Origin of the sequence: Chryseobacterium cucumeris, from assembly GCF_016775705.1 — a bacterium.
GTDB classification, from domain to species: domain Bacteria; phylum Bacteroidota; class Bacteroidia; order Flavobacteriales; family Weeksellaceae; genus Chryseobacterium; species Chryseobacterium cupriresistens.
Map to the genome: position 1 here is coordinate 3,229,602 of NZ_CP068760.1, position 57,671 is coordinate 3,287,272.

The window sequence follows — 57,671 nt, forward strand, 5'->3', positions numbered from 1 at the left end:
GAATGATCCCTAGTTCCAGACTTTGGGTCAATATTGAGCCATACTCTGGTTTGATGAACTGAGGAAAGAAAGACAGGTAAAAAACAGCCACTTTCGGATTCAGTACATTCGTTAAAAAACCAATGGTGAAAAGCTTTTTGGGACTATCATGAGCACCATTTTTATCAACATCAAAAATATTTCTGCTTTTGGGCTTGATAGCCTGATAAGCAAGATATAAAAGATAGACTGTTCCCAGGGTTTTAAGAACGGTATAAGCGAGTGGAACAGCCAGTAAAACAGCGGTAAGACCAAATGAAACCATGATGATATGGAATAAAAATCCACATACGACTCCGGCTAATGAGATAAATCCGGACTTTTTCCCTTGTGTTATCGACTTTGATATCAGATAAATCATATTAGGACCGGGGCTGATGACTAAAATGAGTGCGGCTAGAATAAAAAATATAAGCTCGTGAAATGGAATCATGTTAGTACATATTTAAAGGGATTTCCGGTACAAAGATAAGTGGTGTTTCCGGTTTAATTTTATTAGAGATAGAAGAAAAAGTATTTTTTTCTCAAATTATATTTTATTTTCCACCTGAATGTGATTTAAAAAATAGATCAGTCTGTTTTTTTTGTAAATTTCAACTCATAAAATAATTATCATTCACAAATAAATATTATCATGACTACTGAAAACATCTTTGAAGCTATCAGAAAATGGAAAAATCTTATTGATTCTTACAAAATTGGAATTGATACCAATGGAGCAGAAATTTTGAATTATTTGAATCAGGGAAACCACTTCAGTGTTTCAGGCGAAGACATTGAACTATGGAAAAAAAATCTGGGAACCACGGAACCCCAAATGATTCATGCCTATGTGGGTATTCATGAAGGTAAGCTGAAATTTTTCCTGATCGATTCTAAAAGTGATAAAGATGCTCATTTCAATACCATTCTTGTTAAAGATTTCTTAGTAGAATTCAGTGAATCAAAAATAGAAAGCAGCAATGATATGGTGATAGATGTTCCTCCCATTACTGCTGAATCAGCCATTAACCGTAACTTCAGATGGAATATGTTCGGAACTTCCTGGCTGCAGGCCCAGAAAACAGAAGATATTTTTCAATTGATTTCCATTCCGTTTTCAGATTATAAAAATATTGGAATTACCGCAGGACAGACCTGCACCAGCTTCTTCGGGCTTACTGATGATCTGGAAAAAAAAGATTCTGATTTCCCTTATCATATCGAAATCATTACTGTGAAAAGCCTGGCGGTAAATCATATGAGCGAGACCGCTGAAAATTATTCCACCCCAAGACCTCCCTTTACTATTATTGATACTCTTAATGATTATCAACTTCTGAAGCAAAGCACCCGTGTTTTCGTATAACAGCTTATCCCTGTATCTGCAAATTATAATTAATCTCGTCCTATGTACCGGATTGATTGTATTGATAAAGGAAGAGATCAAAACAAAACTTCCCGTGATTATACTTCTCTCAGGGGAACTGATGCTGGAGTTGTCGGATTTAACAGGCCGGCTGATGAAATTAAATACACTCAATACTTATAATTATATATTGAGCCAGTTTTTTGGTTTGATGATCCTTACTGTGATTTACAGCAATTATTATATCCGGCTTTCCCGTCAGTTAAGATGGATAATTTATGGTTATGCTGTACTGGTGTTGATGACTAATGTGTTGTATGTTCAGAATGATACAAAGGTTACTTTTTATTTCAACATTATCACCAGTATTATTATTTGTAGTTATGCAGCCTCTTATTTTATGAAAATTATCAGGGAAGGTAGGGTAAACAGAGATCTGTTTATTGTGAATATCATCGTTTTTCTGTTTTTCTCTATAGAATGTATCATCTCCACTACCTTTAATTTCTTAATCAGCAATCATCTGAACTGGGTAGCTCCTGTCTGGCTTTTTAGAGGCATTCTGCTATTGTCTTTTTATCTTGCTTTTATTAATCTGGGATGGGGCGTTGGGAAAATCAGGATCAGATAGTTCTATGGATTTGGATTGGTATTGGACTGTTTTTTTTAACAACATTATTCATTACATTATTGGTAATTAATTACTTGAAAAGTATAAAGAAAAACAAACAGAAAGTCTCAAAGCTGGTTCGGAACACCCAAAAAGAATATCGGGAAAACATGCTGCTTTTACAGGAACAGGACAGAGAAAGGCTGGCCGAAGAACTTCATGATAATATTATCTCACAATTGAATCTTATCCGTTTGAGTATCAATGATAAAAAACCGGAAGAACTGAATCATGATTTAAAAAAATCCATGCAGTTCATACGGGAATTATCTCATAATCTCACGCCGCCAGATCTTGATGAGGTGGACCTGGTAGATTTAATTGCAGATTATCTTGATCAGATCGATAAAAATATAGAGGTCGTTTTCAGTCATATGACGATCAGAACTCCGATCAGCAACCCTGTAAAACTCAATCTTTTCAGAATTGTTCAGGAACTGATCACCAATATTTTAAAACATGCTGAAGCTACCAGAGTAGATGTCTCACTGAGAATCTCTCTGAACTATTTAATATTAACCATAGAGGATAACGGCCGTGGGTTCGCTATTGAAAACCAGTCAGGAGGGATCGGGCTGAAGAATATTCAGTCCAGAGCTCAAAAAATTAAAGCCATCTATAAACTTAAAACCCAGCCTGAAAAAGGCACAAAATTCATTGCCTGTATGGCAATACAATAAAAAATAAACATGGAACACTCAAAAATTAAAATCGGAATTGTAGATGATGATCTGCTGTTTGTACAGCTTTTGAAAAATTATATTGAAAACAATGGAGATTATCAGGTTGTACTTACCTCAACGGGAGGATATCAGTTTCTTAAAGAAAAGGATTCTGTTTCTTTAGATATCCTGATTCTGGATCTGAGAATGAGCAACGGTGACGGTCTTGAAGTAATGGCCGAACTGGCTCAAAAAGAAAGTGAAACAAAAATCATTGTTCTTACCAGCTTCTACCGCTGCTCATTCATGGGGCAGATGCTGAAGCTGGGAGCGCATGCTTTTTTGCCTAAAGAAATTGAACTGGAGGAATTATTATCCGTTATGAAGTCGGTTTATCATACAGGACATTACTTTTCCAATGATCAGATCGATGTCATGAGAACCCAGCTTTCCAATAAACTTCCGGAGTTTCACGCGTTCTCCAGAAATGAACTGACAGAGAGGGAAGTTGATGTTTTAAGACTGGTCTGCCAGCAGCTGAGCACCAAAGAAATTGCAGATTCTCTGTTTATTTCACCCAAAACAGTAGAAACCCACAAGACCAATCTCATGATCAAAACCGGCGTGAAAAATATGGCCGGACTTGTCATTTATGCCGTACAGAATAAGGTAATAGATCCGGATGAAATTATATTGTTCGATAAATAGTCTGATCCAAAAAGAATCAGGGAGCACTTCAAAGTACTCCCTGATCACAAGAAATCTAAAAAAACACTATAATTTAGGATGTAATATTTTAGCAATAGAAACGGCATCTGCCACTGTATCCAGGCTGTAGATCTGGATAACACCCTGTGTAGTGGCTGCCTGACCTAAGATGTTCTGCTGGTTTTGTGCATTCACTGCATTTTCAAACATAATTCCTGTAGAATGTGCTGCAGATTGATACACGTTGGCTAGTGCCATTGCAGGAGATTCTCCTACTACTTTTACGTTGGATTGCGTTACCGCGTCTGTGATTTGTTCGTTTACTGGCATAATGATTATTGTTTATTTGGGTTAAAAACAACCGGAATTCCCGGTTGTTCGGATAATGGTATTTAAGCTATTCGCAAAAACAAATTAAGGATTAAGGATTTTAGCGATTGAAACTGCATCTGCCACAGTATCCAGGCTGTAAATCTGAGCAATACCCTGTGTAGTCGCCGCCTGAGTAACAATGTTTTGCTGGTTCTGGGTATTCACTGCATTTTCAAACAGGATTCCTGTAGAATGGGCCGCTGATTGATATACGTTGGCCGTCGCCATTGCAGGAGATTCTGCTACTACTTTTACGTTGGATTGCGTTACCGCGTCTGTGATTTGTTCGTTTACTGGCATAATGATTATTGTTTATTTGGGTTAAAATTACCGGGTTTTCCGGCTGTTCGGATAATTGATTATAATAGTTTCGTAAAAAGTGATTACGGTTTAAGGATTTTAGCAATAGAAACCGCATCTGCTATCGTATCCAGACTGTAAATTTGAGTTACTCCCTGTGTAGTCGCTGCCTGGGTAACAATATTTTGCTGGTTTTGAGTGTTGATTGCATTTTCAAACATAATTCCTGTAGAATGTGCTGCTGACTGATATACGTTACTTAGAGCCATTGCAGGAGATTCTGCTACTACTTTTACGTTGGATTGCGTTACTGCGTCTGTGATTTTTTCGTTTACTGGCATAATGATTATTGTTTATTTTGATTAAAATTACCGGGTTTTCCGGCGGGTTAATTTATTTTGCGGTAGGCAAAATCTGATTAAGGTTTAAGAATTTTAGCAATAGAAAGCGCATCAGCGATGGTATCTTTGCTGTAGATTTGAGTTACACCCTGTGTAGTGGCTGCCTGGGTAACAATATTATGCTGATTTTGAGCGTTGGTCGCATTTTCAAACATAATTCCTGTAGAATGTGCAGCAGATTGATACACATTACTTAACGCCATTGCAGGAGATTCTGCCACTACTTTTACGTTAGACTGCGTTACCGCGTCTGTGATTTGTTCATTAACTGGCATAATGATGATTTATTGGGTTAAAAACAACCGGGCTTTCCGGCTGAGATGATTATTTTTATCAAAAAGTTTAAAAATTAAGGCTTAAGAATCTTAGCCATAGATACTGCGTCTGCTACAGTGTCCAGGCTATAGATCTGCAGGATTCCCTGAGTGGTTGCCGCCTGGCCTAAAATATTCTGCTGATTTTGCGTGTTTACCGCATTTTCAAACATGATTCCTGTAGAATGGGCTGCAGATTGATACACGTTGGCTAGTGCCATTGCAGGAGATTCTCCTACTACTTTTACGTTCGATTGTGTTACTGCGTCTGTGATTTGTTCATTAACTGGCATAATTGTAATTGTTTTTTTGAGATCGGATCTCGGTTAATAAATTATTGAGATAAACTAGTTTATGTCTGGGTTTTAAACTCACCACAGATCCTGCAGATCAATGCGTTTCAAAAACATTGGTATAGACAGGTTATGAATAAATTGGCTCTGAAGGGTGGCTCTGAATACAATGGCAGAAACCCCTGTCTGTAAAATCTGCGCGAGTTTAAAGCATATTTTTTCTAAAAAGGATGCGGTCTTATTTTTAATATCTGTCTTAAAAATAAATTCCTGCTGAAGGTATGCTGTCAATGTCGGATTCCTTTGGGCTAACGATGGATTCTGAATGATTGTTTTTGTACATCGACAGCATCTGAAAGGCGGTGCAAAAATAAATGTTGACCTGATTGTATATATGCTGAGGGCACCGGATTTCATCTTTGCAGAGAAATAAACCGCATCCGTAGTTGTGTGGAATAGGAATTAGAAACGCTGTTTTCTAAATGACTCCAATTCCTTTATTTTTATATTTTTGGAACTCATTTTTTTTAATCCCATCACATAATGGCTGATCCCGGTCATAGCATTCCGTTGCTGATTCAATGCAGAATTGATTTGCATCTGTCCGGTGGAATGTGCGCTTACCTGTGCGGAAATAGCCTGAGGTACTGCGGTAGACATTCCGGTAATGATTGTATCAATTTCGTTCATATTAATTCGTTTTGGTGGTTCTAAGGTTTGATATTACCCAATCTTGTATTCAGCTTATTCATCCGCTCCATTATTTTAAGTTCTTTCTCTTTTACCTTTGCTGTAGAGGCTTCCTGCAGCTTTTTCAGCTGTTCTTCATAATTCATGACAGGGGTTTCAGGTGGTGGAGCAGCAACAGGAGCAGGAGCTGCTTCATGCTGTTTTACAGCTTCTTCCAGTTTTTCCAGGAGAGGAGCAAGAGACTTCATGGTCTCTTTGACAGCTTTGTCCCTGATATAGCTGATAATTTCATCTTCATGTCTTAAAACAAAAGGCATGATTTCTTTTTCAACCATTTCAGGTTCTGTCACAGGCACAGGCGGCCTGGGAGCGGTAGTTTTCTTACGGGTTCTTCTGCGCATACTTATTGTTTTATACTATTGTAAAAAAAGAAAAAGTCTTGTTACAGCAGATAGTTAATAAATGCAGAAGCAGATTTCCAATCCCGGTTGAGGTCTTTTACAACGTTGTAACCTGTAATTTCTAAAGCAATACATGCAGAGATAGCGCTGGCAGTCAGTATTTCTTTTAACTGATGCGGAGGAAGGGTCAGGATATAATCATCCGGAATAATCAGAGATTTACTGCCGGATGGGACTTCGTTTACTATGATACTCAGGATTTCCTGAAAATAATGGGCAATCAGCTTGGAGGCCTGAAATTCCAGTTCTCTTTTTAATGCCACCATTTCATCCTGGGTAACCAGATCGGAAATGGCACTTACATCCACATCATGCACGGAGTACTGAGCTTCACCCGTATTGGAAGGTGTGATCGTAATATCTGCTTTCAGTACACATTTTGATCTTTCCAGATTGATCGTGAGAAGTTTTGAATCATAATCAGGAACTGCAATTTCGTTCAGGGTGGTAAGAGGCAGGATTCTTATATTGCAGTAAAATACCTTTGGATCATCCAGCTTGACCATGATCACGGCAATTCCTGTCGATTTATCTTTAGGTTCCACTACAAAAGACTGAAAATGGTTGTACCTTTTGCCTCCTCTGCCGATGCAGTTAACCAGTCGTAAAGACGGCTGAATATTAATGTCTGATGTCTGAAGATTAAATACAAATCGTTCCGAATTGTGCTCCGTCTTTTTAGGTTCTGAACTTTTGGTGTCCAGATAACTGATTTCATTGCTTTTGAGCAGATAAAGTCTTTCATTTAAATCATCTAAGCTTTCCAGATTTAAAATTTTGGCGGGTTTGGTTACTGAGGAATAATTCATCTTTTATTTATTTTAATTTTTTCAATGAGCTGGGCTATTATTGTTTTTTTCTTGGGATCACCTTCAGTTTCGACCGAAGGAATTACCGCTTCTTTGATCTCCGGTTTTACAAGTGGCTGTGTCAGTTTAACCGACTTTAATACTAATTTTCCCCCATGATCAGCCGTGATAAAGCTTCTTCTCATACTTTCTTTTTCTGAAGAGGTCTCTTCCGGAACCGGATCTACCCGTTTTTTTTTTCGGGATCTTCATCTTCAGAGGAAACTTCCGTATAGGATGGGGGAGAAGGAAGTGCTTCTGAGACTGGAAGCGCGTTGACATTATAAATTGTATTGGAAATTTTAGCCTTTACTTCAGCATAATCACTTACCATTTTGAATAAGTCTTTCATCATTTCATTGCCTTTTCCTGCATCCTGGCCCTGAATATTTTCAGCCATCTGAACAGAAGTTTCTTTACTCCCCGGCGCCGGCCCGAAAGTGGTTCCATAGGTCAGTAGATTATTGGCCAGTCTGCTCAATGCAATAAGACCTACCTGCTCAAATCCTTTTAAGAAAGACTGTAAATCCTGAACCATCATCCCTGTAGACTGTTCTATCATTACTTTGGTTACTCCGGTCATTGGAGGAGCTTTAGGCGGAGCCAGTACCTCACTGTTCACAAATACTACAGCTTTCTCCGCCGGAGTGGTAGCATTGGCCGCCTGGGATTGTTGGGTTTCACTGTTGTTTTCACTCATGATGGTAAGGTTTTAAATTATCCTTTTAAAATTTTAATGGCATCTGCAACAATCGCAGGGTTGAGCTGGTTCAAGTTCTGCTGGTTTGTCACAGAATTCTGAATGGAAATTCCACTGGCATGCGTGGCCATCTGGTAAAGCATACTCATAGCCTGTGCGGGAGACTCACCAAGTACGGTAACGTTAGTCTGCGTTACTGCATCTGTAGTCTGGGTGTTTACTGTTTCTGCCATATTCTGGTTTTAATGGGTTACTATTTTTTAAACTAAATGTTGACTATGAGATTGTTGATCTCTTTGTCTGATACAAATTTCAGCAATCAGAATAAATCTTCATTAAGGGAAAAAACGGAATTTTAAAAAATAAGGGAATTCTCTTATGGGTGAATTTTTAATCAAGAGTCTTTATTATAGTTAAGCGTTTACATAGTTAAATAAACAAATACATCGTCTGGGAATACGGGTAAACCCTGAATTTCTGAAAATGGGTTTTTCCCCTTTAACGAGTCAGAATGTTTCCGCGGAAATTTGTGTTATTAATATTGGTGTAAACTCCAGAAATCAAATAAATAACCTTAAATAAAAACTATTATGAGCATTATAGGAAAATACAACAATTTGTTTTTCAGTGCAAAAGGAACAAATAACAAAGCTAAGATAGGAGTCAGGCTGAAAAACGGACAGATAAAAATAATGACTGTGAGAGAAGTTTTCAATACCTATTTCATCGGAAACAGGGAAAGCGAAAGAAAGATGCTGGAAACCCTGGAACTGATGGGAGGAGATATAAAAGATATCATTCTGGTACTTGATATTTATAATGCAGATTATCTATCTGAAGGAGACTATAAATTCAACCATGATCAATGGGAAAGTGACAAATATGAAAAAGAAAGAAAGGAAAAGTACGGGGATGTCAGTGAAAAGGAGAGATATGAAGTTAATATCATTATGAATGCCAAGGTCGTTACAGCTTCCGTATATCGGGATCTGCAGCAATTGTTTTTTATCAAAAAATTTCATGAAAGGAGATGGGATAAGGGAAGTAAAAGTAAAGAATTTATGAGGCAAAGACTTGATTTATTGAGAAATGAAACACAAGGCACTCCTGATCTCCAGACGATGAAATTCTACAGAACAATGGGAGAAACAGAGTTTAAAGGAATAAGTGAATGGGCAGAAAAATATAGGGCAGAGGGCGGAAATATAAAAACTGATCTTACTTTCAATCATGAAATAATGAATACAAAGGTATTTGACAACGATAATATACCGAATGAGATACCCGTTCGTCATCATTTGGGCGGATACAGCCAGGCCAGATGGTATGCGAGACCTGACAGGCATCAGTTTAAATTTCTCGTACAGTTTGTATTGAATAAGAACGCTAAAGGATTCTTAGGAAATCCGGAGCAGTTAGTTTTACAAAGAACATCAAAGAATACTAATTCAGCGGTAGCAAAAATTAAATCATGGTTTGAAGACAACGGAATATTGGTTGAAGAAATAAGTAATAGTGAAGGACAAAAAGCAGGCAGAATAGGTCTTAAAAATGAAGATAAGGAAGGGGAAGGATTAAGTATTTCGTTAGGTGAGAGCAGAGATACTCAGGAAATATTTCAAAGTTTGCTCAGCAGAATACGCCTTATTGAAGTAATTAATCCGGAATAGATTTTTCAGAATTAATATATTAAAAGACAGCCCTTTCAATAAAAGGCTGTCTTTTTAATAAACAGATTATGCTGAAAGTGGACGATCCACCAGTTCTTTTCTCTTCCTCCAGAAGAAATAAGCCACAACAGCTGTTGCAATGGGCAGCGCAATACCAAACTCATCAATATAATAGTTGGTGTTTCCCGTATCTACAGTTAGAGGAGTAAAAATAGACTGTATAAAAAGGTTATGACTGGCATGCAAAATAACCCCTGTCCATAAACTTCCGGATTTTAATCTTAACCATGTAAAGATGAAACAAGCGGCAAATATCATCACCGTAAAACACGAAAGAGCCAGCCATTTGGGGCCGCCTGTATTATAATTGGAGAAAAGCAGAAGAGGATAATGGTAGATCGACCATATCACACCCATCCAGAGAGAAGTAGCAGTATAGGAATTGATCTTGGCCAATTGAGGCGTCAGAAGACCACGCCAGCCTATCTCTTCTCCCAGTGCAGAGCCTACCGAACGTACCATACCAAAACTACTCATCAGAATAATATACAGGATGATCGTAAGGCCATCAGAAAGGTTCCAGCCCATTCCTTTGCCAATTTCCGCTACAAATTCATGATTATAAAAGCCGCCGGCACCGCTGATCCAGATGATGAGGTAAGGTACCAAACTATAAAGAACAGGAATACAATAGGCCATAATCTGGTATTTTGTCGGTTCCCATTTCCATCCCAGGGAAGAAATGGGAATATTTCTGATACGGCAGGTAAGAAATGCAGCAATAGCGGGGCACCACATGACAATGGTTGCATAAGAGATTATTCCGCCGCCAAGTTTTCCGGTGCGGATACACATATAATAGACAGGAAGACAGAAAAGCAGGGTAAGAATGAGATAGGTAGCAATATTCTTCCTGACTTCGGATTTGGATATTGTATTTTCCATAAACTGATTTGGTGTTAAAGTTTATAAATGACTGAAAAATAGAAAGTTATTCTTAAATAAAAATACACTTATTTTTTATATGAATAATAATTTAAACATCAGCGGATGTAAGAAAAGATTTTAATAATGAAAACAGTAAATTAGCCAAAATATTTTCCGAATACCCTCAACAATGTCCAAGCTAAAAGCCATAAGAGAACAAAAAAATCTGACTCAGGAAGAACTGTCAGAACAATCAAAGATTTCTGTAAGAACCATTCAACGTATAGAATCGGGAACAGAACCTAAAGGACATACCCTCAGAGCACTGGCACAGGCTTTAGGAATAGAAGAGATTGAATTGCAGCAGGATCAACCACAAATAATTTCAGAAACAGATAAGGTTGAAATTGAAGTAAAAGAAGAGGAAGTTCCAATCAATTATTCATACATTAAAATCATTAACCTTTCCTCGTTAATATTTACTCTTTTACCGCCACTCAATATTTTTGTCCCGCTTATTCTCATGTATAGTATGAAGCAGAGAAACAGTCTTGCAAGACAGATTATTTCCGTTCAGATGATCTGGACAGTGATGGCACCTATTACCTTCATGCTCGGCATCTTTTTAAAGTTCGGGAAACAGTTTACCCTGATCCTGATGATCCTCATTGTTCTCTCCAATGTATTTATTATCCTTCGGAATGCAGCCGAAATCGATAAGAATAAAAAACTCTATTTCAGACTGAAATTCAGTATGATATAAAACCTGTCGGGACTTTGTCGGGTTTTTGTCGGGTTCATTTTTAGCAGAAAAACAAAAGGAAATCGAATCTTTGTCAAAAAAATAACAATGACAAAGTCTTCAAGGTTCACCCTTCCTTTTTTTATGCTGTTCATGAGTGTCACGCAGGCACAAACAGAGAAAACAGATTCTCTGTATAAAACCATTATGTCGAAAGACAGCCTGTTTTTTTCTGTAGGCTACAATACCTGCAACATCAAGCAGATGGAAAATCTGTTGAGCGAAAAGTTTGAATTTTATCATGACAAAGGAGGTTTTGAGGACAGGGAAAAATTTATCATTGATTTTAAAAACGGATTATGTAAATCCCCGGAGACCTACCAGATAAGAAGAGTGCTTATTAATAAAAGCACAGAAATTTATCCCATGTATAAAGACGGAAAGATCTACGCTGCCATTCAGAATGGAGACCACCTTTTTTATGAGAAGATAGTAAATCATGCTGAAAAACTGGTTGGGGAAGCAAAATTTACCCATTTATGGATACTGGAAAATGGTGAGTGGAAGCTTAAAAATTCATTGAGTTTTAATCATCATCCGAAGCAGACTACCGATAGTGAAACGATGTTTGATAACGATCATTCCATGCAAAGCTGGCTGAAAGAAAATAATATTCCTGCCCTGGGATTAGGAATTATAGAAGGAGGAAAGTTGCAGCAGGTGAAAGTTTTCGGTGAGATCAGGAAAGGGATTGCAGCACCTGATAATGCCTTGTTTAATGTCGCATCACTTACAAAACCTGTTACGGCAATGGTTGCATTACGATTGGTAAGTCTTGGGAAATGGAAGCTTGATGAACCTCTTGATGCCTATTGGACAGATCCAGATATTGCCAACGATTCAAGGTATCAAAAATTAACCACCAGAATGATCCTGAGCCATCAGACAGGTTTTCCGAACTGGAGATGGATGAATGCAGATAAGAAACTGAACTTTCAGTTTGATCCCGGTACAAAATACCAATACTCAGGAGAAGGTTTTGAATACCTTCGGAAAGCACTGGAAAAAAAGCTTGGAAAATCACTGGATCAGCTGGCAAAAGAACTTGTTTTTCAGCCATTCGGGATGAATGATACCCATTATATCTGGGATCAGAATACCGACGAATCAAGATTGGCTATAGGATATGATAAAGATGGTAAACCTTATCCAACCGAAAAAAACAAAACGGCCAATGCGGCTGATGATCTTTATACTACGGTTGAAGATTACGGCAACTTTATGGTCAGTGTCATGAATAAGAAAAATCTGAAACCGGATGTTTTTCAGGAAATGATCAAAAAACAGGTCAAAGTAAAAGATCAAAAATATTTTGGACTGGGGTTTGAGATATACGACCTTGGAAACGGTGATTATGCCTTATCCCACGGCGGAGCTGATCAGGGAACACAATGTATTGCCATCATCATACCCGGCTCAGGGAAGGGAATTATAATTTTTACCAATATTGATGACGGTTATAAAGTATATGAGAAGTTGGTTCTTCATTATCTGGGTAATGAAGGAAAGCAAATTGTAGATATAGAAACCAGATAACAGATTGTTTTTTAAGGGTTAAATAATGATGTGATAAATCTTTGTATCTTCGGGGTATCAATCTGAAAACAAGAAAGATAATCAAAATATATGTTTTCAGGATGAAATAGTATGGACAGAAAAAAAACGAAAGCTATGTGGCAATATTATATCATCCTTGCAGCAGGAATCATTCTGTTTGCAGCAGCATTAATGAGCTTTAAAAATACTCTTTCATTCTTAAAAAAAGCAGAAAAGGCAACGGCAACCGTTACCTCATTAAGGGAATATGAATCAGAGGGAACCGTATTCAGTCCGGTCTTTACCTTCCGGTCCCAAAATAATATGGAACATACTTTTGAACTGGCGGAAGGAACCAATCCCTCGGCCTGGGCCATTGGAGAAACAGAGACTGTGATCTACGATCCTGAGGATCCTTCCTCAGTAAGTTTATATACCTATTTCAGAATTTTTGCCTGGCCTTTAATCCTGATTTCAATAGCACTGCCACTACTGGTGGTGGGAAGCGGGTATTTTATTGCAGAACGGTTTTTAAAATAATCTTCATTATCAATTTCTTGAGCTGTTTTCAAGGAAACTCTTTATAAGTTTTGTTGTACTGAAGCAAAGGCCCTTACCGGAAAAGTTCCGGCTCCTTTGAATTTTGGAGGGGCAGCCGTAAAGGTAAAACCTTCATCAGGAAGCTGTTCCAAACGACAAAGATGCTCCGCAATTACTATTTCATCGCCCAGAAGAATGGTGTGTACGGGACGGTTTTTGCCTTTTGTGTTATCAATATTATGAGAGTCAATCCCTACAAGTTTTACCTGGCAGTCTTTAAGATATTCTGCCGCGCTTTGCGTAAGGTAAGGATGATTTTCATAATACGTCTCCGTATTCCAGTGGCTATCCCATCCCGTATGGATAAGTACCGCTTTATTTCTGATTTCCCGGTTTCTGAGATATTGATCTGTAATCTCCAATGTTTCCGTATAAGGAATCCGGATTACTACCGCCTCTAATTCAGCCAGTTTTTCCAGTTCCATTTCAGCGGTGTCTTTTCCGTTTTCAAACCTGTGGAAAGGACAGTCGATATAAGTTCCTGTATTCGTAACCATTTCAATCTTACCAATTTGAAACGAAGTTCCTTCCTCATACAATTTCTGAGATTCCGTTCTGCTGAGATAATCACAGATGTGAGGAGCGGGAAGCCCTTTATAAGTAATAAGTCCTTCTTCAATCGTGTGGCTCAGATCGATCAGCCGTTCCACAGGAGGTTTTTGTTGTACAGTCTTTCTTTTATGGGGTTCGTTAATGACCTGCTTATTCAGGATATTGACTTTACCAGCCATAAGAAGCCGGAGATCATCAATAATATAATCAATCAGTTCCTGGTCTGTAATATGATCTCCTGCAATGTCAAGTCTGAATTCTTCCCCTTTAAGGCTTCCCCCATTGGTAAAATACACTTCAAAATCAAATTGTACCCTTTTGTCCATTATTAAAATATTTAGACAAAAGTGAAGAAAATCAGATTCTGTTTACTTGACTTAAATCAATTTGCTTTATTTTTTTACTTCGGATCCTGCTTAAGGTTTCAGGACTCATCCCCAGATAAGAAGCAATATGGAAAAGAGGAATTCTGGTTTCAGAATGCGGAAACTGTTCAAGAAAATAAAGATACCGTTCATAAGAATCCTGAAGCAGGAAAGAGCTTTCACGGCGGCATTTTTTAATAAACTCTTTCGTAAGGATTTGATTCATGAACTGATGCCATTTCGGATCTTTTAAAAGCTTGTCTGTCAGTTTTTTGGGAAGAATAATAATTTCTGAAGCTTCCAGACATTGAAAATTAAGAGATGTTTTTTCGCCGGTCAGATAGCTTGTCAGTGCTGTAAAAAAATCGTGTTCAAAGAAAAATTCAGTGTTGATCTCTCTATGGTTTTTTATATAAAAACTTCTGATAACTCCTTTTTGAAGAAAAAAAAGGCTGTCTGCCGTTGAGTTTTCCCGTATGACATAACTGTTGCTTTCCAGATGCCATACTTTTGCTTCGGCAAGGATCATTTCTTTCTCCTCATCGGTAAGATCAAACAAAGGATATAGTGCTGTTTCGAAGAAAGGAGTAAGATTATGCATCGTTTTGAAGGTTTAAACAGTGAACAGAAACTGCAGCTGCAAAAATGCAGCCCTTAGTTCTATTTTACTTTTTCAAGAAGATATAACTTACCACCGGAAAATCCCTGTTTAGGCATAAGATTGCCTTCCAGAACCATTGTTTTATTGGTTACATCGATAACGGAAATATAGCTATTGGAATTGTATTCGATATAATTCTCCTTTTCCTTCGTTGAAGGATTTTTTCCGAATTCCATTGAATATTTTACCCAATCTTCATCCTGTGTGCTGCAATGTACGGGCTTGAATTTAGACTTTTTAGCCTTGAAAACAATCTGATCAAAACCTTCCGTACATTCTGAAGTAAATGATCCGTCAGGATTCTGATCTTTTGAAAAATCTTCAAAAGAACCACGGTAAACGCCCACTACTTTCCAGGTACCATCCAGACGGTCTTCATCAATTTTCCCCTTTGCTTTGCTCACTGCCCAGCTGATTCCGTTAACGGTTCCCTTTACCGCTTTGTAACTTAAATTTACCGCTCCGGAAACCACTTTAGTAGCTGTTCTTACCACACATGAATGGAGAACGAATACAGCCGAAGCCAGCAATAGGAATTTCTTCATTTTGTCAATTTTTTCAGATACGAAGATAGTGCTTTTAGAAAAAAATTATAGTGATGAATAATGTTTTTGTCTATTAACATCATAATATATAGCGCTATTGTTTTTTCTCCTGTCCGGTTTACCGCCCGAAAATCAGTATTCAACGTTTAATATGACCTGTTCAAAGTATTTGTTCTTATTCCGATCTCTGCTTTGCCATAATTTTACCATCACAAAACATCACTATTATGAATACTACATTGAACTTCAGAAAAAAAATACAATCCGTTTTGTCCCTGATTATTTTTATGGGAACAGGATTATTGTCTTTACACGCACAGACATATACCACGGGTGAAAAAGACCTGGAAAACACAGCGGTCAGATCTGCGTTTCAAAATACAAAGCAAATCAAAGCCGGGTTGTTGAACGTTGGATATGCAGAAGTAGGTCCGGCCAAAGGAAAACCGGTTATCCTTCTTCATGGATGGCCCTATGATATCCATAGTTTTGAAGAGTCCTCCGCTATACTTGCTGAAAAAGGTTACCGTGTTCTGGTCCCTTATTTAAGAGGGTATGGTACAACGACCTTTGTTTCTCCCAATACAAAACGAAACGGTCAGCAGAGTGCTGTTGCATTGGATATCATCGCTTTTATGGATGCCCTGAAAATAGATAAGGCCATCATTGGTGGTTTCGACTGGGGTGCAAGAACCGCAGATATCATGGCAGCACTGTGGCCTGAACGATGCACCGGACTGGTAGCGGTAAGCGGCTATTTGATTGGAAGTCCAAAGGCAAACGAAAAACCTTTGCCTCCGAATGCCGAGCTGTTATGGTGGTATCAGTATTACTTTTCAACGGAAAGAGGGTATAAAGGTTACAAAGCAAATACTACATCATTTAACAAATTGATATGGAAAACGGCTTCCCCAAAATGGACTTTTGATGACCAGACCTATGAACGTTCTGCCAAAGCATTCGATAATCCTGATCATGTGGATATTGTAATTCACAATTACCGCTGGCGTCTGGGATTGGCTAAAGGAGAAAAACAATACGATGCGCTTGAAGCTAAACTGGCAAAATCTCCATCGATTACAGTTCCAACCGTTACTTTGGAAGGCGATGCCAACGGAGCTGCATTTCCTGCACCGGAAAGTTATGCTTCAAAATATACAGGTCAATATGCACATCATACTTTAACGGGTGGAATTGGACACAATTTACCACAGGAAGCTCCAAAAGCATTTGCAGATGCAATCATAGAGGTGGATTCTATGTCGCAAATCAGATAAAAATCTGAAAGAATTACAACAAAACCACTGCTCAACAACAGTGGTTTTTATTTATTTTATCCTAAACTAGTTTTTAGATTCTTCTTCAAGCTTCAGCTTATTTACCAAAGGATTGGCATACATGGCCAGGAAATACTCTCTGGAAACAGGATCTGAAGGATCTATGCGCATTTCAAGTCTGCGGACAAACAACTGTTTTTCCTGCTCCGTATATTCGGAAGCGTAAGTATTGGTGTTGTGAAGCAGATCATAGGCAATGTACTTGGTTGGCCAAAGTTTATAATTACTGATGATAGAACGGTCAATCACCTGTGCAATGGCCTGCAGCTGTTTGTTTTTGTTGTCAATGGTCGCTGCAATTTCATCCAGTTCTTTATCCAGAACATCACCGGCATGAAGGTGAATGCGTTTCTTTTGACCCAGAATTCCGCTGATAATGTTGGTGAAATCTTCATTTTTCCCTTTAATGTATTCCTCATCCCTGTGCTGTGCAAGCAGCTGAGGCATTTTTAAGGAATCTGTAGGATCATACTCATAGGAGATAGAGATAGGAACAATCTTTAAGGATTTAAAATAATCTGTCAATGATTGGTCTCCGGCTGCCATGGCAAGCATTTTCAAAACACCTTGCTGGGTAGAATCGTTGCCGTCTTTGGTACGGCCTTCACGCTGGGCAATCCATACAGAACGGTTTTCCTGAAGCAGAAGCTCTTTAATATATTCAGACATGGTCTGTGAGCTTGTCAGCTGTTCACGAAGGGGCAGACCTCTTTGTACCAAAAAATTCCGGTTCAGTTTTGCCAGCACGTTTAAGAACTTTTTACGGACAAGATTATCACCAATGGCAGAAGCAGTCATTACATAACCTCCTTCCAGCAATACCAGATTAAGCAGTGAAGTATCCAGAACGATATCCCTGTGGTTCGAGATGAATAGGTAAGCAGTGTTTTTATCCAGCTTATCAAATCCAGAAGTCGTTAAACCGTCAGAACTTTTTGCAAGGATCTGGCGAACGGCAAAGGCCACAAACTGATGCTGAAAATCACTGATGGAATGAACATTCTTAAACTGTTCCAGCCAAACCTGCTCATCTGTATCAGGAAAAGTAAAATTCATAAAGGCTTTCATCATGGGATCACGGGCAATGCTCTGTAATCTCTCATTCACTTCCTGATCATAGAAATACCGGATTTCATCAAACTTAGACATGCGGTTAGGTAAAAATTAAAACTTTTTGCAAAAGAACGAAAATTTATCGGGGGAGAGGGTATAAAGGGTGTTAAAGTATTATGAAGGGCGTAGGAGTTGGTTGAAACAGCTGTACAATAAGTATCATGACGCGCTCCTTCATCCGTTCACTATGCACACATAAACAAACACACACAAATAAACGTTGCGGATAGACTAAGTGAATAGTCTGTAGTATGTTGAAGCAAGTAACTATTCACGTACACACCAATAAACGTTGTGGATAAGCTAAGCGAGCAGTTTGTATTATGTCTGAAGCAAGTAACTATGCACAAACAAACGTAAATACAAATAAGCGCCCACTTTGTCATTCCGACAATAATTAGCTGTGCACGCACACAGAAACATCCACCTAGTCATTCCGCAGGAATCTAAACTTTTATAATAATCGAAATTTACCTTAATAAGTTTTGTGTGAAGCGAGAAAATTTTCTTTTACAAATGATACAATATTCTCTTTCCATTGCTTTATATCTTGATGAGTCGAAATGAAAGCAACTCCGCAAGTCAGTGTATCGGTGGCATCATCATGTTCTATAGCCGAATAATCCCCTTTAATCAGTTTACTTTCTTTTCCCGGATATATCAGAGCTGTTTTTGTTGCTTTAAAATATCGGTGATAAGCATACATCTGCCTTAGATCTTCGGTTGACGGAAAATAATTTCCGTTTAAGTTTTTCCATTTTGTATCCAGAACAATTCTGTTTCCATTAGCTTCCAGAACAATATCAGGTTTCATTCTGCTGGCTCCGTTTTCTGATCTCCAGAATTCTTTGGATTGCTGGGCTCTTACTTTGATATCAATATGCTGTATATTTTTCTTTAAAACAACATATATAAACTGTTCCCAAAGACGGTTCATATCAAACATTAAGGCAAGTACATTATTTTTCCCTCTTGAAACATCAGGATGATAGTTCAGCAATAGCAGCTTTGCGATCTGCAGAGCTTTTTCATAATGTTGATTTTTCCGGTCAAAGTTGATTTTCTCAAATGTTGAATCTGTGACTTTGACATCACTCATTTCGGGGAAATTCAACAGTAGCATACCAATTCTGCTGCTCAGATCCGGCTTGCTGTTAGTCTGTTCAATAAGCTTCAGAGCTTTGTAGAGAATGCGGTGTATTTCATGATTGACATCATAATGAGAGTACTTTACATAAAATCTTTCGTGGTGAACCAGATTCTGAGATATATGTTTTGAAAACTGCAGAGCCCCCTTTAAAGCATGCAGATTTCCCTCTTTCCTGTTGTATCTTTTGATGAGTCCACGGTGAAGCAGATATTCTAATTCTTTTACATACAGTTCATAATAAAGATCCAGAATAGAGTTTTTTTTCAGCTTTAACGAAGCACTGCTGGAGACCTTTACTTCAAATCCCCATACCGTTCTTATCATGTCGTGCAATAGCTGTCTCCATTCATCTTTGCCGTTATGATCTGCTTTCGGAAGAATTTCAATGGTTGTTTGGGCAATCTTTATGACTCCTACATGTTGATTAAACTTTACACCGTTTTTTATAAGGCTAAAAAAAGGAGTTCCATCTCCATAATAATTCTCTAAAGCCTGGTCCAGTTTTAGTTTTTTATGTTCATCAGTAAAGTAGAGCTTTTCATGCTCAAAAACAACAATGGATTCTATTGGTTTCATTAAACAGACTGATTCATTAACAATAGAAGAGCTTTAGAGAAATCCATGTCGGTATCTCCAATTTTATAATGATGATCTGGTTTTCTGTAATCTATGATTTCATACGATTCTCTTTCTGAATACTCACTTTCATAGTCATCAAATGCTGCAAAAACAGATGATTCGGTAACTTTCTTTTTCACAAATCCTTTGCCCAGTACTAATCCTATTTTGCCGTAATCACCAAAGAAATACTCCTGTAGTAGAGGAATGATATTTTTATAAAAAGAATCTCTGATGGTTGTATTGTCTTTTCCTATAAAATAAGCATGTCCAATGGCGTGATCTTTATCAATCAGTTTTTCTATACGGTTGTTTATGATGGTCAATAATTTTTCAAAATCTATTCTTTCAAAATCAAACCTTTGAAAATATCCGGATTCTCTGACGATATTATTTTTTTTATCTTCTTTCATCTGTTCCCAGATACCTTCTTTTTCTTTTTTGAAGTCTTCAGAAACACCTAAAACAGAAAATAATTTATTCTCTTCAGTCAGATATTCTTTGTCGGTCCATTCATAGCTTTTATACTCCCATAATAGATTTTCTATCATTGCTGACGGGTTCAGAAGCTCAGGTTTAGGAGACATTTCTTCAAATGAAAATCGTCTTCTCAACGCTGTGTCCAAAGCTTCCACACTTCTGTCTGCTGTATTCATAGTTCCGATAATATACAGGTTGGAAGGAACTCCGAATTTATCTTTACTATATGGAAGGGTGATCTCCAGTACTTCATTATTGCCGATACGTTTATCCTCTTCAATAAGTGTAATGAGTTCTCCAAAGATTTGAGACACATTTCCACGGTTGATTTCATCAATGATCAATACATGAGGAAGGGGAGGAAGAGTTTCTTCTTTTACTTCGGTAATAGATTTTTCTTTTATTTTATTATTGATATAATTTAAAACAGACCAATACGCTGTAGAATTGGAACCTCCGATCACTTCTCTGAATTCCGTATTCACATTTTTAATTACGGACAGATCAGGAAATGCCTGCTGCAATTTCTCAGCTCTGGAATAAGATATCGTATAAATTTTTGAATCTTCAGAATAAATAGGCTTAAGATTTAGATTTCCTTTATCAGAAATATCCACTATTTTCAATCCCAGATTCGGAGTTTGTATAGTTAGTACAAGCGGATTTCCATCTTCCAGATGTCTGTTTGCATCCTGAACAAGATCACTCCAGGCATCATCAAAGGTATATGGTGTTACTGAATTTTCACTTTTTAATCTTGGTTTTCTGGCTTTATCAGCAATTCTTTTGAAAATTCCACTTTCGACCTCATAGATTACTTTTTTATTTCCGTTCTCATCTTCATCAATTTTAGGTTTAATGCCTTCAATAAAATCTTCGTAGCTCATGCTCTGATGGAAGGTGGTAAACACAATTCTTCCTTCATCTACCAGCTTTTTATATTCGTCCTTGATTTGCTTTCGGGTATGATCAGACAGAACAAAATCAGGGTTAGCGATCTGAATGGCTTTGTTGATGGTATTGTAGGTCTTACCAGTGCCAGGAGGACCATATAAAATCTGATTAAGCGGATGATTGATTACAGTATTCATTGTAAGTTCTGAATTCATATTTTTTATAACATCAATTAGTTTTTCTGAGGTAGCATCATAAAGCTCATCTAAGCATTCTACTACCTTTTCTACAAGGTCTTCATCGGAGAGTGTAAATTTCTTAATATGAGAAACCGAGTTTCCGAAGTGCCACTTTTTCCACTCCAGAGTATCAGTAGGAAGTTCACCCAACAGAGCTCTCAATTTTTCGGCGTTCTGATGACCGTCTTCAAAATGTAGGTCAACGGAAATACTTCCCTTTTTTATGATCACTTCATAATGAGCTCTTTTATGATTAAAATATTGTTCTTTATCAAAGATCCATATATTATTTCCATTAAGATTTCCAAAATCATACTCGAGTTGGTTTTTCTCAGTATATTCTTTTAGATTGGTAATAAAGGTTTTAAAATCCATTTGCTTTTTATCCCATTCTTTTTTCTGGTCATAGATATGGGCGGCTATTAATAATGTCTGATTTTCTGGATTTTTGGTTTTGTCAATATCCGAGAATTTTTCTTTCAATTCAGAAACAAAAGTGTCCGGGTTATAGGAATGATTCAGATAATGGTTAGAGATAAGTTCTCTATGGCTTAATGCTATAGAATTGATATTGTTTTCTGGCATCGCCAGCATATCTAAGGCATTTTTCACAGTGATATTTACATCATCTTTGTGATACTTGTAATTAAAAGTATTGATGACCCATGGTTTCATTCTTACTCCTGCTTTAGCCAATACTCTTTTATCATCATACTGATTATAAAAAGCTTTGCCACGAGCGTGAATATCACAATAGGAAATAATACTAAAGAGAATTTCCTTTATCGAAAAGAATTGATGTCCCTCTTTAATTTCAGCAAAGGTAGTATAGTCCTCTAAAAGATTTTGCAGTTTTATCTGTCCTTCATCGGATAAATAAAGATCCATCCATTTTTTTAATGCATCTTTTCCTTTTTGAAAGTAAAATTCATCGGATTGTATAAGGCGTTCAAAATAACTTGTTGCTGTTTCTATTACTGACATTTGGTTTTCCTGGGTGTTTAGTTTAGCTTTCTTTCTGGCGAAAGAACAACTTCTTCATTAGAAGAAGCAATAATAATAAAAATCTCCAGTTTCTGCTTACGGGAAAGCGTAAATTTTCTTGAAAGTCACTATAAATATTGCTCAGAAATACCCATAGGCCCTTCGGAAGTCCCTCTAACCTCTTCACCAAGCCTCTGGAGGGCCTTCATGAGCGGTTTCCACCCCCTTCATGAAGGGGCTCACCCCCTTGGGTAGGGGGTAGACGGACTTGGATAAGGGGCTCCACCTGCTTATATAAGAGGGTAGAGACCGTTGTCCAAAGGAACGGAGACGGTTGCTATACTACCTGGAGGGTGTTAGGAAGGTAAGAGGGGGTAATAGATTATTGTAAGAATCATGCGTACTATTCATCTGGCTTCATCAGTGGCGTAGCCACCATTCTTTGCTTCCTCCAATCATCAATTCGAACCAATAAAACCTTTGCATTTTAAAATATTCTGTTTCTTCAGATGCAATGGCTTATTATTTTGTTTTAAACGCAAGGTCGCAAAGTTTTCAATATTGATATGTTTTGTAAGGCGCAGGAAAATCAAAGATTTTCAGCAGGTAAGTATATTGGGTTATAGCAATTTTATCGGAGATAAAATCCTTGCGCCTTAAACAGCGTCCCTATAATAAGAACTTGCGTCTTTACGATTTCCAACCAAAATATGATAAACAGATAACCACAAAAAAGCACATTTTCACGTGCTCTCAAAAAAGTATTTATTCTTACTGATTAATACAATGGCTTATTATTTTGTTTTAAAAGCAAGGTCACAAAGTTTTCAATATTGATATGTTTTGTAAGGCGCAAGAAAATCAAAGATTTTCAGCAAGTAAGTATATTGGGTTATAGCAATTTTATCGGAGATAAAATCTTTGCGCCTTAAACAGTATCCCTATAATAAGAACTTGCGTCTTTGCGATTTCCAACCAAAAATAAGCAGATGGATCATCACAAAAAAAGCACGTTTTTCACGTGCTCTCAAAAAAGTATTTATTCTTACTGATTAATACAATGGCTTATTATTTTGTTTTAAAAGCAAGGTCGCAAAGTTTTCAATATTGATATGTTTTGTAAGGCGCAGGAAAATCAAAGATTTTCAGCAGGTAAGTATATTGGATTATAGCAATTTTATCGGAGATAAAATCCTTGCGCCTTAAACAGCGTCCCTATAATAAGAACTTGCGCCTTTGCGATTTCCAACCAAAATATGATAAACAGATATCCACAAAAAAGCACGTTTTCACTTTATTCTTACTGATTAATACAATGGCTTATTATTGTTTTAAACGCAAGGTCGCAAAGTTTTCAATATTGATATGTTTTGTAAGGCGCAGGAAAATCAAAGATTTTCAGCAGGTAAGTATATTGGGTACAGCAATTTTATCGGAGATAAAATCTTTGCGCCTTAAACAGCGTCCTTATGATGAGAGCTTGCGTCTTTGCGATTTCCAACCAAAAATAAGCAGATGGATCATCACAAAAAAAGCACGTTTTCACGTGCTCATGTTGAGAGAGGATGTATTGAATGTAACACTATTTTACTTAGAAGATGTATCAGGATCTGCTGAGGACGGAGGAACCTGAGTTTGCTGAGGAGTCTGTCCCGTCACAAAAAACTGCTTCATATCATCATAAATAACATTGGTACCCGGTACATTCTCTTCGGAAAGGTATCTGATGCTTCGGTAGAAACTGATGGCGTTATGATAGTTATCGTGATCCAGCAATACTTTGGTGTCTGAAAGCTGTTCTGTTAAAGAATCCAGCTGTTGTAATCTTTGTTCAATCTGTTCTCTGGCGATATAATCTTTATCGAATTCTGCTTTATCCAGGAAGTTAGGAACATACTGGGCATATTGTTCCATGTAGATCTTGGCTTTGTTCACGAAGAGCTTGTTTTGTTCTGCAATTCTTCCGTATTGCTGTCGCTGATCCGGAGTAAGGTTGATGGTTTTTCCTAACAGTACAGACTGGATGTCCTGAATTGCTTTATCAATCGTTTCCAGATCACTTGTTGAAAAGCTTACACTGATTAAATTGTCTAGTGCCATAATATTGTGTTTTTTGGTTTGTACGATCAAATATAGCGAGTGCCAGGCATAGAAAAACAGGGGATTGTAAGATTTTTAGCGCATGTTCGTCAGAAAGTGAAAACCGGATAACAGCGTTTGTTTTTTCTGACTTTTTGATGAAAAAAAAGCGGGCATAAAAACGGAAATGGCGAAATAGGAGAGAAGGACCGTTTCGCAATATCAGCATGAAGAACATAGATTATAATTAAGCTGTTTTTTAAGAGGCATTTTTATAAATATTTTTCTATATTTAAACCTCATAAATGTTGATTTATCATGGAACATACAATACATCAGGGACGCAATGTAAAACGATTCAGAGAAATGCTGGGCATCAAGCAGGAAGCATTAGCTCTTGACCTTGGGGACGACTGGAACCAGAAGAAAGTTTCTCTGCTGGAACAGAAAGAAATTATTGAAGACCCTCTACTGAAAAGAATTTCTGAAGTATTGAAAATTCCGGTGGAAGCGTTTCAGAATTTTGATGAGGAGCAGGCGGTGAATATTATTTCTAATACGTTTGATAATGGTTCTTTCCTGAACACAGGACATACTCCTACTTTTAATGTAAATCCCATTGAAGAAATAAAGAAGTTGCATGAAGAAAAGATGGAACTTTATGAAAGGATGCTGAAGGAGAAGGATGAGATGATGGGGAGGCTGGAGAGGTTGATTGAGAAGGGATAACTAAAGATATAGAAAAAGGTTCAGCAGATGCTGAACCTTTTTATTTTAGATTAGGCGCTAACTCCATCAATGAAAACATCTACAAAATTTTGAACCTTCTGAATAATTCTTCTACCTATATTATTTCTTTCAGTAAGTTTTGGCTTTACTTCAAGAAGTTTTAATGTATCACTAATTTTAGGTGTCTTGGAAGTGAATAGAAAATCATCAATAGCATCTCTGAACCGGTCTTTATTCAAAGATTCTTCGGTAGCAATTTTTTCAAAAGCAAAGTTCTTCTCCTTATTCCAATACTTTTCAAATTCTTCATTCACATTATCTCCGTCGGAAATATGAGGTAAGTTTTCTTCTATAAACTTTTCTATCAGTTCTTTTTTGCTTCGCAATTTTGCATCACCAGAAAGAATATCTCTGATTTCTTTTTTCTTTTGTTCTAGTTTATTTCCTTTTAGATTTGAGTCGGTAAGATTGGCTAAGAGTGAAAGGATATAACTTACATTGATTTCATCTCGGTGAATTAATTCCAGTTCAAAATCTACATCATCTAAAATGCTGGCTTTTCCTTCTCCTCCTTTTGGTTTTGTTTCGTTCCAAATATCTAAATACTTGCTTTTATAGCCATCAAATTCAAATTCGGTCATTTCTAATTTGTCAAAATCAAAATCGGCAAATGATTTTAAAACATTCAGAACACGCATAACTTCACGAAAAGCAGTGATAAACTCAAACTTTTCCTGTTCAGTTTGATAATTGTTGATACTGTCAATTTCAGGTGCAACTAATTTTAATGTCTCTAAAGCAGAATTAAAAAGATCAATATAATCTTCTATTGGATGAATAATGATTTCCTGAATCGCTTCCTTATTAGAAAACAAAGTGACAGCATCATCAGTTGCAGATTTTAGATTTCTAAAACAAACAATGTTTCCTTGAGATTTTTTTTCGCCTAAAAGCCTGTTGGTACGGGAAAATGCTTGAATAAGCCCGTGATATTTAAGGTTTTTATCTACAAATAAAGTATTTAATTGTGGACTATCAAATCCGGTCAGGAACATATTCACAACAATAATTAAGTCAACTTCTTTATTGCGAACTCTTTTGGCAACATCATTATAGTAGTTGTAAAAAGTCTGAGAATCTTTTGTTGAAAAGTTTGTTCCAAACATTTCATTATAATGACCGATATACCTATCTAATATATTTCTGCTATGAAAATCTCCGTACTGTGCTTGTGGTTCTGCTACCATTCCAAATTCAGGTTCTTCATAGATTCCATTTGCATCCTTAGATTCTTCATTAGTTCCGTAACTGAAAATAGTTGCAATCTTTAACTGATGCTTACCTTCTTCCTTTTTCTTCTGGAAAAGGTCATAATATTTCTGCAAAACATCAATGTTGCTTACACAAAACATTGCATTAAAAGTACTATTATGAGTTTTTCTTCCGTATTCTGCGATGAGATAATCTGCAATTTTTTCAAGACGTTTTGGGCTTTCAAGAAGTTCATTGGTATCTATCGCTTCAACATCAGTATCAATATAAGTATTGCTTCCTTCTTTTTCCTTGTATCTTCCGACATATTCCACAGAAAACTTCAAAACATTATCGTCACGAATTGCATCCGTAATCACATATTTATGAAGACAGTCCTCAAACAATCTGTTGGTTGTTGCAGGAGCTCCATCTATTTTCCCAATTGAATTAAGATCAGAAATCGGAGTTCCTGTAAAGCCTATCATTTGAGCGTTCTTAAAATACTTTTTGATATTCTGGTGAGTATCTCCAAACTGACTTCTGTGACATTCATCGAAAATGAAAACCACTTTCTTATCTTTCAGGTTGTCAATTTTATTACCGTGCTTTTCCTTGGTGATTGCAGTATTTAACTTCTGTAAAGTAGTTACAATCAGTTTTGTATTATTTGAAAGTTGCTTAACTAAGTGTGCAGTGTTTTCAGTGGCATCTACACTTCCTTTTTCAAAAGCATCAAATTCTTTCTGTGTCTGATAATCCAAATCTTTTCGGTCAACCACAAAAACTATTTTCTCAACTTTAGGAATTTCCTTCAGAATCTGACTGGCTTTAAAGGAAGTCAGTGTTTTTCCTGAACCTGTTGTATGCCAGATAAAACCATTCTTATCGGTATTTCTTACTCGATCAACAATTTTCTCAACGGCATAATATTGATAAGGTCTTAAAACCATTAGTATTTTATTCGTCTCATTCAGAACAATATATTTGGTAATCATTTTAGCAATATGGCAGGGCTCTAAAAATGACTGTGCGAAATCTTCAAGCTGTGTTATATTATTGTTATGCTCATCTGACCAAAAGAATGTCTGTTTAAAAGTCTGCTTTGCGTTGTTGGAATAATATTTTGTATTAACTCCATTACTGATTATAAACAACTGAACATAATTAAATAAGCCATTCCCAGAATTGAAAGATTGATGATGATAACGATTGATTTGATTAAAAGCTTCTTTCATTTCCAAACCACGACGTTTCAATTCAATCTGTACCAATGGTAATCCATTAATCAGTATGGTTACATCATATCTGTTTTTAAAATTACCTTCCTGAGCAATTTGATTGGTTACCTGAAACTGATTCTGGCACCAGTGATCCTGGCTGATAAACTCAATCCATTCTGAACTTCCGTCATCTTTAATAAAGTGAAATTTATCTCGAAGAATTTTTGCTTTCTCAAAAACATTTCCTTTAGAAAGATGATTTAGAATTTTTTCAAATTCTTTATCGGAAAATGTCTTCTTATTATGAATTTCAAGTTGAGTTTTTAGATTTTTAATTAGATCATTTTCATTGCAGATTTTGACTTTCTTGTGACCTAATTGCTGCAACTGTTCAACTAATTTTTGTTCTAAAATATATTCTGGTTGGCTTGACATTGTGGTTATTAATTTTTTAAATTTAAAAAATCATCTCATCTTTAATTTTCTGATGGCAAATTATGAAATTTTCTGCATTATCAAATAATTCTATTACCTCATTTCTTGCTATAGAAGTAGGTTTATTACTTAAAATAGTTTGATAAGATGAGTATTTGAATTGTCTGAAATTATCAGTTATTGAATGAAGTTGAGGATTCTGATGAATATAAATTATGTTATTTCTTAAGTACTCTTCAGAAATAATTTCTTTTCGTCTGAAAGGAGATTCAATAAGAGCTCCATGTCTGTTATTCTCTTTATTAAAAGCCTGTGAGTAAGAATTAAAAACTCTTGAAAACTGTTTGGAAAAGATGTTTTGCAATGAATGTAATCCCTTTTCAGCTTTAGTAATATTATTAAGTTGAGTCTTAGCGAATAAATTTAATTCTTTTTCTGATTTTACTTTAATCAAAAGATGAAAATGGTTTGAAAGAAGACAGTAAGAATAAAGGTCACATACGGGCACTAATAATTGAGTTATTTTTTGAAGAAAGAAATTTTTATTATGATCCGATTTAAAAATTACATCTCCATTTATTCCTCTGTTAAAGATATGGTAATATTTATCCGGCTCTATAATAGTAATCCTGTTATCATTCATCAAATGTTGTTTTCTCAAAGATAAGAAATAAAAGAATAAAGTAGTGGTATGAGACTCGATAGTAGAAAGCCTTGTCAAGGTTTTAAACCTTGACAAGGCTGATAAATTACTTAAGAGCTTTAAACATCTGATCGATTGCTTTTTTCTTTTGTTCCAGATTAGGGTGGACATAGAGATTTAGTGTAGTACTGATATTGGAATGACCTAATAAAACACTAACTGTTTTATAATCACACTTACTTTCGATACATCTTGTTGCAAAACTGTGTCGTAATCCATGAAATTTAATATCCGGAATTTCCAGATATCGCATCAGATTTTTATAGTAGCTTCGGTAAGTTCTTGGTTCTGTTGGCCTCGAATCATTAGTTAAAACATAAAACGCCGGATTAACAATTTTCTTAAATGGTTTCAGCATTCTCAAAAGATCTCTGGAAATCGGTATTTCACGGATTGAGTTTTTTGTTTTTGGTGTATCAATAAGAAGTTCAGTCCTACGTTCTCCTCCTTCAATAACATAGATTCTTTGGATGGTTTTTCGAATATTGATAATGCCATTGTCTGTATCAATATCTTCCCAGGTAAGTGCACATATTTCACCAATTCGCATTCCAGAGCAAAGACAGATATAGACACCTAAATTTCTAAAAGTAAAATGCTCCTGAATATAACTCATTACCTTTTTCTGATGTGTTCTGCTCAATACCTCTATCGTATGAGTTTCCCGAACCGTAGGATATTGTACATCAAAATTGATGAACTCAATCCATTTATTCTTTGCTCCAAATTTCAATACCATTTTGAGCACAATGAGAATGTCTTTGATACTTTTCTGGCTTAACCCCTGATCTAGCTTTTGAAACACAAACTTTTGTACATCTTCATCCTCAATCTCAAAGTAGTCTTTAAATACAGGCAATAAATGATTTTCCAGCAACAGTACATAAGCCGAAAAGGTTGATTTTTTTACATACATCTTTTTGTCATTCTTCCAAAGTTCAGCGATTTCTGCTAATGTTTTCTTTCTTGTCATAAATTTTTTGATTTTTAAATTAAACTGAAAGTTAACATTAAGGATAAAATTACTTTGTCATTTAGGATTTAAAATATCAAATCTTTTACATAGAGGAACTTTTATTTTCCTAATTTACGATTTCCGGGGTTTGAAGGTACGTGGGAAGTGAAGAAGTTGGAAGATATTGTGAAAAATATTTCTTCAGGGAAATCAAAAAATAGTACTTCACAAGGTAAATATCCTTTTTTTGGGTCAACTGGAGTAATTTCTTATTCTAATCAATCAGACTATTCTGGTGATAAAATACTAATCGCAAGAGTTGGAGCAAATGCTGGATTTATTTATAAAGTAAAAGGAAGTTATGCTGTTTCTGATAACACATTAATCGTAGATATAAAAAATGAGAAAGTCTTAGACTTTATTTTTTACTATTTATCAAAGTTTAATCTTAATAAATTAATATTTGGTTCTGGGCAACCATTAATTACTGGAGGGCAGTTAAAATCAATTAGAATAACACTTCCTTCAATCGAGGAACAAAACAAGATATCAACTTTCTTCCCACTTATCGATAACAGAATTCAAACCCAAAAGAAAATAATTGAGAAGTTAGAAACCTTAATGAACACAAGTCGTGAAAAGATATTTTCTCAAAAATTAAGATTTAAAGATGAGCACGGAAATTACTTTCCTAAATGGAAGCTAAACAAATTGGGGAATTTAGGAATGTTTTTTTCGGGAGGAACTCCATTAACATCTAATAGAAAGTATTATCAGGGAAATATTCCATTTATCAAATCTGGAGAAATTAACTCCGTTGAAACTGAGCAATTTATCTCGGAAGATGCTTTGAAAAATTCTTCTGCAAAAATGGTAAATGTTGGTGATATATTATATGCCTTATATGGTGCAACTAGTGGAGAAGCTGGGATATCAAAATTAAATGGTGCTATAAATCAGGCAATTTTATGTATAAGAACAGAACTTGATAACTTATTTTTATTAAATTATTTGAAATTTAAAAAACAAAATATTTTAAGTACATATCTTCAAGGAGGACAAGGGAACTTATCTTCTGAAATAATAAAATCTTTATTAATACCAATTCCTGATTCCAATGAACAAGTAAAAATAGCTAATTTTCTTTCTTCAATTCAAGAAAAAATAGAAACAGAAAAACAGATTTTAGAAAAATTAGAGCTTCAGAAAAAATTTCTTTTATCTAATTTGTTTATTTGAAAAACGAAGCCTTGTCAAGGTTTTAAACCTTGACAAGGCTGGATTGAAAAGCTAATCTATTAAACAAAAAGATTTTGTAATAAATATTTTTTCTGATTTTCGTATTGAATTAGTAATTCGTTTTCTAGGGTTATTTTCTCATCAAATTTTGATAAAAGCTTAGCTATTTTAATTTGTTCTTTCAAATCTGGCAGATTAATTTTTATTCTCGAAAAATTTTCATAGAATAAATAATCTCTAACGCCTCCCTCTACATTTCTTAAAACTTCTTTTCTGAAAATATCAGTTCGTAGATATTGAAATAAAAACTCATCATCAACTGCATCTGTTGTTTTAAAACAGACATACAAAGAACTAATTATAATATTTTCCAAATTTCTACTATAACCAATTGAACCAACATTGATTCTTGCAGGATTATAAGCAAAGGTTTCTTTCTCTATTATTTTGTATAACGAAATATCATAGCCTCTCTCGTCACTATCAATACCTTCAAACTGTTCAGCCTGACTTATAAATCCTTTTTTATTGTTGATTGAATAAACTGGTAGTTTGAGGTTTTCCTTATTTTTTTTATTCACAATATAGGTTAGGTCTCCTAATTTTTGGAAATTTTCTTTTTTTGATTCTGATGAGTTAAATCCTTCTTTAAAAAGCTTAAAAGATATTTCTTTTTTTGTTATTTGTAAATCCTCAATTATTTTCTTTTGGGTTTGAATGCGAGAATTTAAAAGAGATAAAAAGTTTGCTAATTTGTTTTGTTCTTCCAATGGAGGAAATTTCAAATTTAATAACGCTAGTTGACTTGAATACAAGTGTACAACAGAAATTCCTTGAGAGAGTTTGGCTATTTCTAATTTCTTTTTGCTGTTCAAATAATATGAAAGAAAAACACCATTGTTTTTAGTTTTTATTATATTCAAATCTCCACCTAAAGCAACTCCATGTTTGAGAACACAAGATGCGGTTGCAATATCAATTTGAGTTTCTCCAGAAGCAGGAATTATAACATCATTAGCTTCACTTAAAACAAGAGAAGAAATATCTGTATTTGTTTTTGATTTTATTTCCGAAATAACTTCTTCATAAAAAGTATATAACTCTCCATATCTAATACATTCAGTTTCTCCATTTTCGTCTATATCGCTTTTTGAAATGCCTTTGCCTTTAGTGAAATTTGCAATTTCTCCCAGTCTTTTAGTTTCCCATTTTTCAATCCCAAATTCAGGAAATCTGAGCTTTGGAATCCCTAAATCACCTGAATTAGGAAAATTCTTTACACTTTTATTTTTTTTTGTCATCTCGATCATTTATTGTTATAGCTATCAACATTAAGGATTTAATAAAAAATAAAAGTTAGCTTACTAAGCCTAATTCTTTCAAATATACTTCGATTTCCGCATCTAATTGAGAACGCTTTGCTTCAAGCTGTTTAATTTCAGCCATTACCGCTTGAATATCAATTTCCTCCTCTTCTTCAAAAGTATCGACATATCTCGGAATATTCAAGTTATAATCATTATCCGCAACCTCTTGTAAAGTAGCTTTATGACTGAATTTTTCAATTACCGTACGGTTTTGATAGGTTTCAACAATTTTGTCAATATGTTCATTGAGAAGCACATTCTGATTTTTCTGTTTTTCAAATTCTTTACTGGCATCTACAAACAGAATATCTTCATCGGCTTCACGACATTTCTTAAAGATTAAAATACAAGTCGGAATACTAGTACCAAAGAAAATATTGGCAGGTAAACCAATTACTGCATCTAAATAATTTTTTTCTTTAATTAGATATTTTCGGATAACTAATTCCGCTGCACCACGGAACAGAACACCATGAGGCATAACGACTGCCATAATTCCATTTTCATCTAAATGGTGAATCATATGTTGAATGAAGGCAAAATCTGCTTTTGAAGATGGTGCTAATTTTCCATATTGTGAAAATCTTTCATCCAAAAGATGGAGTTCATTAGCACTCCATTTAGCAGAGAAAGGAGGGTTAGCAACAATAGCATCAAAGGTTTTGTCAAGGTGTTGAGGCTTTTCTAATGTGTCTTCCTGTCTTATATCAAAGTTGCTATAATTAACACCATGAAGAATCATATTCATTCTTGCAAGATTGTAAGTAGTACGGTTCATTTCCTGACCATAAAAATCACTTACTTTTGCTTCACGGGCAACACGTAGAAGCAAAGAACCACTTCCGCAAGTTGGATCATAAACAGACTTTAATTGTGATTTTCTACTTGTGACAATTCTTGCTAAAATAGTAGAAACTTGTTGTGGAGTATAGAACTCACCTGCTTTTTTTCCAGCACCGCTGGCAAACTGTGCAATTAGATACTCATAGGCATCCCCCAAAACGTCAGCATTAGTATCCGATAAATTGAAATCAATATCATCGAGATGATATAAGACTTTTGAAATCAACGTGTTTTTTTCGTCTTCTGTTCTCCCTAATTTTGCTGAAGTAAGATCTAAATCATCAAACAATCCTTCAAAGTCATCTTCACTATTAGTTCCAAGAGTAGATTGCTCAATATTATTTAGGATTTTGGAAAGTTCAGCTAAGATGAAATTAGATTTGCCTTCCTGCTTTTGATGTCCTTTTTTAGCAATATTACTAAAAAGCTCAGAAGGCTTTAGAAAATAACCCAGATCTTCAACAACTTCTTCATAAATAGCTTCAACAATTTCTTTTCCAGATTCTGAATTTTCATCAACATCATTATAATCAATATCTTCTCCAGAATCTAATAAAATTTTGTTTGCTGTAAAATGAATTTTTTCAGAAAGATATTTGTAAAAGATAAATCCTAAAATGTAATCTCTGAATTCATCAGCATCCATTTTACCACGTAAAGTATTAGCTATATTCCAAAGTTGCTGTTGCAACTGTCGTTTCTGTTCTTCTGACATTTTATCCTTAATTAAAAACTTTAAAGATATTTTTTTTTAGGTTAAAAAGAAAGAATAGAGCTGAAAATTTTATGTAATGTTGAATCCTTTATTGTAACATATTATATTATAAGTGAATGATTCTTGATTTTAGTCCACAGTCACAGCCTGCATCCTCCTATACATCCACTTCCTCAATCTCCACACAGGCAATACACAAAATAACCCAAAGCATCATTCTTTAAACCAATATTCTGTCAACCTCTGTTCTCCGGATTTTAATAAAATACCCTGTTGAACCGCCCATTTCAGGTCTCTGCTTGCAGTGGAGCAGAAATAATCCTGAAGTTCTGCATATAGCCTTTTCTGCTGAACTTATTTTGTTTTTATTTTCTCTTTAAATAAGAAAGTTCTGTCTTCTGTATACAATGTTTTATTTTGAGATTGTAAAAGTATAGGAAGGTTTCATCTCTTTGATAGTATCATATGATACTATCAAAGAATGACATTTATATGAGAACCGGATAGATATTTTGAAAATAAGCTATTGATTGAAGTCTACAACTAATGACTTTTATTCTGTCATTCTAACCCCCAAACTTCTTCACCCTGATCACCTTTTCCCTTACTTTAATCACAAAAGGCTCCAGTTTTACTATTTTCCCGGCTTCCACTTTGAAAGTATCAGTAGAGCGTTCGCAATAGGTATTGGACGGCAGAGAGTTTTTGTTCAGCTCAATCCTGTAATTTCCGGAAGGTAGGAAAGAGGCAAATTCACCGTTGTCGTCGGTGATGATATGATGTACTAACTGTTCGTTACGGTAAATATTGAAAAGAATACCTCCGACTTTGGGTGTGAAATCTACTGCGGTTTTGGAATCAAAATCGTAGGTTATTTTTCCCTGGGTCGTTCCGTTTTGATGAAGAGGGATCTCAAAAGAGTAGTGGTGTTTGTCTACCGTAAACTCGGTTTCATCGTAATACCAGCCTTGCTGGATCACCTGTTTCAGGGCGTACTTTCCGTAAGGGATAGAACGGTAGCTGATAGAACCTGATGGATCGGTTTTAAATGAAATATTGTTAAGCATAATGAGATAGCCTGCCGCTTCTTTGTCGCCTTCATCATAGATATTGTTTTCATTCAGGTCATAATAGACAAATGCTTTGATGTCTCCTTTTTTACCCGGATCAAGGGTGCTGTTTCTAAGGTTGACGGTCACACCGGCTTCCACGGTCAACAGATTATTGGTGAAGCTTCCGGCAGTATAACTGAAGTAGGATGAGTTCAGATATAGAGCGTACTTTTCCCTTGAATACTTCAGGTTCATAAAGCCGGAAGGCGATTTTCCGTACAGAACATCATCCGTATAAGAAACCCCTGAGGTGACATTCAGCTGACGATTGAAGAAGTTTTTATTGACAAAAGCAGAAAGGGAAAGCTTTTCGTAGGGAGTGCTCTGGTTCATCATTTTTGAAAAAGCATATTCGGAGAGGAAATAACTTCCGTGCTGATAGATCCCGTTCACGGTAAGCCATTTGTAGCTGTAAGTTCCGCTTACTTTCATCTGAAACTGCTGTTTGTCGTTGTCCGGATATTGTGCCAATCCTGTTTCCATGCTTAAGATGGAGGAGTGTTGCTTATCAGGGCTCAGCCAGGTAAGGTATTCCGTAAAACGCTGGGCTTTCAGCTGTTTGGTATTCTCATAAGGCTGGGCATTGAAAAAATTATTATAAGAATTGGAATTTTCTTCCTGATACTGGTAGCCAAGTCCCATCCCGAAATTTCCTTTTTTAGGGAAGTTGATTCCCGTATCCAGTCTTAGATTGCTCGAATTCAGGGTGTTGTCGTAAAAGTAGAACTTAGGTGAAAAATGGGAAGCTGTAATGTTGGCATACACATAATGATCTTTGAAAATCATGGTAGAGAAATTCTGCTGAATCTGTAAAATTCCTCTTCTGTTTCCAGGATAATAATCTGTGCTGTAGAAATAATTTCCGTTCAGATTGACCTTTTTGATCATTCCGGAATATTGTGATTCCAAAGCGAGGGAAGGTTTTGCAGGCTGGTTGTTTTCGTAGAAACTCAGTCCGCCATACACCTTGGTGTTGGTTCTCCAGTCTTTGCCGAAAGCATACTGAAGATCTGTTCCGGCTACATGATGTCTGGCTTTTTCGTAAGGATCATCCCTGAAAATATACGTTCCGGAGATATTATGGGAAGCGTTTTGAGCTCCAAGAGTTCCCCGGGTATAAAATCCATAACCATACTTCAGAAAAGAATTTCTTTCGATCAGGCTGTAGGTCTGGTCTACGAAACCTGCTTCAATTTTTTTGTCTTTATCAGGAGAAGTGTAGGCATATTCGAGCCCTCTTCCAAACATGGAAAGTTCCAGTAATTTATTGATGTTTCCGATGGTGAATTCACTGTTTTCCCTGTGATAGGTCAGATAGGTATTGTTGACAATAGGATCATTCTGATTTTTCATGGTATAGATATTCCCCCGGATGAAAATATAGCCTGAAGGAAGGTTGAAACCTCCCGAACCTACCAATTGATACATGTCCAGGTTTTCTCCGGCATGCCTGTAACTTGCCGTGATGGTATTCCTGGTAAAGTTGGAAAAAGCGGTGGATTCCATATCCTCATAACGCTGTACCGAAGAAACATTTTGCACAGATACCGTAGTGTTGCCGAATATCTCTCTGTCCGGCTCTCTGAAACCTGCAATATTGACGGAAATCTGAGTGCTTCGGGATCTGATTCTGGAAGGCAGAAAACGGAACACAAAGACTGAATCTTTCTGCACCCCTATACTTCCTGTTTTCTCTATAAAAGCATTTCCCTGCTCAGCTTCAGGAATTTTAAAGACAACCGTTACATGCTGCTTTCTGTTCCCAAGATTAGAAACCCTTGCCCTCACTTCTACCGAATCGGTAGCCTTATTCACATAAATCAGAGGAGTTTCTGCCGTGATGCGCATGGCATTGTTTTCAGTAACGGTGTAAGGTATTTCTTTTTCCGCCATTGTTTTATTCTGCTGGTCAGAAAGACGGAAACCCAGACGGGATTCTCCCGAAACGGCATTATTACTGACTACAATTTTTACCGGAATGAAAAGATGTTCACCGGATTTCATTTCGACCTGAAGACTGTTGCCCGAAATATTCCTGAAACCTTGAGGAATCGTAATGTTTATTTTTCCTTTGAAATCATTTGTGCTTTGATTGTCAAGGACAATGATCAGATCCAGAATGCCTGTTTTATCTGTTCTGGATTCATTACGGATATCAAGACTTATCCCGGAACTGCTTTGCGCCGGAATCCATATCTGAAACGAAATCAAAAAAATGAAAAAGATTTTTTTGAACAGGTCTTGAAGCATGGTTATTGGGGGATAATCTCGTATTGAAGAGTGGTGGAATATTCTTCCGATTTGGCATTAATCAGTCTTTCATCATTGGCTTTGGTGGAATATCGGATATCGTAATATAAGCTTGAATTTCCGGTGGAGCCTCCAGTCGCAATAAGCTGGGGAGAAGCACTCAGCAGAATAGGATATACATTCCCATTGTTTCCGGAAACGGGGATGAGATTCATTTTTACGGTTCCTAAAGCAATGTAGTTTCCGGCTGGAGAGCTGAACTGCCCCTGAAGAGAACGTAATTTGATCTGGTAATTGGTATTGCTTTTTACAATCAGTCCATTGGAATAGGTGACACTTACTCCGTTGATATAATCCGGCATACTTTTGAATTCCAGTGATCCGTTGACTGCTTTTGCGGAAAATTGAAGCGACATTTCGGGTACATCGGTCGGAGTTCCGCTGAGCGTTCCGATGTGAATCTGAAAATTATGATCAGCCCTGCCAATAATATTGTTGTACTGGTCATACGCCGTAAACTGAACCGGAACATTAAATCGGGTCCAGGAAGGATAGCTTCCCAGATAAGACCCTCCCATAACGGTCAGGCTGTATTTTACCTGCAGGTTATAATAGCCGTTGGGCTGTGGGGGCTGATTGTACAGTGCTGCATTGGACTGTGGAATTAAAAAGACTTCCTGGTTGGCCTGAAGAAAAGTATTTAACGGCATTCCGATCTGAGGAATGGTGGGCACAGGTCCCGGATAAGCCTGTCCTGAAGTGGAAACCGGTTGAAATGATATCTTGTTGGCAGGCATCGTATAATTTCCGTCCGTAGAAGTGATAGGCTGCTTCAGCCTCATGGATATTTTCCAGTAAGGAATATTAAATGCTCCATTACCGGCCAGGGTAAAGGTATAGGCATCAGGATTGGTATTTCCGCTGTAGGAATTAATCTGTAAGTAGCTGTTTATCCAGGAATTATAATTGACCTGTGAGAAGCAGCTCAGAGAGATCAGCAGAAAGAAACAGAAGAATTTTTTACTATTCATAGCTGAAACTTAATTCTCCTAATTCCAGATTGTTGTTGTCTCCATAATCAATCATTACCGAAGCGGTATACTTTCCTTTTTCAAGGCTTGCCGGAAGAGGGATATCCATTTCTCTTTTGTTTCCGGGCATGGAGTAAAAGATAACGGGATCCAGTGATACTTTTTTTCCGGTTTGGGTATTCACAAAGTCAGTGTATATTTTTCCGTCACCCCATACATCGCCCTGATTTTCAAAAAAGAGGTTGACTGTATTGGTTGTTTTTCCGTATACCAGATTCTGGATTTCAAGTTTTTTCGTTTTGGCGGCAGGCAGCTTGTGGAATAATTTGATTCCTGAGCGGATGCTTACCTTGATGTTGGCGCCTTTATGATCCACATCATCTACCGGATTCATCTGGCTTACATATAAAACGGCCGTATGGGCAGCCAGTTGGTCTGAAAGTGCATTAGGAACCGTAATGGTAACCTCAATATCTTTTTTTTCTCCCGGAGCCAGCGTAAAGTAATTCTCTTCTTTTTTGACCGAAACCCAACTTGCGCAGGAAGCGGGAAGGGTATTGGCAGGATACGTTACATTCTCACCTTTGCCGTCATATTCCCAATCTCCTAAACTTACAGCCAGGTCCAGAGAATTTTTGGCACTTACATTCGTTACCGTTATTGTCTGGGTATTGCTGTTTCCGTTTCCCGACTCAAAGTACAGTCTTGGTGGTGAAACCGAAACTCCTGTTTGTGCAAATCCGTGAAAAGATGATAGGAAAAGAAGACTGAAAAGGAGAAGAGAAAGTCTGCTCATGGCGGAGATTAGTTTTTAAGTGTTGATAAAGTGCTGTGGTAGGTACAACACTTTATCATTACAGAATGATATCTATTATTGAGAAATAATGGTATACGTAAGTTCAGTAGTGTATACGGTAGGATCTTGTCCGGCAATATAATTGTTCAGGTACTTATTATCTCCGGCGCCTTTGTATTCAATGTTAATTTTTTTGTCTACACCTCCGGTAGAAGAAGTTACCAAAGTAGCTTCGTTAGTTGATAATTGTACATTCTGAGCATATTGAGCACCGTTTACCGCGTCAGAACCTGCGCTTGCTTTAATCTGGATGGTGTTAGCCTGGATGTTTTTACCTCCATATTCTAATACATCGTTACCACCTTTTACTTTTACCTGGAATCCTCCTGTGCTGTAAATGCTTAAATGATCTGCGTTTACAGAAGATACACCGTCGGCATAGTCATCTTTGGTTACATAGTCCAGGTTAACGATTTTTTGAGCGTTGTTAACAACAAGAGTCTGAATAGGTTTAAGTCTCACGTTAAGGGTTACATTCTGTTGTGCTTTTAATGTTGAGAATCCCAGGATAGCAAAAGAAGCTAAGATCAAATTTTTCATAAGGTTAAGGATGTTTTTTGTATTAATTGTTTTTAAAATTGCGGTTGCAAAGGTAAATACAAAGAACATCAGGATCTTTGTGAAAAAATACTTATTATTTGTGAATTTTTACGGAGAAATAAGCGCGCAGAAATAAATGCCTTTTGTGAATAATTACACAAAAAGTATAGTTTAAATGCTGATAAAATCACCATAAAGTAAAAAAAATGCTTTATTAATCTTAAACATTAATTTTACTTAATATATAGGGAATGAATAAATTGTAGAATTATTATTCAATGCATAGTATTTTTTTTAAGCGTTGCTTAATTTTTACTGAGAAATTAGAGTTAATATTAAAAAATTTTGCTCATCACTGCTGTTGGAGCTTAAATCTTCCATTGCATTTTCTAACTCATGATCGATGATATATCTCTTTTGAACCACCCCTTTGTGATGGCTGATAAGAGGGTAATCACCAGATCTTTCCCTGTTGCTTTCGGAAGTACCGGACGTATCACGATCTTCATCATATTCTGCTTTCAGCTGAAATCCGGACGGACTTGAGATGGTTACAGACTGAACTTCCCGGAAGGAAGACTCGCTCCCTTCGTCCGAAAATCCTGTGCCTACAGCAAGCATCTGTACAGGATAAAGCCTAACGTTAAGCCTCAAACCGTCTGCTGCCTGTGCAAATGATTTTGTAAAAGCAAAATAAAGCAAAATGAATAAAATATACTTTGCAAGCATATAACCTATATTTTTCCCCAAAAGGTTACTTATGTAAATATACAAATTATTTCATTTCGGAGGGATTTTTTCCCGTATGTTTTTTAATAAAATTAGTAAAGTTTCCTTCATTGCTGAAACCCAGATCATAAGATATCTCAGAAATCGTGGAGTTGGAGAAGCTCAGGGCTTTTTTGCATTCGGTAATGAGTTTTTCAATGATGATATGTTTGGCTGTTTTTCCCAATACATATTCTGTCATCTCGGTCAGTTTTCTTGATGAGATATTAAGTTCTTCGGCGTAATAAGCCACTTTTTTTGCCTTTTTATAGTCTCTTTGCAACAGAACTTTGAACCGGTTGACATAATACATATAGTCAAATTTGATTTCCTTTTTGATTTCTTCAGTAGGAATATGCAGAAGGGCATCCAGCATCAGTCGTTCTATAGCATTATGGGCAGCCGCTATATATAAGCTTTCATCCTTTTTCCTGAAACTTTCCATCTGCTCCAGAAAAACCACTCTCATCTGTTCTACATTCAGGAAAGGTGCTATAAATATGTCGGAATTATAATTATAAAAAAGCTGAGAATTGATAAAAAGACTGTCTTTGGTTGATCTTTCATAAAAACTGGATGAAAAAGCAATTGAATATACATCTGATCTTTTGGTTTCACCGAAGACTATTTTCTTTTGCGGCCCTACGAAGGCAATACTTCCTCTTTTTAAAGGGTATGGAACATTCTCTACCGTTAGCTGGATATTTTCCAGAATAATATAAATGCAAAAATATTCCAGGGTATTGAATTCTCTTTTGTTGTTATTTCGGGCGATAATATAATCTAAACGATTGATACTGAATCCTATATTTTTTAACTGATCCGTTATTTTGTACATACATTATTAATCATTCTGTTCAAGAAAAATTCTTGTAAATTATTATATAAATATAAAAAATTTACCAAATAGTAAGTTTTAAAGGAAAAAATTAAGTTGGGTATCCATAAAAATACCCGATGACCATCTGATCAACCGGGTATTGTTATATTTTTTTTATTGTTAATTCAATGACAGACAATGACGTATGTTTTTTATTGGGAAATTATGTGTTTAAATCAGCTGGGACTGATGTTACTTTGCACATCCATTTTCTTAACCTCCATACGGGTAAGTATACAAAAACCACAGACAGAATTCCCGCCAGCGTTCCCACTACCACAGCCATTGCCGTTGCATCCAGTTTGTAATCTTTTGAAAAATTATACTGTCCTATAAACAGCAGCGACAATACCAATAATCCTGTAATCAATCCATGTAGGATGCTCAGTCTGGTCATCAGCTTTTTGATATTAAGCTGTTCATCTACCGTAAACTCTATGGCTTCCTGGCTGGCAGCATCCGTTACTCTTTTGATGATGTCTATGGTAAGAACCACCGGAAGGAAGATGGCCATCGGCAGGGTGAGACGGGCAAGATTTTGGGTTCCTGAAAAAAAATGGGTGTAGCCCAATTCCTTGAAACTGGCGTAAGCAATAATGAAATTAAAAAACACATTCGGAAGGACATAATAAATCGTACGCTTTATGAGAAAGCGTTTGAGGGTGGTTTTCTTTATCAGTCTGGGCTTCGGAGGCTTTATTTTAAATTTCATAGAGAAGTTGTCAATAGCTCGATGGCTTTATCTTTTATCAGATGAGCTTCCTCTTTGGGAAGAAAATTTTCATTGGACATGAAGGTGAAGTCCATCTGCTGGTTGTACGTACTGGTGACTAAGGTATTTGAGTTCAGCCATGGGAAAGCCACGGTAGGACTAAAAATCGTTTCCAGGCTGAAGTTTTTATAATCATTCGGGATATTGATCTTGCCCATATTGGATAAGGTAATATCATGTCCGCCTTCGCTGGATTTCAGCATATTGATCATCCGTCCTACAACAGGATGCATATGTTCTCCCATCCACAGGAGCTCACGGGCTTCCATCTTATTGATTTTTGCAGTAAGGTCTTTTTTGATCAGCCTGGCATTGTCCATCACATCATTGCTGTTTTTCCTGATGGAAAGCTCCACGGTTGGGGCAAAAGCAAATAAATGATCTTCTTTAATTTCCGGAATAAAATGACGCACATCTACCGGGCTGATCACTTTACCTTTGGCACGGTCTCCCTGAACATCCCGGAAGGCCTGCATCACGGAAGAACACAGCAAAGCATGCACAGAAATCTGGTTGGCTTTACATTTTTCAGTGATAAGCCTGGTTTCTTCCTGAGTCATTTTCCAGTGAATGGTATAGCTTTTTCCCTGGTTTCTTTTTTTGCTTTTTCGCTGCATGGAAAAGAATATTCTGGCGAACAGAAGGTAAAGGCCGGCCTTATATTTTTTGATTGCTGTATTAAAATCCGAAGGCAGAAAATCATCAACAGATTCAAAAGCAACATAAGGAATTAATGGAGCATAAGGATTGTCCAGCAAACTCAGAAGCTCACGCAGTAAGGTTACTCCCGTGGTTCCATCGGATATGCAGTGAGGCATGACCCAAAGGATTTCGGAAGTATTGTGTCCTTTTACCCAGACTACTTCGGCCAATGGTTTTTTGGGTGTTTCAAAAAGTTTAAACCATCCTTTTTCGGATTCTTTGAACCAATCTTCATCTGTTGTACGTTCTACAATGCGAAGCGGAATAGGTTCAATATCTTTCTGCCCCATAAAATAAGGGTAGTTTCCGATGTTATGGTCAATATTCGTTCTTAGAATAGGATGCTTCTGCTGGATTCTTATTAAAGCCGCTTTAAAATTTTCTTCAGGAATCTCCCCTTTGATTCTTGCCGTATAGATACAGTTTAAAGGAGTTTCAGGATCTACATACATGATCCTTTCCACCATCATTAAGGGTCTTTTGATCATGATACTGCCATTTGTTTTAGTTGAGAATGGATGACCTGCATTACCTCTTCACGAACTGCCAGCGCATCTGTGTAAGGTAAATATCCTTCGCTTCCCATGAATGAAAAATCCATTTCACCCCGGTACGTTGAGGTTACCATTGTAGTGGTATTTCCCAGCGGTCCGATTACTGACGGACTGAAAATCGTATCTACCGTAAACTCCTTGTACTCATGAGGAATCTGAATGCGTCCCAGATTGGAAAACATACAATCGTTGGAGGATTTTCCGTTCTTCAACAGCCTGGTGAAATTACTCAGGGCATCATGCCCGGATTCCATGACCATCATGGTGATATAGGGATTCAGTTTTGAGGTCTTTTTTTCCACAGATTTCTGCATGGCACGGAGATTATCCTCAAAGCTTAGCTTTTCATCAGAAGAAACCACAATCATCAGCCCGAAAGCGAAAATATGATCTTCTTTGATCTGTCCTGCAAAACGTCTGATGTCTACCGGACAGGAAACTTTATTGAAGGACTTTTCTGCTCTTACTTTTTTAAATGCCTGCAATACCGCCGCACTTAAAAATGTATTTACCGTTACCCCCCGGGATTTGCAGTAAGTGATTAATTCTTTGCTTACCGTTTCATCCAGCTTCCAATGGATGAGGTAATCACTCTGTCTTTCCACAGCTTTTTTGCCTGTAGGAATCCATTTGATGGCAGTGGCGGCCATTCTTCCGATAAGTCTGGCTTTCAGTTTTTGTCTGCGGCTTTTCAGGATATGGGCAGGAACCACATCTTCAATTCCCAAGATCGGGTTTTCTGTCCCGATTTCAGCAGCCGGATTGTCCAGAGCCATTAAAAACTCTTTCAGGAAGGCCATTGCAGAACCACCATCGCAAAGACAATGGTGGAACGCAAACAGCATGTCAGAAACGTCTTCCCCTTTGATCCAGACAAACCGGATCAGGGGTAATTTTTCGTAATTAAAGATGGTGTTCCATTCTTTCATGGATTCTTCCTGCCACTGGTCCTCACTTTGTCTGGTGACGATTCTTACAGGAATGGAAACCGTTTTTTCAGGAACATTAAACCATGGAATATTTTTTTCATCATGGCTGATTAATGCTCTCAGCCAAGGGTGTTTGTTTTGAATCCGGGCCAGAGCCTGCTGGATCTCTTTTAAGGTAAAAGTTCCTCTCAGTCTGAACGGAATGACCGCGTTAAAAGGTTCTGTTCCGTCTCCCAGTAACATACGTTCACCAAATAGCAATCTTCTTTTCATAGGTTGATTCATAGGCTACACAGAAGCTAATGTTGAATGTTCGTTTACAAAATTTTCTAACAGCTCTACCGCTTTGTCATTTCCTCCGGCAAGGGTGAATGTATTTCTTACTTCCTGAGCGGCAGTTCTGTATTTAGGATTTTCCAATAATTCAAAAACGGTTTCACGAAGGGCCTCTACGCGGAGTCTTTTGTACCGGATGCTGATTCCGCAGCCTGCCTGTTCGATCAGTTTGGCAATATGGAAATGATCATAAGCAATAGGCGTGATCAGCATGGGCAATCCGTTACGGAAAGTATCATTTACAGTATTGAAACCACCGTGGCAGATTACCATATCCATTCGCTGCATCACTGCCGATTGTGGCACAAAGCTGTTCACGATAAAGTTATCCGGCCATTCTTCAAAAATTTCGGGTGGAGTAGCAGCAATCACGGTCACCGGCTGGTCTTTAAATGCTGCAATGATTTTTTCAAAAAAAGCTTTTCTGATGTCTACCAGCAGCGTTCCCAATGATACAAAGATTTTTGGAGTGGTAGACGCATTCAGTTTATCCCAGTCAAACAGAGCATCATTCGGACGTCCTTTTACCGGGCCCACAAATTTCATATGAGGCGGAACGGTTTCAAATCCTGCGAAAGCCTGGGAGGTAAACACCATATTCAGTTTGTGAGAATGGATATAAATTCCCTCCTCATGAATTCCTACTTCTTTTTGCAGGTCTTTGATAAGGTTTTGCTGCCATTCCCAGATTTTTGGAGCACTTTTTTCCGTATCTCCCATCACATCTGGTGGTACAGGAGTTGTCGTTACACAAGGAATATTGTTTTTATGGGCGAAAAGAGCCCCTCCGAAAGTGATACAGTCATTTACAATCACGTCAGGTATCCAGCTTTCAGTGAGTCTCGTTAATCCCGGCATCATCATTTTAGCGAAAGGAACATAGGTTTCTTCCAGTGCCAGTTTCATTACTTCAGGACCGGAGCATGCGGGTCCGTCGTCCTGCCTTTTCAAGATACGGGCAATTTCTTCCTGATACGGAACAAGATCTTCTTCAGGGTAGAAATAAGAACCTCCTTCAGGAATATGTTTACTGTCTAACGGGGTAATCCCAAACCATTTTACTTCATGTCCGCGGGCAATTAAACTCGCTCCCACACTTAAAGTAGGGCTCACATGTCCAAAAAATGGAGGAACTACAAATAAAAATCTAGACGGTTTTTCAGGTTTTGAAGCCTTTACTATAGCCTGTTCCAATAGGTTGGCTGCTGTAGCAGCGCCTCCTGCTTCCACAAAAGACTTTCCTACTTTCTGAGCCGCTTCACGGTAGCCCGGAGTATTTAAAATCTTGTGTACGGCTTCTCTCAGGTGATTGGCTTTAAATCGGTTAAAATTAAGGCGCTCACCCGCTTCTGTACGCACCACACGTCCTGCAACATGCGACTGATCATAGGCAATAGGAATCACGACCAAAGGAATACCATTGGATAATGTTTCAGATACGGTATTATGACCGCCATGGCAAACTACGCCGTCAAGATGAGGCAGCAGATCCAGTTGCGGAACTTGTTGATACACCATAAAATTGTCCGGCCACTGCTCAAAAAGCTGTGGATCAGAAACGACTACAACGGTTAAATCTTCATCTTTAAAAGCATCGATTACCTTTTGGAAAAATGCCTTTTTATGATCGTGATCGAAGGTAGTTCCGATACTTACTAAGATCTTTTTATTGTCTTTGCTTTTTAATCTCTCCCAGTCGAATTCACATGAAACACGTCTTTCCGTAAGAACCGGACCTGTGAACTGGTATTGAGACGGCAGATCCTCCATTTCCCCAAAGAAATAGCCGGAAGTCAAAACCAGAGTTAGAAGGTCTGACGTCGCCAGAGAACGTTCTTCCCGGAAACCGAGTTCTTTCTGCAGATCAATGATTTGATTCACTTCCCATTCGTGTACTTTTGGAAGCTCATTCATAATTTTGATGGCTGCCGGAGCGGTAACAGAAGTGGCATAAGGAATACCAAGAGTTTTGGCTGCAACCGGAGCTGCAAATAACTGATGATCCCCGATAATCAAATCGGGCTGCTCTGTTTTTAATAAAGCAACAATACCATTATAGCAATGTCTGTTCAGCGGGATAAGAACCTCTTCATACAGGAACTTAACGCTGTCTATACCATACACTACTTTTTTGGAGATAATATCGAGATATTGTTCACTTTCTTTTTTTTCTTCGTCGGTCTGATCGTACTGGATCAGTAATAATTTTCCTCCTTCGGGAAGTTTGGCCTCTAAAGTCGGGTCAAGGCTGATCCAGGCTACTTCATGTCCTCTTTCCAGCAGCGTAGCACCGATGCTTAAGGTAGGGTTGACATGACCTGTCAATGGTGGAACTATAAATGCAAATTTAGCCATGGTTTTGTGTTAGGATTTTAGATAAAAATTGAGCAATCGTTTCAGCAATCAGATTTGGTTCCTGGATAGGAATATTGTGATCACCCGGGATTAATTCAAGTTCAGACTGGCTGATTTGAGATTGCAGCCACTCACCGGTAGGTCTGCAGTTGGAATCAGCGCCATAAAGCAATAGCGCAGGAGCCGTTAATTCATTAAAATGGGCTTCACCAAGGAAATGTTTTTCCTTAATCATATCTGCTTTAATGCTGGTTTGGTTAAACAGAAATTCATACATACGGTGGTTCTTCTCCATTTGTCTTTTGCCCATCTGTACTTTGGTGGTGTCTGTAAAGTTGGCTACATAGTGCTCAAGAAATTCCTTGCTGTATTCATCAATGATGTTACGGGCTTTTTCATCCTGAGGATCCGGCGCTTCGATCACCACTAGCTGATTCACGCGGTCCGGGTATTCTAAAGCTGTTTTTAAAGCAATAAGACCTCCGAAACTATAGCCGACAAGGTGTACTTTTTCCAGTTGAAGATGATCTATTAAACCTATTAAATCAGATGACATATTGTCAAGGTCGTACCCATCCAGAAAGCGTTCACTCATACCGTGGCTTTTCAGATCGTACATCACCACATGGAAATGTTTTGCCAGCACAGGGGCAATATTAAAATAATAAATGGACAGGTTGCTGAACATACCGTGGATGAGTACCACGGTTTGTCCGGCTCCTTTGTTGAGTTCCTGTATATGAACTTGTCTGTTATTGACAGTGATTATTGGCATTCGTAGATATAATTGATGATCATACTAAGGTCAAGATTAATAAGCTGGTCAAGATCCATAGATGATAACCAACCTGTAAAGTCGATCTGATCGCCAAAATGCGCCTTGATCTTTTCAGAGAAAGAGACAATCTCAATGCTGTCCATTTCAAGATCTCTGGTGAATGAACTTTCAGGAGTAATATCCATCTCTTCTACAAATTCAGCACCTATCACTTCAGTAATAAAACCTTTTAATAAAGTAAAAAGTTCTTCGTGGTTCATTTTTAATGTTGCGTTTACAGTGTCCATCCGATAATATAATTTTTATGTTTAATAGTTTTGATTTCAATGTTGTTGATCCACAAGTGATCATCTTTTATTTCTTCGACTTCGAAGGCTTTAGGATTCCCTTTCAGTCCTGTTCCCAGAAACTTTCCGTAAGCTTCCTTGGCGACCCAGAAACGGGTGGTCCACTCCGCCTGATCTCTGTCTTTTAATAAGGTTAATTCTTTGTCGGTAAATACCATGTCATAGAATCCTGAACTGCGTTCTTCCATCAGTTCCATATCAATTCCTACAGATTTTCCATATCTCGCGATCCCAACAGCTTCTTTTCCTTTATGAGCCAGAGAAATATGGATGTTATCTGTAAAATCACTGATAAGGTAAGGTTTCCCCACTTCATCGGAACGGATTTCAAACGTGATCGGGAAGCAGGCATGATTTTTTTCTTTGCGAAGAAGATTTCTTACGGCATCTTTCACCGCTACACGGCTTACCATCCAGTTTTTCTTTTTGTTAGGTAATAGCTGCTGGTGATGCTGTTTTTCCGTTTGGTTGAAATATCTTTTCAGGATAAAATCCCATGAAGCGACTCTTGTATAGGCTTGGTGGAAGAAGAATACATCAGGAGCAATCTCTTCCGAAAGGCGGTTGTGCAGTGGTGACATGGAAACATTCCATAAGGCGGCATCAATTTCCAGTCTTCTGTTTTGCCAGCCCGTAATGGCGCACCATACTTTTCCGTCTCTTTTCAGGATGATATCGGCTATGGCAAATTCATCATTCAATTCGGTGAGCATGCAGGTACATTCAAAAATACCTTCCTGATCATGCATATCTCCGAAGAATTCAATATCTCTGATTTTTACAGGGAATGCAATACGGTCTTTCACCAAAGTAAGCTGAAGCCAAAGCCCGAAAAGCTGTCCTGCATTATCCAGTAAAGAACCTTTACCTCCGTTTCCTTTTATCTTCCCGATGATTCCTTTATCTCCAACGGCAGAAACTTCCGTAATTCCCTGGTATTGGTCTCCATGGAACATGTGCATGTCATAGATTTCCTCAGGCGTTCTTTCAATGGGTAAAAGATGACCGATGGAAAGATTGAAGTCAGGTGTTGGAACAGGAGCAGATTTTAAGACTACTTCTGCGTTGGCAAAGTTTTCAATGTCAAGATAGGCATGATTCGGTGAACGCCATTCTCCTTTTACGGTTTTTTCGAAAGGTTTGGCCACGTTCATCCATTGGAATACACTTACATTCATGATTTTATGAACCAATGTTCCCGGGATTTCTGCTTCTGCGATTTCTGCTAATTGCTCAAAAATCATCGTCATCGGAATAACCGGTTCCATATCTGCTACATGAGCCCAGCCTTTGGGCTGTCTCAATAAACTGTGGTCGATCAGGTATGGATGGCTTTCCAGTGTTACATACAGATCTTTTGTAAAGGTCGTACTTCTTATGGGTTGTGGGGCTGGAGCTACAGGAGCAGGTCTTTGGATGGTGATTTCCGGACGGTTCTGGAATAAAGTCAATACTTCTTCCTGCATACGGATCATATCGGCAACGTTATCCTGGAATGCCTGTACCAGAGGATGTCCGCTTTTTGTGGCAATAGCTGAAGCTGTTGCTGCATATTGTTTTGGCGTGTCAAAAGACTGAGCCAACGCTTTCACCTCTTTAAAATTCCGGATGATAGGTGAACCTAATTCCAGTTTAATGCCTTTTCCTGAAGCTTTTTTCGAATGATTTTGAATCTCTAAAAAGTCAAGGGCAATTGTTTTTCCTTCTACAAATAATGAAGCAACTACTCTTTGTAATTGAGCCAATGCAGAACGGGTCGGAACGCTGGAAGCAATCGTACTGAATGCTTTTCCTTTTAACGTATCATCAATAAATCCAATCAGACCGCCAGTTCCGACCTGAATGAAGACTCTTGCGCCTTCTTCGTATAATTTATCTGTCAGTTCACGGAAACGGACAGGTTCTACCAAATGCTCGGCACTCAGTTTTCTGATCGCTGCCTGATCTGCAGGATAAGGTTCTAAAGTGGTGGCAGACCACAATGGGATTTTCGTCTGCTGGAACTGTGCTTTTTCCATCCCCGCAAGGATCACATCCAATTTATCAGCGATAAAAGGAGAGTGGAATCCTGACTGGAACGGCAATACCTGATGGAAGATCTGTTTTGCTTTTAACAAGGGAACCAACTCATCCAGAGCAGTATTGCTTCCGCAAAGAATCACCTGATTAGGGCAGTTATCATTGGAAATATATAAGTCTGAAATTTCTGAAATAAAAGGCTGTACTACCTCAATTCCGGCTCCTATGGCGATGAATCTGGAATCTTTTAATTCAAAAGTTTCAGGGTTCAGCACGTCAATTAAAGCTTTTACAGAATTGGCTTCTGCTAATTCCGAAGAGTAACCGGCCAGCCATTCTCCTAAGCTGTGTCCTGCATTCATATCCGGAATAATTCCCAGTTTTTTAAGTGAATTATCAAGGATACTGCAGTTGTTGAAAATGTTTAAAGCATCGGTTAGAAGCCCTTCACCTTCTGTTTCGATAGGTGCTGACAATCCGAAATAACGGCTTACCGTTTCTACCTCACCTTTTGCCAGACCATCTAATCCAGGGAATACAAAGGCTACTTTACCTCCATCTTTTAATAATGGGGTAGAAGTGTACCAGATATCCTGTTTGTTTTTCCAGATGATATTTTTGGAAACAATTTTTATGGCTTTTTCTATTCTGGCAGGAGTTGGATCGAATATCGCAACTCTGAAATCTCCTTCGCCGATAGTTGTTTCATTATTTTGTAATGCAGATAGCAGTTCTTCGTGAGTAGGTCTGGCCAAGATCAATACCTGATCTTTTTTAGGCATATCATACCCTTCCAAAACAACGTGTGCATTGATTCCTCCGAATCCGAAAGCATTCACCGCAGCTACTTTTGGTAGTCCTGTTTTTGACCAGTTTCTGGCTTCCTGTACCGGTTCGAATCTTGTGTTCTGCATCTCTGCAGTGGGATTCTCACAATACAAGGTTGGCGGCAAAGTATCGTGATGCAATGCCAGACAGGTTTTAATCAGTCCTGCAATGCCTGCAGCCGGCATAGCATGTCCGATATTGGATTTCACAGATCCGATACCTGCTGCCTGAGCTGATTCTTCTTTTCCAAAGAATTGGGCTAAGGTCTGAAGTTCTGTTTTATCTCCAAGCGGTGTTCCTGTGCCGTGAGCCTCAAGGTATCCCACTTTATTTTTATCTAAATCAGCATTGATCCATGCCTGTTCCAACGCTTTCAGCTGACCTTTTACGGACGGGCTCATTACGCTGGTTCCGGTACCATCACTGCTTACGCCTACACCTTTGATCACAGCATAGATTTTATCCTGATCACGAACGGCATCTTCCAGTCTTTTTAAGACTACGAAACCACAGCCTTCACCAATCAGTAACCCGTCAGCATCACTACTGAACGGCTTGATCTGCTGCTGGCGTGACATCGCTCCCAGCTGGGCAAAAATACTCCAGAAGGCAGCGTTCTGTCCTGTGTGTACACCTCCTGCGATCATGATATCGGAACGGCCTCTCTGAAGTTCCTGTACAGCATGATCTACAGCGATTAAAGCAGAGGCACAAGCGGCATCCACGGTAAATGCAGCGCCTCCCAGATTGAAACGGTTGGCGACAAGAGAAGCAACAAGGTTCGGAATTAATCCCATGGCGGTATCTGCTGCAAAACGTCCTTTACGTTGTTGAAAAGCATGTTTTACCCTTTCAATATCGGAAGAAGAAACATGAGGTAACAGTTCCTGTAATAATGAGGAAATCTGTTCTCCGGTTCTTACAATTTCGATAGCACGGGTTGCTCCCGGACCGGTATAGTTTCCTTTCCCGATGATGATTCCCGTTTTTTCAAGGGAAATGTTTTTCTGAAATATACCTGCATCTTCCAGTGCTTTCTGTACCAGATCAAGGGTAAGCAAATGGTCGGGTTCCGTTCCTTCAACAGCCAGTGGTAAAATACCGAATGCGGTAGGATCGAATGTATAATCAGGGATAAATCCTCCGCGCTGACAGTAAAAACGGTCAACGGGACTTGTGGCATCACTGAAATGAACAGGATCTATCCGATCCGCCGGAGCGACTTCGGTAGAATCAACTTTATTGACAATATTCTGCCAGAAAGTGTTGGCATCCTGTGCCCCGGGAAAGACACAGGATAAACCAATTACAGCAACATCTGTTTTTTTCATACTTTGTTTATACAGTGTTTTACCAATTATTTCCTGACATGATCAGCACCTGGCTTTCTGTTCCGTATTTAATTTCGTTAAGGAAGATTTCTTTTCCTTCATCCAATGGAATCATGGAAATACCTCTGCGCTCGTACTCAGATTCCAGGGTGGAAGAGACCATTCCGGCTCCTTTCCATGGGCCCCAGTTGATAGAGATCACTTTTCCTTTTAATCTTTTATTTAAAGCTTTCGCGTAATCATCCAGTACACTGTTGGCGGCCGCATAATCGGTCTGACCTTTGTTACCGTATACGGAAGCAATACTTGAGAATAATACCACAAACTGGCAGTCTTCACGGAGCTGTTCCGCCAATACACGAAGTGGTTTTACTTTGGTATCAAATACACGTCCGAAGGAGCTTGTGGTCTTTTGTTTGAATAATTTATCTTCTAAAAGACCTGCTCCGTGGATGACTCCATCCAGACGGTTGTATTTCTCATAAATACTGCTGATCAGATTGCTTAAACCTTCTTCGTCACAAAGATCCAGTGATTGGTAAATGATAGTGTTTCCAAGGTTTTCCATGTCACGGATAGTACGCAGGATCTGATTATTTTTGAAAATCTTCGTCGTTTCTTTTTCTATTTCTGCAGGAGAAGTGAATTGACCAGACTTGATCAGGAAACCTCTGATTTCTTCTTTGGTTTTCATCCCCTCAAAGTCTTTAGCCGAAAGCTCATTTCTCGGGTCTGCCGATCTTCCTACCAGAATATAGGTGCAAGGATAAGCCTGAGACATATGTTTTACCAATTCAGCAGTGATTCCCTGTGCGCCTCCCAATACCAATACCACAGATTTTTGATCTAGCTGGATATGGGCCTCATGTAAACTCGTGGATAATGGAGAAGGAATGATGTCTACCTGGTGTCTCTGATCATTTTTATAAATCACTTCAGCAGGTTTATCGTTGGTAAGGATCTCTTTCAATGTAATTTCAGCAATCTGATCTACTTCCTGAGGGGTGCTCAGGCTGATGAGTCTGCATGTTGTATTATCAAATTCTCTGGCTAAACTTTTGAAAAGTCCCGGATATCCCTGATGATGACGTAATATACTTGCATCTGTAATTTCCTGAATATGTGCAGGAATATCAGAAATAAGATATACCCATTTTGCTTTATCAAAATCCAGTTTCTTGATCAGATCTACATGATCGATAATACTTGGTTTATCAACGGCAGAGAATAGGTCTAACATAATTAATCCGTCGATATTTGAAAGATCTTTATCCGTATCTACTATTTCTACGATAGCTCCATGTTTTTCCAGAGTTTCTTTGATCGCAGAAGTTTGTTTGCTGTTATCCTGTGTAATGGCAAAACGTTTTCCCTGCAATACTTCAGTATTTTGTACTTTAGAAACATCAGTAGGAGTGATGTCAAAACGAAGACGTGACAATACATTTTGAGTTGGCTCTGTAGTATTTTCTTCTTTCGCTTCCGGAACTGCTTCGTTGGTTTCCCCATTCATTTCGCTGATCCAGCTTGCCAGACCACGAAGGGTTTTAATGGCCGCCAGTTTTTCCATCACATCATCAGCCTGTTCAAGGTTTTGACCGAAACCGATTTTGGTTTTAAGATCACCGATAATTTCCATACGTTTAATGGAGTCTATACTCAAATCTGCTTCCAGATCCAGATCCAGACCCAGCATTTCTTTTGGATATCCTGTTTTCTCACTTACTATATTCAGAATCGCATTTTGAAGATCTTCAAGAGAAAATGCCGGTTGAGCCTGTAGTTTTGAAGCTGTTGATTCGGCCGCAGATCCATTTTTTTCTGTGGCAGCAGTTGTTTCAGCACTTGAGAATTCAGTAAGCCATGAAACTAATCCGCTTAATGTTTTTATACCTGCCAGCTGCTCCATAACGGTGTCTTCGCTGGTGTTTCCGTTGCCCAGAGTTCCCAGTTCGTTACGAAGTGTTCCGATGATCTCAACTCTTTTGATAGAGTCGATACTTAAATCCGCTTCCAGGTCCATTTCCATACCCAGCATTTCCTGAGGATATCCTGTTTTGTCACTTACCACCTGCAGTAATAAGGATTTGATATCTTTTGAAGGAGCCTGTTTCACGGCTGCAACGGCTACGGGTCTTTCCTGCTGAACAGGCTGAACCGGAATAGCAGAAACTGGCTGTTGAGCCGGAGCCTGCACCGGTGAATGATATACAGGAGCAGGAAACGCCTGAGGGTTCTGTCCTATAAAGGAAAGCATCACATCGCGTTGTGCTTGTATCATTAATTTCATACTGTTTAAATATTCCTGCAGCATACGTTCAGCGGTAGATTGCGCTTCAGCTGCCGGTGCCTGATGATTCGTAGTAAAATTGTTCATGGGAATAGGGTTTATGAGTGGTAATGCACCATTAGATGGCAGATTACCATGAGTTGGATGGGCAGTCTGCCCGTTAACACGCCAGATGGCTGGACTTTTCTTATAAAGCTCAGGTTGGTTTAGATCAATAACCTTCACGTTTCGGCCATCAAAAAGTTTTTCAATATTAAAGCTTCGGCCGGTTCCTAAATATTGTGCCAGCATACAAAGCAGGTGACTGAATTTATTGTGGCTGTTGTCTTCAACATATAAGGTCAGCTGATCTTTTTCCAGACAGGACTTGGTTAATCCGGTAAGAACTTTTCCCGGTCCTACTTCAATGAAGATTCTTGCTCCGTCATTGTACATGGCCTGCAGCTGTTCTACAAATCTTACAGGCTGTACCAGGTGGTCAGTAAGTCTTTCTTTTATTTCTGCCGGATCTGCGGGATATACTTCTGCCGTGGTATTGGACCACACTGGAATCTGCATTTCCCCAAAAGGAATATCTTTCAATACCTCAGCATATAATTCCTTGGATTTTGCTAACAACGGACTGTGGAATGCACAGGCGACTTCCAGTTTTTTAGCAGAAATCCCTTCCTGTTTAAGTGTCTCAAGCAGTTTATTGATCGCATCCGTATTTCCGGCGATCACACATTGTGTTGGCGCATTGAAGTTGACAGGATAACATCCTTCTATTTTCGCAATAATCGGTTGCAAGCGTTCCGCTGTAGCGCTTGCTGCCAGCATTGAACCCGGATCTCCTCCTTCCACAGAATTTAAAATAGACTGAGCTCTCTGAACACTTAAATCTACCAGTTTATTTTCATCAAATACTCCTGCAAAGCATAAAGCCGGAATTTCACCGTAGCTGTGGCCTGCCAGCATATCCGGAATAATACCCAATGATTCTAAGAATCGAGCCAATGCAAGGTCTACAATTCCTAAAAGTGGTTGTGCTAAACGGGTATCTTTAATGGTTTCTTTCTGTTGTTTTACATCAGCCTCATTAAAAGTTTTAGATGGGAAAACCACTTTTTCAAGCTCAGGATAATTATCAATAATCTTACGCATGGCCGGGAAAACGACAAATAAGTCACGGGCCATATTGATTCTCTGGCTGCCTTGTCCAGGGAATGTGAACGCTACTTTACCTTCTTTTTTATTCACGGTAAATGTATCTTTAGTCTCAATCCCTAGCAATACCAGCTCAACCTTCATCATCAGATCTTCAACCGTATCTGCCACAATGCTGAACTGGATAGGCTTTTCTGAACTGATGCTTAAGCTGTAGGCAATATCCTGTAACGGAATACCATCATTAATTTCTAATAAAGTTTTAATCTGACCGGACTGTTCTTTCGCTTCTTCATATGTATCTCCACGGAAAACAAACAGTTCTGAAGGCCATGACTGCATGGCAATTGAATCATCCTGCTTTGGATGGTTCGCAATAACGGTGTGGAAGTTTGTTCCTCCAAATCCGAAAGCACTGATCCCTGCATAACGGTTTTTCTCTGCCCATAATCCACTTTCTGCATGGAAGGCAAACGGACTGGTTTCTGCATTGTAATACGCGTTAGGCTGCTGAAGGTGAAGGGTAGGTGGCTTTACACCATGATAAACTGCAAGAGAAGCTTTGATTAATCCTGCTAATCCTGCTGCACATTTTGTATGACCAATCTGTGTTTTTACAGATCCTAAATGAGTCTGCCCGGGTAATGCCCCTGAACGGCTGAATAAATTAGTCAGTGCACTTAATTCGGTTTTATCACCTACCACCGTTCCTGTACCGTGAGCTTCCACTAATCCAACAGATGCAGGGCTTATACCTGCCTGGGTGTAAGCACGTTCTAATGCTCTTACCTGACCTATCTGTCTTGGAGCGGTCAAGCCCAATGCTTTACCGTCACTGGATCCTCCAACGCCTTTAATTACTGAATAAATACGGTCTCCATCACGTACGGCATCCTCATATCTTTTTAAAACAAGGATGGCAATACCTTCTCCAAGAGCAATACCGTCTGCATCACTGTCAAATGTAGCACATCTTCCTTTTTTGGATAGGGCATGCGTGCTGGAGAACATCAGATAATCGTTAATTCCATTGTGTAAGTCTGCCCCTCCGGCAAGAACCATATCAGATTTTCCTAATACAAGTTCCTGACATGCCAGATCAATGGCTGCCAAAGAAGAAGCACATGCTGCATCTACCGTAAAGTTTCTTCCGCCAAGGTCTAATCTGTTCGTAATCCTACCTGCGATTACATTTGCCAGAATACCCGGGAAAGAATCTTCAGTCGTATGTGGGAAGGCTTCTTTTACTTCTTCATGAAGTTCTCCGAAAACCTGCTTATAATATCCTCTGAAACTATAGCTGTTGGCAAGATCATTTCCTCCTTCAGCACCTATGATGACAGAAATGTTTTCTCTGTTGATGTGTTTTTCTCCATATCCTGCATCTTCCATGGCACGCTTGGCAACCAATAAAGTTAACAGTTGAGTAGGTTCAATAGCGGCAAGAGATTGTGGTGGAATACCGAATGCCAATGGATCGAAATCGATTTTAGGAATAAATCCTCCCCATTTGGAGTGGGATACATCCGGTCCGTCAGAATCCGGATGGTAGTATAATTCCTTATTCCATCTTTCATCGGGTACTTCAGTGACACTGTCTTTTCCAAGAATGATGTTTCTCCAGTACTCATCAAGGTTTTTAGCTCCCGGGAAAATACACTCCATTCCTACGATGGCGATGTCCAGCGGTTTTTCCGTAGAAACGGGTTCTTCCGGTAATGCCGCCTCCTGAATATGTTCGTAATTGTCTACAACGCTTTGATGAAGTGCTGCCAATGAGATCACACGGTTCTGCATGGTGGCTACCTGTCCAATCATATACATTCCCAAATCCAGCTGATCCTCTTTAGGAATATTGACAAGCTTATCACCCTGTCGTTCTATGCCTTTAGCAGCAATACGTAAACGGCCTACATTTAATTTTTCAAGCTGTTCCCAGACTTGTTTTTTATCCATTCCGGCAGCAAGAAGTTTTGCTTTTTCGGTATTGAAATGGTGGGCAAAAGCTGTATTTAAACAACGGGTTTCG

The 57,671-nt window shown here is 38.0% G+C and carries 50 protein-coding genes (2 of these 50 cut by a window edge); 11 read left to right on the plus strand and 39 right to left on the minus strand.

What is annotated here, in order from left to right; genetic code table 11:
• Positions 1 to 472, minus strand: the 5' portion of a protein-coding gene (locus JNG87_RS14495; protein ID WP_202839054.1) for a LysE family translocator. The gene continues 164 nt to the left of window position 1, outside the view; 472 of the gene's 636 nt are visible here — the first part of the coding sequence; its start codon is at positions 470 to 472; its stop codon lies beyond the left edge, outside the window.
• A 201-nt stretch (positions 473 to 673) separates the two neighbouring features.
• Here JNG87_RS14495 and JNG87_RS14500 point away from each other — a divergent pair, with 201 nt between their 5' ends.
• The 4 genes from JNG87_RS14500 (at position 674) to JNG87_RS14515 (ending at position 3,427) form a co-directional block, all read left to right on the plus strand.
• Positions 674 to 1,387 (plus strand): hypothetical protein, encoded by a 714-nt coding sequence (locus tag JNG87_RS14500; RefSeq protein WP_202839056.1) that lies wholly within the window; start codon positions 674 to 676, stop codon positions 1,385 to 1,387.
• Positions 1,388 to 1,481: 94 nt separating this feature from the next.
• The gene (locus tag JNG87_RS14505) at positions 1,482 to 2,018 is read left to right on the plus strand and encodes a hypothetical protein (RefSeq protein ID WP_202839058.1); all 537 of its coding nucleotides are present in this window, start codon (positions 1,482 to 1,484) and stop codon (positions 2,016 to 2,018) included.
• 149 nt (positions 2,019 to 2,167) lie between these two features.
• Positions 2,168 to 2,737, plus strand: coding sequence for a sensor histidine kinase (locus tag JNG87_RS14510; protein WP_202839060.1), 570 nt, complete (start codon positions 2,168 to 2,170; stop codon positions 2,735 to 2,737).
• Positions 2,738 to 2,746: 9 nt separating this feature from the next.
• Positions 2,747 to 3,427 (plus strand): response regulator transcription factor, encoded by a 681-nt coding sequence (locus JNG87_RS14515; RefSeq protein ID WP_202839062.1) that lies wholly within the window; start codon positions 2,747 to 2,749, stop codon positions 3,425 to 3,427.
• 66 nt (positions 3,428 to 3,493) lie between these two features.
• Here the strand turns inward: JNG87_RS14515 and JNG87_RS14520 are convergent, their stop codons facing one another.
• The 11 genes from JNG87_RS14520 to JNG87_RS14570 form a co-directional block, all read right to left on the minus strand.
• Positions 3,494 to 3,757, minus strand: a complete 264-nt coding sequence (locus tag JNG87_RS14520) for a RebB family R body protein (RefSeq protein ID WP_034697228.1) — start codon at positions 3,755 to 3,757, stop codon at positions 3,494 to 3,496.
• An 84-nt stretch (positions 3,758 to 3,841) separates the two neighbouring features.
• Entirely contained in the window at positions 3,842 to 4,099 is a 258-nt protein-coding gene (locus tag JNG87_RS14525) for a RebB family R body protein (RefSeq protein ID WP_238349595.1), read from the minus strand.
• A gap of 83 nt (positions 4,100 to 4,182) precedes the next feature.
• Positions 4,183 to 4,440: a RebB family R body protein gene (locus JNG87_RS14530; RefSeq protein WP_238349596.1), complete on the minus strand. Its 258-nt coding sequence runs from the start codon at positions 4,438 to 4,440 to the stop codon at positions 4,183 to 4,185.
• Positions 4,441 to 4,517: 77 nt separating this feature from the next.
• Entirely contained in the window at positions 4,518 to 4,775 is a 258-nt protein-coding gene (locus tag JNG87_RS14535) for a RebB family R body protein (protein ID WP_034697223.1), read from the minus strand.
• Between the two features lie 74 nt (positions 4,776 to 4,849).
• The gene (locus tag JNG87_RS14540; protein WP_110011409.1) at positions 4,850 to 5,107 is read right to left on the minus strand and encodes a RebB family R body protein; all 258 of its coding nucleotides are present in this window, start codon (positions 5,105 to 5,107) and stop codon (positions 4,850 to 4,852) included.
• A 462-nt stretch (positions 5,108 to 5,569) separates the two neighbouring features.
• Positions 5,570 to 5,797 carry a RebB family R body protein gene (locus tag JNG87_RS14545; protein WP_202839064.1) on the minus strand — a complete coding sequence of 76 codons (228 nt, stop codon included), beginning with the start codon at positions 5,795 to 5,797 and terminating at the stop codon, positions 5,570 to 5,572.
• Between the two features lie 20 nt (positions 5,798 to 5,817).
• On the minus strand, positions 5,818 to 6,198 hold the full coding sequence (locus tag JNG87_RS14550; protein ID WP_202839066.1) for a hypothetical protein: 381 nt from the start codon (positions 6,196 to 6,198) through the stop codon (positions 5,818 to 5,820).
• Positions 6,199 to 6,239: 41 nt separating this feature from the next.
• Positions 6,240 to 7,067 (minus strand): hypothetical protein, encoded by an 828-nt coding sequence (locus tag JNG87_RS14555; RefSeq protein ID WP_202839068.1) that lies wholly within the window; start codon positions 7,065 to 7,067, stop codon positions 6,240 to 6,242.
• A complete protein-coding gene (locus JNG87_RS14560) occupies positions 7,064 to 7,252 on the minus strand; it encodes a hypothetical protein (RefSeq protein ID WP_202839070.1) in 189 nt (62 codons plus the stop codon). The genes JNG87_RS14555 and JNG87_RS14560 overlap by 4 nt, the downstream gene beginning before the upstream one ends.
• Positions 7,253 to 7,290: 38 nt before the next feature.
• Positions 7,291 to 7,806, minus strand: a complete 516-nt coding sequence (locus JNG87_RS14565) for a hypothetical protein (protein ID WP_202839072.1) — start codon at positions 7,804 to 7,806, stop codon at positions 7,291 to 7,293.
• Between the two features lie 17 nt (positions 7,807 to 7,823).
• Positions 7,824 to 8,039: a RebB family R body protein gene (locus JNG87_RS14570; RefSeq protein ID WP_034697211.1), complete on the minus strand. Its 216-nt coding sequence runs from the start codon at positions 8,037 to 8,039 to the stop codon at positions 7,824 to 7,826.
• A 357-nt stretch (positions 8,040 to 8,396) separates the two neighbouring features.
• Between JNG87_RS14570 and JNG87_RS14575 the strand changes: the two genes are divergently transcribed.
• On the plus strand, positions 8,397 to 9,476 hold the full coding sequence (locus tag JNG87_RS14575; protein WP_202839074.1) for a hypothetical protein: 1,080 nt from the start codon (positions 8,397 to 8,399) through the stop codon (positions 9,474 to 9,476).
• 66 nt (positions 9,477 to 9,542) lie between these two features.
• Here JNG87_RS14575 and JNG87_RS14580 read toward each other — a convergent pair whose 3' ends face one another.
• Complete coding sequence (locus JNG87_RS14580) at positions 9,543 to 10,421, minus strand: CPBP family intramembrane glutamic endopeptidase (RefSeq protein WP_202839076.1); 879 nt, start codon at positions 10,419 to 10,421, stop codon at positions 9,543 to 9,545.
• A 172-nt stretch (positions 10,422 to 10,593) separates the two neighbouring features.
• On the opposite strand from JNG87_RS14580, the gene JNG87_RS14585 reads away from it, so the two are divergent.
• From JNG87_RS14585 to JNG87_RS14595, 3 genes are all read left to right on the plus strand, one after another.
• Positions 10,594 to 11,166 carry a helix-turn-helix domain-containing protein gene (locus JNG87_RS14585; protein ID WP_202839078.1) on the plus strand — a complete coding sequence of 191 codons (573 nt, stop codon included), beginning with the start codon at positions 10,594 to 10,596 and terminating at the stop codon, positions 11,164 to 11,166.
• 87 nt (positions 11,167 to 11,253) lie between these two features.
• Positions 11,254 to 12,741: a serine hydrolase gene (locus JNG87_RS14590; RefSeq protein ID WP_202839080.1), complete on the plus strand. Its 1,488-nt coding sequence runs from the start codon at positions 11,254 to 11,256 to the stop codon at positions 12,739 to 12,741.
• A gap of 111 nt (positions 12,742 to 12,852) precedes the next feature.
• Positions 12,853 to 13,281: a DUF3592 domain-containing protein gene (locus tag JNG87_RS14595; protein ID WP_202839082.1), complete on the plus strand. Its 429-nt coding sequence runs from the start codon at positions 12,853 to 12,855 to the stop codon at positions 13,279 to 13,281.
• Between the two features lie 41 nt (positions 13,282 to 13,322).
• Here the strand turns inward: JNG87_RS14595 and JNG87_RS14600 are convergent, their stop codons facing one another.
• The 3 genes from JNG87_RS14600 to JNG87_RS14610 are packed head-to-tail and all read right to left on the minus strand — an operon-like array spanning position 13,323 to position 15,464.
• Positions 13,323 to 14,219, minus strand: coding sequence for a cyclase family protein (locus tag JNG87_RS14600; protein WP_202839084.1), 897 nt, complete (start codon positions 14,217 to 14,219; stop codon positions 13,323 to 13,325).
• A gap of 31 nt (positions 14,220 to 14,250) precedes the next feature.
• Positions 14,251 to 14,859: a Crp/Fnr family transcriptional regulator gene (locus tag JNG87_RS14605; RefSeq protein ID WP_202839086.1), complete on the minus strand. Its 609-nt coding sequence runs from the start codon at positions 14,857 to 14,859 to the stop codon at positions 14,251 to 14,253.
• A gap of 59 nt (positions 14,860 to 14,918) precedes the next feature.
• The gene (locus tag JNG87_RS14610) at positions 14,919 to 15,464 is read right to left on the minus strand and encodes a hypothetical protein (RefSeq protein WP_202839088.1); all 546 of its coding nucleotides are present in this window, start codon (positions 15,462 to 15,464) and stop codon (positions 14,919 to 14,921) included.
• Positions 15,465 to 15,691: 227 nt separating this feature from the next.
• On the opposite strand from JNG87_RS14610, the gene JNG87_RS14615 reads away from it, so the two are divergent.
• Positions 15,692 to 16,741 (plus strand): alpha/beta fold hydrolase, encoded by a 1,050-nt coding sequence (locus JNG87_RS14615; RefSeq protein WP_202839090.1) that lies wholly within the window; start codon positions 15,692 to 15,694, stop codon positions 16,739 to 16,741.
• Between the two features lie 66 nt (positions 16,742 to 16,807).
• On the opposite strand, the gene JNG87_RS14620 is transcribed toward JNG87_RS14615, so the two are convergent.
• The 4 genes from JNG87_RS14620 to JNG87_RS14635 form a co-directional block, all read right to left on the minus strand.
• Positions 16,808 to 17,950: a 1-acyl-sn-glycerol-3-phosphate acyltransferase gene (locus tag JNG87_RS14620; protein WP_202839097.1), complete on the minus strand. Its 1,143-nt coding sequence runs from the start codon at positions 17,948 to 17,950 to the stop codon at positions 16,808 to 16,810.
• A 439-nt stretch (positions 17,951 to 18,389) separates the two neighbouring features.
• Positions 18,390 to 19,640, minus strand: a complete 1,251-nt coding sequence (locus JNG87_RS14625; RefSeq protein ID WP_202839099.1) for an McrC family protein — start codon at positions 19,638 to 19,640, stop codon at positions 18,390 to 18,392.
• The gene (locus tag JNG87_RS14630) at positions 19,640 to 22,279 is read right to left on the minus strand and encodes an McrB family protein (RefSeq protein WP_202839106.1); all 2,640 of its coding nucleotides are present in this window, start codon (positions 22,277 to 22,279) and stop codon (positions 19,640 to 19,642) included. The genes JNG87_RS14625 and JNG87_RS14630 overlap by 1 nt, the downstream gene beginning before the upstream one ends.
• A gap of 1,587 nt (positions 22,280 to 23,866) precedes the next feature.
• Positions 23,867 to 24,379 (minus strand): hypothetical protein, encoded by a 513-nt coding sequence (locus JNG87_RS14635; RefSeq protein ID WP_202839108.1) that lies wholly within the window; start codon positions 24,377 to 24,379, stop codon positions 23,867 to 23,869.
• Between the two features lie 297 nt (positions 24,380 to 24,676).
• Here JNG87_RS14635 and JNG87_RS14640 point away from each other — a divergent pair, with 297 nt between their 5' ends.
• The gene (locus JNG87_RS14640) at positions 24,677 to 25,087 is read left to right on the plus strand and encodes a helix-turn-helix domain-containing protein (protein ID WP_202839109.1); all 411 of its coding nucleotides are present in this window, start codon (positions 24,677 to 24,679) and stop codon (positions 25,085 to 25,087) included.
• Positions 25,088 to 25,137: 50 nt separating this feature from the next.
• Here JNG87_RS14640 and JNG87_RS14645 read toward each other — a convergent pair whose 3' ends face one another.
• From JNG87_RS14645 to JNG87_RS14655, 3 genes are all read right to left on the minus strand, one after another.
• Positions 25,138 to 27,996 carry a type I restriction endonuclease subunit R gene (locus JNG87_RS14645; protein WP_202839110.1) on the minus strand — a complete coding sequence of 953 codons (2,859 nt, stop codon included), beginning with the start codon at positions 27,994 to 27,996 and terminating at the stop codon, positions 25,138 to 25,140.
• 22 nt (positions 27,997 to 28,018) lie between these two features.
• Positions 28,019 to 28,639 (minus strand): transposase, encoded by a 621-nt coding sequence (locus JNG87_RS14650; RefSeq protein ID WP_202839111.1) that lies wholly within the window; start codon positions 28,637 to 28,639, stop codon positions 28,019 to 28,021.
• A gap of 106 nt (positions 28,640 to 28,745) precedes the next feature.
• The gene (locus JNG87_RS14655) at positions 28,746 to 29,672 is read right to left on the minus strand and encodes a tyrosine-type recombinase/integrase (protein ID WP_202839112.1); all 927 of its coding nucleotides are present in this window, start codon (positions 29,670 to 29,672) and stop codon (positions 28,746 to 28,748) included.
• 147 nt (positions 29,673 to 29,819) lie between these two features.
• Here JNG87_RS14655 and JNG87_RS14660 point away from each other — a divergent pair, with 147 nt between their 5' ends.
• Positions 29,820 to 30,893 (plus strand): restriction endonuclease subunit S, encoded by a 1,074-nt coding sequence (locus JNG87_RS14660; RefSeq protein ID WP_202839113.1) that lies wholly within the window; start codon positions 29,820 to 29,822, stop codon positions 30,891 to 30,893.
• 59 nt (positions 30,894 to 30,952) lie between these two features.
• Here JNG87_RS14660 and JNG87_RS14665 read toward each other — a convergent pair whose 3' ends face one another.
• The 16 genes from JNG87_RS14665 to JNG87_RS14740 all read right to left on the minus strand — a co-directional run.
• Positions 30,953 to 32,194: a restriction endonuclease subunit S gene (locus tag JNG87_RS14665; RefSeq protein WP_202839115.1), complete on the minus strand. Its 1,242-nt coding sequence runs from the start codon at positions 32,192 to 32,194 to the stop codon at positions 30,953 to 30,955.
• A gap of 55 nt (positions 32,195 to 32,249) precedes the next feature.
• The gene (locus JNG87_RS14670; protein ID WP_202839117.1) at positions 32,250 to 33,818 is read right to left on the minus strand and encodes a type I restriction-modification system subunit M; all 1,569 of its coding nucleotides are present in this window, start codon (positions 33,816 to 33,818) and stop codon (positions 32,250 to 32,252) included.
• Between the two features lie 566 nt (positions 33,819 to 34,384).
• The gene (locus JNG87_RS14675; RefSeq protein ID WP_202839119.1) at positions 34,385 to 37,141 is read right to left on the minus strand and encodes a hypothetical protein; all 2,757 of its coding nucleotides are present in this window, start codon (positions 37,139 to 37,141) and stop codon (positions 34,385 to 34,387) included.
• Between the two features lie 41 nt (positions 37,142 to 37,182).
• Positions 37,183 to 38,211, minus strand: a complete 1,029-nt coding sequence (locus tag JNG87_RS14680) for a hypothetical protein (RefSeq protein ID WP_202839121.1) — start codon at positions 38,209 to 38,211, stop codon at positions 37,183 to 37,185.
• Positions 38,204 to 39,007 carry a molecular chaperone gene (locus JNG87_RS14685; protein WP_202839123.1) on the minus strand — a complete coding sequence of 268 codons (804 nt, stop codon included), beginning with the start codon at positions 39,005 to 39,007 and terminating at the stop codon, positions 38,204 to 38,206. Before JNG87_RS14685 ends, JNG87_RS14680 begins: the two co-directional genes overlap by 8 nt.
• Positions 39,008 to 39,082: 75 nt before the next feature.
• On the minus strand, positions 39,083 to 39,607 hold the full coding sequence (locus JNG87_RS14690; RefSeq protein ID WP_202839125.1) for a hypothetical protein: 525 nt from the start codon (positions 39,605 to 39,607) through the stop codon (positions 39,083 to 39,085).
• A gap of 312 nt (positions 39,608 to 39,919) precedes the next feature.
• Positions 39,920 to 40,336: a hypothetical protein gene (locus tag JNG87_RS14695; protein ID WP_202839127.1), complete on the minus strand. Its 417-nt coding sequence runs from the start codon at positions 40,334 to 40,336 to the stop codon at positions 39,920 to 39,922.
• Between the two features lie 46 nt (positions 40,337 to 40,382).
• Positions 40,383 to 41,213 (minus strand): helix-turn-helix domain-containing protein, encoded by an 831-nt coding sequence (locus JNG87_RS14700; protein WP_202839128.1) that lies wholly within the window; start codon positions 41,211 to 41,213, stop codon positions 40,383 to 40,385.
• Between the two features lie 205 nt (positions 41,214 to 41,418).
• Complete coding sequence (locus JNG87_RS14705) at positions 41,419 to 41,967, minus strand: hypothetical protein (protein ID WP_202839129.1); 549 nt, start codon at positions 41,965 to 41,967, stop codon at positions 41,419 to 41,421.
• Positions 41,964 to 43,217, minus strand: coding sequence for a phthiocerol/phthiodiolone dimycocerosyl transferase family protein (locus tag JNG87_RS14710; protein WP_202839130.1), 1,254 nt, complete (start codon positions 43,215 to 43,217; stop codon positions 41,964 to 41,966). The genes JNG87_RS14705 and JNG87_RS14710 overlap by 4 nt, the downstream gene beginning before the upstream one ends.
• On the minus strand, positions 43,214 to 44,485 hold the full coding sequence (locus tag JNG87_RS14715) for a condensation domain-containing protein (RefSeq protein WP_238349597.1): 1,272 nt from the start codon (positions 44,483 to 44,485) through the stop codon (positions 43,214 to 43,216). The genes JNG87_RS14710 and JNG87_RS14715 overlap by 4 nt, the downstream gene beginning before the upstream one ends.
• A 15-nt stretch (positions 44,486 to 44,500) precedes the next feature.
• A complete protein-coding gene (locus JNG87_RS14720) occupies positions 44,501 to 46,903 on the minus strand; it encodes a glycosyltransferase (protein WP_202839134.1) in 2,403 nt (800 codons plus the stop codon).
• Entirely contained in the window at positions 46,896 to 47,678 is a 783-nt protein-coding gene (locus JNG87_RS14725; protein WP_202839136.1) for an alpha/beta fold hydrolase, read from the minus strand. The genes JNG87_RS14720 and JNG87_RS14725 overlap by 8 nt, the downstream gene beginning before the upstream one ends.
• Positions 47,669 to 47,968 (minus strand): acyl carrier protein, encoded by a 300-nt coding sequence (locus JNG87_RS14730; protein WP_034696900.1) that lies wholly within the window; start codon positions 47,966 to 47,968, stop codon positions 47,669 to 47,671. The genes JNG87_RS14725 and JNG87_RS14730 overlap by 10 nt, the downstream gene beginning before the upstream one ends.
• Positions 47,956 to 52,206 carry a type I polyketide synthase gene (locus JNG87_RS14735; protein ID WP_202839138.1) on the minus strand — a complete coding sequence of 1,417 codons (4,251 nt, stop codon included), beginning with the start codon at positions 52,204 to 52,206 and terminating at the stop codon, positions 47,956 to 47,958. Before JNG87_RS14735 ends, JNG87_RS14730 begins: the two co-directional genes overlap by 13 nt.
• Positions 52,207 to 52,225: 19 nt before the next feature.
• Positions 52,226 to 57,671, minus strand: partial view of a type I polyketide synthase gene (locus JNG87_RS14740; protein WP_202839147.1) — the 3' portion only. Its footprint extends 1,580 nt past the window's final position; 5,446 of the gene's 7,026 nt are visible here — the last part of the coding sequence; its start codon lies beyond the right edge, outside the window; it ends in the stop codon at positions 52,226 to 52,228.

What these genes read in the sequence shown, in the direction of transcription:
- JNG87_RS14625 (WP_202839099.1), bottom strand. Translation starts at nt 19,640, where the DNA reads ATGAAACCAATAGAATCCATTGTTGTTTTTGAGCATGAAAAGCTCTAC.
- JNG87_RS14670 (WP_202839117.1), bottom strand. Translation starts at nt 33,818, where the DNA reads ATGTCAGAAGAACAGAAACGACAGTTGCAACAGCAACTTTGGAATATA.
- JNG87_RS14640 (WP_202839109.1), top strand. Translation starts at nt 24,677, where the DNA reads ATGGAACATACAATACATCAGGGACGCAATGTAAAACGATTCAGAGAA.
- JNG87_RS14565 (WP_202839072.1), bottom strand. Translation starts at nt 7,806, where the DNA reads ATGAGTGAAAACAACAGTGAAACCCAACAATCCCAGGCGGCCAATGCT.
- JNG87_RS14700 (WP_202839128.1), bottom strand. Translation starts at nt 41,213, where the DNA reads ATGTACAAAATAACGGATCAGTTAAAAAATATAGGATTCAGTATCAAT.
- JNG87_RS14715 (WP_238349597.1), bottom strand. Translation starts at nt 44,485, where the DNA reads ATGAAAAGAAGATTGCTATTTGGTGAACGTATGTTACTGGGAGACGGA.
- JNG87_RS14695 (WP_202839127.1), bottom strand. Translation starts at nt 40,336, where the DNA reads ATGCTTGCAAAGTATATTTTATTCATTTTGCTTTATTTTGCTTTTACA.
- JNG87_RS14620 (WP_202839097.1), bottom strand. Translation starts at nt 17,950, where the DNA reads ATGTCTAAGTTTGATGAAATCCGGTATTTCTATGATCAGGAAGTGAAT.
- JNG87_RS14645 (WP_202839110.1), bottom strand. Translation starts at nt 27,996, where the DNA reads ATGTCAAGCCAACCAGAATATATTTTAGAACAAAAATTAGTTGAACAG.
- JNG87_RS14555 (WP_202839068.1), bottom strand. Translation starts at nt 7,067, where the DNA reads ATGAATTATTCCTCAGTAACCAAACCCGCCAAAATTTTAAATCTGGAA.
- JNG87_RS14535 (WP_034697223.1), bottom strand. Translation starts at nt 4,775, where the DNA reads ATGCCAGTTAATGAACAAATCACAGACGCGGTAACGCAGTCTAACGTA.
- JNG87_RS14655 (WP_202839112.1), bottom strand. Translation starts at nt 29,672, where the DNA reads ATGACAAGAAAGAAAACATTAGCAGAAATCGCTGAACTTTGGAAGAAT.
- JNG87_RS14525 (WP_238349595.1), bottom strand. Translation starts at nt 4,099, where the DNA reads ATGCCAGTAAACGAACAAATCACAGACGCGGTAACGCAATCCAACGTA.
- JNG87_RS14710 (WP_202839130.1), bottom strand. Translation starts at nt 43,217, where the DNA reads ATGATCAAAAGACCCTTAATGATGGTGGAAAGGATCATGTATGTAGAT.
- JNG87_RS14680 (WP_202839121.1), bottom strand. Translation starts at nt 38,211, where the DNA reads ATGAATAGTAAAAAATTCTTCTGTTTCTTTCTGCTGATCTCTCTGAGC.
- JNG87_RS14550 (WP_202839066.1), bottom strand. Translation starts at nt 6,198, where the DNA reads ATGCGCAGAAGAACCCGTAAGAAAACTACCGCTCCCAGGCCGCCTGTG.
- JNG87_RS14705 (WP_202839129.1), bottom strand. Translation starts at nt 41,967, where the DNA reads ATGAAATTTAAAATAAAGCCTCCGAAGCCCAGACTGATAAAGAAAACC.
- JNG87_RS14720 (WP_202839134.1), bottom strand. Translation starts at nt 46,903, where the DNA reads ATGGCTAAATTTGCATTTATAGTTCCACCATTGACAGGTCATGTCAAC.
- JNG87_RS14610 (WP_202839088.1), bottom strand. Translation starts at nt 15,464, where the DNA reads ATGAAGAAATTCCTATTGCTGGCTTCGGCTGTATTCGTTCTCCATTCA.
- JNG87_RS14545 (WP_202839064.1), bottom strand. Translation starts at nt 5,797, where the DNA reads ATGAACGAAATTGATACAATCATTACCGGAATGTCTACCGCAGTACCT.
- JNG87_RS14605 (WP_202839086.1), bottom strand. Translation starts at nt 14,859, where the DNA reads ATGCATAATCTTACTCCTTTCTTCGAAACAGCACTATATCCTTTGTTT.
- JNG87_RS14690 (WP_202839125.1), bottom strand. Translation starts at nt 39,607, where the DNA reads ATGAAAAATTTGATCTTAGCTTCTTTTGCTATCCTGGGATTCTCAACA.
- JNG87_RS14635 (WP_202839108.1), bottom strand. Translation starts at nt 24,379, where the DNA reads ATGGCACTAGACAATTTAATCAGTGTAAGCTTTTCAACAAGTGATCTG.
- JNG87_RS14515 (WP_202839062.1), top strand. Translation starts at nt 2,747, where the DNA reads ATGGAACACTCAAAAATTAAAATCGGAATTGTAGATGATGATCTGCTG.
- JNG87_RS14730 (WP_034696900.1), bottom strand. Translation starts at nt 47,968, where the DNA reads ATGGACACTGTAAACGCAACATTAAAAATGAACCACGAAGAACTTTTT.
- JNG87_RS14665 (WP_202839115.1), bottom strand. Translation starts at nt 32,194, where the DNA reads ATGACAAAAAAAAATAAAAGTGTAAAGAATTTTCCTAATTCAGGTGAT.
- JNG87_RS14540 (WP_110011409.1), bottom strand. Translation starts at nt 5,107, where the DNA reads ATGCCAGTTAATGAACAAATCACAGACGCAGTAACACAATCGAACGTA.
- JNG87_RS14735 (WP_202839138.1), bottom strand. Translation starts at nt 52,206, where the DNA reads ATGAAAAAAACAGATGTTGCTGTAATTGGTTTATCCTGTGTCTTTCCC.
- JNG87_RS14570 (WP_034697211.1), bottom strand. Translation starts at nt 8,039, where the DNA reads ATGGCAGAAACAGTAAACACCCAGACTACAGATGCAGTAACGCAGACT.
- JNG87_RS14520 (WP_034697228.1), bottom strand. Translation starts at nt 3,757, where the DNA reads ATGCCAGTAAACGAACAAATCACAGACGCGGTAACGCAATCCAACGTA.
- JNG87_RS14585 (WP_202839078.1), top strand. Translation starts at nt 10,594, where the DNA reads ATGTCCAAGCTAAAAGCCATAAGAGAACAAAAAAATCTGACTCAGGAA.
- JNG87_RS14530 (WP_238349596.1), bottom strand. Translation starts at nt 4,440, where the DNA reads ATGCCAGTAAACGAAAAAATCACAGACGCAGTAACGCAATCCAACGTA.
- JNG87_RS14615 (WP_202839090.1), top strand. Translation starts at nt 15,692, where the DNA reads ATGAATACTACATTGAACTTCAGAAAAAAAATACAATCCGTTTTGTCC.
- JNG87_RS14580 (WP_202839076.1), bottom strand. Translation starts at nt 10,421, where the DNA reads ATGGAAAATACAATATCCAAATCCGAAGTCAGGAAGAATATTGCTACC.
- JNG87_RS14600 (WP_202839084.1), bottom strand. Translation starts at nt 14,219, where the DNA reads ATGGACAAAAGGGTACAATTTGATTTTGAAGTGTATTTTACCAATGGG.
- JNG87_RS14510 (WP_202839060.1), top strand. Translation starts at nt 2,168, where the DNA reads ATGCTGCTTTTACAGGAACAGGACAGAGAAAGGCTGGCCGAAGAACTT.
- JNG87_RS14650 (WP_202839111.1), bottom strand. Translation starts at nt 28,639, where the DNA reads ATGAATGATAACAGGATTACTATTATAGAGCCGGATAAATATTACCAT.
- JNG87_RS14590 (WP_202839080.1), top strand. Translation starts at nt 11,254, where the DNA reads ATGACAAAGTCTTCAAGGTTCACCCTTCCTTTTTTTATGCTGTTCATG.
- JNG87_RS14630 (WP_202839106.1), bottom strand. Translation starts at nt 22,279, where the DNA reads ATGTCAGTAATAGAAACAGCAACAAGTTATTTTGAACGCCTTATACAA.
- JNG87_RS14560 (WP_202839070.1), bottom strand. Translation starts at nt 7,252, where the DNA reads ATGAGAAGAAGCTTTATCACGGCTGATCATGGGGGAAAATTAGTATTA.
- JNG87_RS14500 (WP_202839056.1), top strand. Translation starts at nt 674, where the DNA reads ATGACTACTGAAAACATCTTTGAAGCTATCAGAAAATGGAAAAATCTT.
- JNG87_RS14575 (WP_202839074.1), top strand. Translation starts at nt 8,397, where the DNA reads ATGAGCATTATAGGAAAATACAACAATTTGTTTTTCAGTGCAAAAGGA.
- JNG87_RS14685 (WP_202839123.1), bottom strand. Translation starts at nt 39,007, where the DNA reads ATGAGCAGACTTTCTCTTCTCCTTTTCAGTCTTCTTTTCCTATCATCT.
- JNG87_RS14595 (WP_202839082.1), top strand. Translation starts at nt 12,853, where the DNA reads ATGGACAGAAAAAAAACGAAAGCTATGTGGCAATATTATATCATCCTT.
- JNG87_RS14725 (WP_202839136.1), bottom strand. Translation starts at nt 47,678, where the DNA reads ATGCCAATAATCACTGTCAATAACAGACAAGTTCATATACAGGAACTC.